Here is a 57671-nt window from a genome sequence, read left to right as displayed (position 1 = left end):
TTTGCTGCGCCTCTTGAGTAATCGTAGTCGCTAATAAGCTTGTTGTTCCTTCTTGTGGGAGGACATTTACCATTGTTTCAAGAGCTGTTGTAGTTGCATCCATCGTATCAGCTCCCCCGGCTCCATGGATATGAATGTCGATGAATCCCGGGACAATAACAGCATTTTTCGGTAAATCAATTTGTTCAACATCTTTTAAGGGAGTGAACTGATCCATATCTCCAACACTAGTAATCTTAAAATCTGAGATTAAAACGTATCCATTGTTGATCATTCGTTCCCCAGTGCATAGTTTAACATCTTTTAATAACTTTTTCGTCATCAATTATTCCCCTGCATTTCGTCATCGTTTTCAATGTTTAAAAATAAAAAAGAATACGTTTCAATATTATTTTACATTGGGATTATCTGCTTGTCTATACCATGGGGGGACAGTCAAAAAAGCAGAAAAAAAAATACTTGTTCATTCACATGTAGTAAAGTTTTTTACATTTAAAAAGTTACTTCAATTTTGCTTTACGTTAAAAAATGCTAAAATAAAAAATATGTTGTGAAAAAAATAAACGGCTTCATCATTTAAAGGAGGAAATCCTTTTGCCAAAAGTTGTAACAAAAGATCTCATTGAAAAATTTACACTAGAATTGATTAGTGGAGAAGAAGGCGTGAATCGTCCGATAACTACAAGTGATATCTCAAGACCTGCACTTGAGATTGCTGGTTATTTTGATTATTATCCAGCAGAAAGATTACAGTTATTAGGTAAAACAGAACTGTCTTTTTTCGAAAAATTAAATAAAGATGATCGAAAAATTCGTATGGAAAGATTATGTACTGATATTACGCCAGGAATCATTGTTACGCGGGAGATGGATGTACCAGTTGAACTAATTGAAGCAGCAGAGCAAGAATCCGTCCCAGTTATGAAATCTAATATGAAAACAACTCGTCTTTCTAGTAGAATTACTAATTTTCTTGAAAGTAAGTTGGCGCCAACTACAGCTGTTCATGGCGTCCTTGTAGATATTTATGGTGTTGGAGTCTTAATTACAGGAAAAAGCGGAGTAGGAAAAAGTGAGACAGCACTTGAGCTAGTAAAACGAGGGCATCGTCTCGTTGCTGATGATTGTGTTGAGATTCGTCAAGAAGACCATGATACGTTAGTGGGAAATCCGCCAGAATTGATTGAACATTTGCTTGAAATTCGCGGTTTAGGAATTATTAACGTGATGACACTGGTTGGGGCTGGTGCTGTCCGTAATTATAAAAGAATTTCTCTCGTTATTCATCTTGAATTATGGGATCAGTATAAACAGTATGATCGTCTTGGGTTAGATGAAGAAAAAATGAAAATAATTGACACAGAACTTACAAAATTAACAATTCCAGTACGTCCAGGGCGAAATTTAGCCGTTATTATTGAAGTTGCTGCAATGAATTTTCGTCTAAAAAGAATGGGGATGAATGCAGCACAGCAGTTTACCGAAAAATTATCAGATGTCATTGAATATGGTGAACATGAAGAAATGTAGTTTATATATTTTTTATAATATGAAAAATATGAAAAGGGAGCTGTGTTTATGGAGGATACTATTATGCCATTGAACCCGATAGCGTTTACGCTCGGACCGCTACAAGTTCATTGGTATGGAATTATTATTGGATTAGGGATCGCAATTGGATTCTTTTTAGTCATTCGTGAAAGTGAGCGGCGAGGAATTGCAAAAGACACATTCGCAGATTTATTGTTATGGGCGGTTCCAATCGCCATTATTTGTGCACGTCTTTATTATGTTATTTTTCAATGGGATTATTATGGGCAAAATCCCGGGGAAATCATTAAAATATGGAATGGCGGTCTTGCAATACATGGAGCGTTAATTGGAGCCGTTTTGACAACGTATATTTTTTTAAAGGTGAAAAAGCTGTCTTTTTGGAAGCTTGCCGATATTGCTGCGCCTAGTATTATAATAGGGCAAGCAATTGGCAGATGGGGAAATTTTATGAATCAAGAAGCTTATGGAGGAGAAGTGAGCCGCCAGTTTCTTGAAAGCCTATATTTACCAGAGTTTATAATTAATCAAATGTACATTAATGGAGCATATCATCACCCAACCTTTTTATATGAATCTATTTGGAGCACGCTAGGGTTTATCATCTTAATCTTACTGAGAAGAGCTAACTTACGCAGAGGGGAATTATTTTTAACGTATGTCATTTGGTATTCAGCAGGTCGTTACTTCATTGAAGGGATGCGAACAGACAGCTTAATGATTTCAGATCAACTTAGAGCAGCTCAAACAATTTCAATTGCGCTTATTGCTCTTGCTTTAATTATTTTAATTATTAGACGAGTAAGCGGATATGCAAATTCCCGTTATTTAGAAAAATAATAACATGCTAGTGTCGCAATACTTCTTTACTTTTTGAACATAGATGAAGGAGAAACATGCTTATGTTGTTTGGATCGGTAAAAAGGGGTTTACTTAATGGGTTAAAAACAACTTGGATTCTTGGGAAGATTATTTTTCCAGTTACATTAATTGTTAGTATACTTCAGTATACACCTCTATTATCTTGGTTGATCGAACTAATTACCCCGATAATGAAGATATTTGGCTTATCAGGTGATGCAGCCATTCCGCTTGTATTAGGTAATGTACTTAATCTTTACGCAGGAATTGGGGCAATATTAACGCTAGATTTTACAGTAAAGGAAGTATTTTTTATTGCAGTGATGCTTTCTTTTTCTCATAACTTAATTGTTGAATCAAGCGTTGCTCATCGAGTAGGGGTAAAGCTTTCTGTTATGCTAGCTGTTAGAATCGGACTTTCCGTCGTTTCTGCGCTGATGATCAATTTTATTTGGAAAGGCGGTTCAGAAGCAGCAAAATACGGGTTTATCTCGACAAATAATGAGGAAGTCAGTGGACTCGTAAATATTTTGCTTGTTGGACTAGAGAAGGCAAGTCTTGGTATTCTTCAGCTTGTTATCATCGTGATGCCGATGATGGTTGTTATTCAAATTTTAAAAGATTTTAAATGGCTTGCTGTTTTTTCTAAATGGGTGTCACCTTTTACTAGAGCACTTGGAATGAAAGAAAATACATCAACAACGATGGCAGCAGGGTTGTTGTTCGGGTTAGCATACGGTGCTGGGGTGATGATTCAGGCGGTAAAAGAAGATGGTGTTGAGAAAAAAGATTTAACTTTAGCGTTTATTTTTCTTGTAGCATGTCATGCTGTAGTAGAAGATACTTTAATTTTTGTTCCGCTCGGAATTCCTGTTATACCCCTTTTACTGATTCGAGTAATTACAGCCATTTTACTTACACTGGTCGTCGCTTTAATTTGGAAACGTACTGACTTGGTAAAAAGAGAGGAAGCAACCTATGAGCAATAGACTGACAACGATTTTATTTGATTTAGATGGGACATTAATTGATACAAATGAATTAATCATCTCTTCATTTCTTCATACGCTTGAATATTATTATCCAAAAAAAAATAAACGTAAAGATGTATTACCGTTTATGGGGCCGCCGCTTTGGGATACTTTTCATTCATTAAATCCTCATGCGACAGAAGAGATGATTAAAAAATACCGCGAATATAATTTAGCAAATCATGATCGACTCGTGAAAGAATTTAATGGGGTTTATGAAACGGTAGAAACGTTAGCTCACGAAAACTTTAAGCTTGGAATCGTGACAACAAAAGTGCGTGATACTGTGTTAAAGGGATTGAAACTTACAAAGCTGGAGCGATTTTTTGATGTGATCGTTACACTTGATGAGGTTGAAAATGCAAAGCCTCATCCCGAGCCGATTTTTAAAGCGCTCGATTTATTAAAAGCCCGACCAGAGGAAGCTTTAATGGTAGGGGATAATCATCATGATATTTTAGCAGGAAAAAATGCTGGCACGAAAACAGCTGGTGTTGCATGGTCGATGAAAGGAAGAGATCACCTACAGTATTATGAACCGGATTATATATTCGATCATATGGCAGATTTGTTGTCAATCGTTGGAGTGGAAAAAAGATGAGAAAGACGACACGCTTTCAAGTAGAAGGAGCAAATTCTTTATGGCACGTATATAAAACTGTCCCCTTTATAAAGGTCGTCAAAAATTTTATTATTATTCAAATTGCTCGATATACGCCTTTTCTTGGGGTGAAAAACTGGCTGTATCGCAAGTTTTTACGAATGAAGGTCGGTGAAAAAACATCATTTGCCTTAATGGTCATGTTAGATGTCATGTTTCCCGAAAAAATTAGTGTTGGAAATAATACAGTCATTGGCTACAATACGACGATTTTAGCCCATGAGTATTTAATAAAGGAATATCGGCTTGGTGAAGTTCAGATTGGCAATGAAGTGATGATAGGAGCGAATACAACTATTTTACCCGGTATTTCGATTGGTGACAGGGCAATTGTTTCTGCTGGTACACTTGTTCATAAAGATGTTCCTGCTGGCGCATTTGTAGGAGGCAACCCGATGCGAATCATTTATACAAAAGAAGAACTTGAAAAAAGGTGGGAGAATGATCCGATTTACGGGAATCCGCGAAGCTAAATATATGTAATCAAACGATCTAAAATAATTCAGTGCCTAGGATGAGTGAAGCGAATAGACAATCATCCATAAGCTTAGTGCAAGCAACGACGAATGCGGACATTTGTCAACAGTCTAAAACCTTAGTCTACATTTTTGAAAATAAGAGTAAGGTTTTTTTCCGCTCGGTGAAAGAAATGATGCTTCCCGCCAATTGAAAATTTACTTTATAATTAGGAGAAAGAAAAGAACGATCTTTAAAAATTTTATCAGGAGGAATTGAGATAATGAGAAAGCGCCTTGGCATATCTATTTATCCAAACCAATCAACTGTAGAAGAGGATATAGAATATATAAAGCTGGCTAATAAGAACGGATTTGAACGTGTATTTACCTGTCTTCTTTCTGTGGAAGGGGACAAGGAAATAGTTATTGCAAATTATAAAAAAACAATCACTTATGCTAGAGAACTTGGAATGGACGTGATCGCAGATATTAGTCCGTGCGTCTTTACACAGTTAAAGATTGCAGCTGACGATCTTTCATTTTTTAGAGATATAGGAGCAACAGGAATTCGTCTTGACATTGGCTTTACTGGCCAAGAGGAAGCAATGATGACATATAATCCATACGGATTAAAAATCGAACTAAACATGAGTACTGCCACAAAGTATATTGATCATCTTCTCACTTTTCAACCAAACCGAAAGAACTTACTTGGTTGCCATAATTTTTATCCTCATAAATATTCAGGACTTTCATACCCATTTTTCATTGAATGTAGTAAAAAATTTAGCGACCTTGGGATTCGAACAGCTGCATTCGTTTCATCTCCCGAAGCCACTTTTGGACCATGGCCAATTGTCGAGGGACTGCCGACGTTAGAAATGCATCGTGACTTGGCAATAGATGTACAAGCGAAGCATTTATTTGCAACACAAGTTATTGATGATGTGATTATTGGAAATGCGTACGCTTCTGAACATGAGTTAAAGATGCTTGGCAAAATGGATAAGGACTTGATCATTTTTTCGGTGAAGCTGTATGACGGGATATCTAACCTTGAGAGAACAATTGTTTTAGATCGTTTTCATTTTTATCGCGGAGATGTTTCAGATTACATGATACGTTCTACAGGGGGTCGCATAAGTAATCGCACTGGAGAGATTAAACCATTCAATACAAGAAATATGAAAAGGGGAGATGTGTTAATTGATAACGACCTTTATGGACAATATGCGGGCGAGCTGCAAATTGCTTTAAATGATATGGAAAACTCAGGAAAAACAAATGTGGTTGGACGAATTCGTGAAGAGGAAATTTTTTTGTTGGATTACTTACAGCCCTGGGGGAAATTTACGTTTCATAAAATATAATCATCTAAATTGTTAAAAATAACATAACAAAACCTCAAAATGATGGAGTTATTTATGAAGACCTTAATTGACTCATTTTTTTTTCAGTTAAGAACAAAAACTATAAATGATGTTAAAGACTCGTCACAAGGTGGACGAGGTTTTCCAAAAAGAGCAAATGCATTAAAAATTAGAATATTGATATATCAGCATTCTTGAACATAAAAAGGGGCACCTTATAGTCGAAAATCGACTTTTGGACGTTCCCTTACTAAATTCGTTGGATTGAGCCGCCGTTTCCGCGTTTATGCGGATAGAACATATAGTTCATCAGCTTACAACGAAGAACGCGAGTGTTTTCCAATAGTCTAAACTAATATCTATTTTGAGTAAAAATAAATAGTTGACGAAATACGATTTAAGCGATAAACTAACATAAAACTTTATCTTATTAGCGAACTAAAGTAAAATATTTTCTTGATATAAAAGGGTGAATAGAATGGCAAAATTATTTATGTTTGAAAAGCCGCTTGGAATGAGGGATATGTTGCCTCATTTGTATGAACGAAAAAACACAGTCCGTTTATTGATGGAGGAAGAAATAAAAAAATGGGGTTACCAGTTTATCCAAACTCCTATGCTTGAGTATTATGAAACAGTTGGTTCCGCATCGGCTATTCTTGATCAACAACTGTTTAAATTGTTGGATCAGCAAGGACATACCCTCGTTTTGCGTCCAGATATGACAGCACCGATTGCGAGGGTAGCTGCTTCAAGACTGCTGCATAAAGGGCTGCCGCAGCGACTTGCATACTCAGGCAGTGTATTTCGTGCACAGCAGCGAGAAGGGGGACGGCCAGCAGAGTTTGAACAAATTGGGGTTGAATGTATTGGAGATGAAACAATCAGTGCAGATGGCGAAATGATAGCACTAATGATATCAACACTCCAAACAGCTGGCTTAAGCAATTTCCGAATTTCGATCGGTCATATCGGTTTTGTCAATGAACTATTTACCCAAATTCTAGGGACGGAAGAAAGAGCCGAAACACTGAGACGTTTTTTATATGAAAAAAATTATGTAGGCTATCGTGAGCATGTAAAATCTTTATTGCTATCTTCAATCGATAAACAGCGTCTTCTTCGTTTATTAGACTTACAGGGCGGACAGGAAACGATTATTGAAGCTTATAACATTATCGAAAATGAACGAGGCAAAGAATCATTAGAGCAGTTAACCGAGCTTTGGAATGTGATGAAAGATTACGACATGACGGAAAATATCCATTTTGATTTATCCCCTATTTAGTCATATGAACTATTACACTAGCGTCTTATTTGAAGTATATGCAGGAAATGTTGGCTTTCCGATCGGAAACGGCGGACGTTACGATTGTCTTTTGAAAAAGTTCGGTAAAGAAACGGTGGCAACCGGATTTGCCCTTAGGATTGACCGCATATTAGAAGCACTTGGTGAATGGAGAAAGGATAGCCCAGTCCCAGTCCATTGTATTTTATTTAGTGACGAAAGGCGAAAAGAAGCGTTTAATAAGGCTGCAAAAGAACGAGAGAATGGAAAACGAATTGTACTGCAAAATATTAATGGAGTTAAAAACATAGATGATTGTACGAATGAATTTTCAGATGTCAGCTTTTTAATTGGAAAAGGAGAGAAGGAGCAAAGATGAGTGAAATAATAACAATTGCAATGCCGAAAGGGCGAATATTTAATGAAGCCGTTGAATTGCTCCGAAAAGCGGATTACCGTCTTCCTCCAGAGTTTGATGACTCAAGGAAACTGATTATAGACGTGGAAGAAGAAGCACTGCGGTTTATTTTGGCAAAGCCAATGGATGTTCCCACTTATGTAGAACATGGAGTAGCGGATATCGGTATTGCTGGAAAAGACGTGATGCTTGAAGAAGAGCGTGATGTGTATGAACTGTTAGATTTAAAAATTAGTCATTGTTATTTAGCTGTTGCTGGCTTGCCAAATTCTAAAATGAGTGATATTGCTCCCAAAGTAGCTACAAAATATCCAAATGTGGCATCATCGTATTTTCGAGAAAAGGGAGAACAAGTCGAAATTATAAAATTAAACGGTTCTATTGAATTAGCTCCGCTAATCGGACTAGCTGATCGAATCGTCGACATTGTGTCTACCGGTAGAACGCTAAAGGAAAATGGCTTAGTGGAATATGAACAGATTATTAATATTTCTTCAAGATTAATAGCTAATCCAGTTAGTTATCGGATGAATGATTCCCGTATTAACGAACTCGTCAAACGACTTAGCAACGTCGTTGACCTCGTTGATGTGAAAGGATGAGGATCAATGGAAATTTTACAAGTGACAAATAATTTATCAATTAAGCGCTCGATTGATACAGGAACTGACGAACAGCGAGATGTTGTCAAAGAAATTATTAAAGATGTCCGGCAAAAAGGGGACGAAGCTGTACGGTTTTATACGAAAAAATTTGATCAATCGAGTCTGTTGACTTTTTTAATAAAAGAAGAAGAAATTGCTGAAGCATATGAATCGTTAGATGATTCTTCTATCGCCATTATAAAAGAAGCGGCTGAAAATATTCGATCATTTCATCAGAAGCAGCTCCGCTCATCCTGGATTACAACAGAAGAAAACGGAACGATTCTCGGGCAAAAAATAACACCCATTGATTCAGTTGGCGTGTACGTTCCAGGAGGAACAGCTGCTTATCCTTCATCTGTTCTGATGAATGTAATCCCTGCAAAAGTAGCAGGAGTAAAACGAATTGTCATGGTTTCACCGCCGAACAAATTAGGAAAGCTTCCAGCGGCAGTTTTAGTCGCTGCACACGAAGCAGGAGTGGAAGAAATTTATAAGATCGGCGGAGCACAAGCAATTGGTGCCCTTGCTTATGGGACGGAAACAATTCAACGTGTCGATAAAATTGTCGGACCTGGGAATATTTATGTTGCTTTAGCGAAACGTGAAGTGTTTGGCGATGTAGATATTGACATGATTGCAGGACCAAGTGAAATTGTCGTCTTGGCTGATGAGACAGCGTATCCACATGAGGTAGCCGCAGATCTCTTATCCCAAGCAGAACATGATCCGCGAGCTTGTAGTATTCTTGTTACCCCGTCTAATACACTTGCTCAAGCAGTCGCAAAGGAAGTTTCAGAACAGCTTGCTAAGCTTCCACGCAAGAGTATTGCGGCTGAGTCGATTCATAATTATGGAGTTATTTACGTGGCAAATGGGATTGATGAGGCAATTGATGTTGTAAATGAGTTAGCACCAGAGCATTTAGAAGTGATGCTGGAAAATGGAATGGAAATGATCGGAAAAATCCGTCATGCGGGAGCTATATTTATCGGAAGATGGAGTTCAGAACCTGTCGGTGATTATTTCGCTGGACCTAATCATGTGTTACCTACTAATGGAACAGCGCGGTTCTCAAGCCCATTAAACGTAGATGATTTTCAAAAAAAGTCAAGTATCATTTCATATAGTGAAAAAGCATTGCGTCATAACGGACACAAAATTGCACAATTTGCACGATTAGAAGGTTTAGAAGCACATGCTCGTGCGGTTGAAGCAAGGTTTAAAAAAACGAATATTTAATCTTTCGATTGAGCTTGTAGACAAAGTCATTATGATTTGAAGCACATGCTCGAAAGACTGATTGAACACGCTTGTCTTGTCAGTTGAAGTGCACAGTACGAGGCGAAAACGAATAGAACTCGCAGTTCATGAGCTTACAACGAAGAATGCGTTTGTCAACCATCGGAAACGAATATGTAATATTGCGATGAAAAAATCGTTATTCATTAATTTACATATAGCGATTAAAATAGAATGCTTGTTTTAAATTGGAGGGTTGCTAAATGGTTAGAAGCGCTGAAATTAAGCGTAAAACTAGTGAAACAGACATTAAATTAAAACTAGAAATAGATGGGGACGGAAAAAGTGAACTGGCAACACCCGTTCCTTTTCTAACGCATATGCTTGATGCGTTTGCAAGACATGGACAGTTTAATCTATTTGTTAATGCGAATGGAGATGTTGACATTGATGGTCATCATACGACAGAGGATATAGGGATTTGTCTAGGTCAAGCATTTGTCAATGCACTTGGAGATAAAAGAGGCATTAAGCGGTATGGAAATTCTTTTGTGCCAATGGATGAGGCATTAGCACAAGTAGTTGTCGATTTAAGTAACCGCCCACACTTAGAAATAAGGGCAAATTTCCCGTCACAAAAGGTTGGGACATTTGATACAGAGCTCGTCCATGAATTTTTATGGAAGTTTGCACTGGAAGCAAGAATGAACTTACATGTCATTGTTCATTACGGTCAAAATACGCATCATATAATTGAAGCTATCTTTAAGGCACTTGGCCGGGCTTTAGACGAAGCGACAACAATCGATCCGCGCATTAAAGGAATTCCCTCTACAAAAGGAATGCTGTAAAGGTGAAATATGATATGGCTTCAAAATGAAAGAAGCAAAACATTTTGGAAAGTAGGTCATAAGCATGAGTTTTACGATCTATCCCGCAATTGATATGAGAGGGGGACGCTGTGTCCGTCTTTTGCAAGGTGATTATGAAAAGGAAACAGTATACGGTGACTCACCTTTTATAATGGCACAACGGTTTGAAGAAGAAGGCGCTAAATGGGTTCATATGGTAGATTTGGATGGTGCAAAGGATGGGAAACGTGTAAATGATCAATTTGTAATTGAAACGGCGCAAAAATTGAACTGTCATATACAAATTGGTGGGGGCATTCGGACTGAAAGAGATATTGTTCATTATTTAGAAAACGGTGTCAGCCGAGTAATTATTGGCAGTGCCGCTGTTGCTAATCCTGAATTTGCTGTTGAAATGCTGAGGAAATATGGGAGCAGGCTTGCAATTGGAATAGATGCAAAAAACGGGTTTGTTGCAACTAATGGCTGGCTTAATACTTCCTCAGTAAAAGCAGTTGATTTAGGAAAGCGATTTGTCGATGCAGGAGCAGAAACTTTTATTTTTACTGATATTGCTACTGATGGCACGCTTCAAGGACCGAATATAAAAGCGATAGAAGAAATGGCAATTGCAACAGGGAAACGCGTAATTGCTTCAGGAGGAGTAAGCAGCCTATCTGATTTAATATCTTTAAAAAAGCTCGCTCATCTGGGAGTCAGCGGAGTCATTGTTGGCAAAGCAATTTACGAAAATCGCTTTACTGTTTCAGAAGCAATAAGGGCAGTGCAATAATAAATTTAGTTTCCTAGAAAGATTGCACAATATAAAAAGAGGTGAGCATAAGTGGAAACGAAACGAATCATACCTTGTCTTGATGTAAAGGATGGGAGAGTTGTAAAGGGAATTAAGTTTGTTCAACTGCGAGATGCAGGTGATCCGGTTGAATTTGCTAATTTTTATGATAAGGAAGGTGCCGATGAACTTGTTTTTCTTGATATTTCTGCTTCAAGCGAAGGAAGAAAAACGATGACGGAAATTGTTCAAGCGGTTGCCGATCAAATATCGATTCCACTTACTGTTGGCGGGGGAATTAATACGCTTGAAGATATAAAGCGGATTTTGCACGCTGGTGCAAATAAAGTGTCGATAAATACGGCGGCTGTTAAGAATCCCGAATTAATCAAAGAGGGTGCGGATTGTTTCGGTTCAAAAAGTATTGTTATAGCGATTGATGCAAAATATGATAAAGACCTAGGCTCTTGGCGTGTTTACACGCATGGCGGTACAAAACAGACTAAATGGGAAGTTGTTGAATGGGCTAAGGAAGCCGTTAACTATGGAGCTGGAGAGATTTTGTTAACTAGTATAGATTGTGACGGTGAAAAAAATGGCTTTGATATTGAGTTAACTAGGTTAGTGAGTGAATCTGTACATGTACCAGTCGTTGCTTCAGGTGGAGCTGGCGAGAGGGAGCATTTTATTAAAGTATTAACAGAAGGAAAAGCAAATGCAGCATTAGCAGCCTCAATTTTTCATTATAAAGAAACGTCAGTGAAGGAAATTAAGTCGTTCCTAAAAGAAAGAGGAGTGAATGTAAGTGAACGTTGATGAAATTCAATTTGATGTTAATGGTTTAGTGCCAGCAATAGTCCAAGACTGGAAGACAAAAGAAGTATTGACTCTTGCCTATATGAATAAGGAATCTATCCAAAAATCAATTGAATCGGGAGAAACATGGTTTTATAGCCGTTCTCGGCAAAAGTTATGGCATAAAGGAGAAACGAGCGGTCATATTCAAAAAATAATTGATATGCAGCTTGACTGTGATCAGGATGCCATCCTTCTCTTTGTTGCACCACAGGGGCCTGCATGTCATACTGGAACAACAAGTTGTTTTGCTGAAAGTGATAAAATCAAGCAAATGTCAATTGACAGTATACAAACATATGAAATTTTAAATACGTTAGAGAAAGTAATTGAAGAGCGAGACGAACAACGTCCAGAAGGTGCTTATACAACTTACTTATTCGAAAAAGGGATAGATAAAATATTAAAAAAAGTAGGTGAAGAAGCAGCTGAGGTTATTATTGCGGCAAAAAATAGAAGTGAAGAAGAACTAAAATGGGAAGCGGCTGATTTAATTTATCATTTATTTGTATTGTTAAGAGAACAGCGGCTCTCATTTTCAAAAGTATTAAACGTATTAGAAAAGCGTCACCAAGAATAACAATGATCATTTAAGGCAATCGATCAGGCGAAATAACTTTTGGCTACAACCTAAAGCGCTATTAAGCGCTTTTTTATATTCTTTTGTAGCCTGATGAACTGTTGGAAAATTTTGAGCAAGTCAGGTAAGAATCCTTCTCGTTTTGTTTAAACATATGGTATACTACTTTAATGAATATTTTAATTTGGAGGACTTCATGGGTAAAAACTCTCAAGCAAGACAGCAAATGGGGAAGATACTTTCCTTTATCCCTACAGGAGAATATTATTTTACGAAGGGTGTAAAAGCATACCACCGTCGTGATTTTCATAAAGCGATTAAATATTTATTACGTGCTACACAGCTTGAACCGGGAGAACCAATGATATTATGTCAACTTGCGCTTGTTTATACAGAAACGGCACAATACCGTGAATCAAACGAACTTTTACATGAAATTGTTGAAGAATTAGATGAAGAAATGGTTGAATGTCATTATTTTTTGGCAAATAATTATGCTCACCTTGGTCTATTTAGGGAGGCAGCTAACCATGCAAATCTTTATTTGAAGTACGATGAAGATGGAGAGTTTGTAGAAGATGCGGAAGATTTGCTTGAACTTTTATCTTTAGAAGCGGATGAAGATTATTTTGTAGAAGATGATTTAATTATTCAACAAGAAGAAGCGAAGCAGCTGCTTGAATCTGGGAAGTTTGCCGAAGTTGTTACATTATTAAAAAAAATGATTAATGAATACCCTGAGTTCTGGCCGGCGTATAATAATTTAGCACTTGCTTACTTTTACTTAGGTGAAATTGAAAAGTCAGCAATGATATTACAGGAAGTATTGGAACGAAATGAAGGTAATTTGCACGCTCTTTGTAACAGTTTAGTTTTTTTACATTATCAGAATCGGTATGATGAAGTGAATAAATTGGCTGATATGCTTGAGAAGGTAAAACCTTTACTACAGGAGCATCAATTCAAACTTGGAGCTACTTTTGCATTAATAGGCCGGTATAAAATTGCCTATCTTTGGCTGCGCAGATTGCAAAAGTACGGTTTTGATGGAAACGAGGCTTTTTATTATTGGCTTTCCTATTCAGCCTACCATATAGGAAAAGAAGAAAGAGCCAGAGAAGCTTGGGAAAAAACGATAAAGTTGAATCCAGAAAAAATCGGATTGGAACCATGGAATCAGTTGCATATCCAAGCCGAGCATTTGGAGGAAAATTTTACATATATATCGACGCATCTTAACAGTCAATATATAGAAGAAAGGTTATTTGCACTTTTTTTAATTGCAATTTCAACTAATAAGGATCAAATGTTACAAATAGTAACATTTGAAAATGAGACAGCTTCATCTTTTGAAAGAGAATATATGACATTTATCAAAACAGGAGCGTCATTTTCATCAATAAAGGATGCTCATGAAACCGCAAAAAACCTTTATAAGCACTATCACCCAGTTAATGTTCTTGAATCCGGCTTATATTTAATGTGGTTTTCGATATTTGTAGAAGCATTGCAAAAAGGAATGAACCTAAAAAATCCGAAAGCTTGGGCAGCAGCAGTTGAATACGTATGGTCTAAACTTCGTGACGAAAAGATTCCCCAAAGTAAAATAGCTGAAAAGTATAATGTTTCCTCTTCAACTGTTCAAAAATATGTCAAAATGGTTAATTTTTGTTTACAGTAAGCAATATTTTGGACTTAACATCTCATATTTTATAGGATATTAGTAGTGAGGTAATACTATGAGTGGGATGTTCTTAATAAGGAGTGAAACAACATGTCAGCAGAAGTGAAGATTTACGATGTGATTATTGCTGGAGCAGGCCCAGCTGGAATGACAGCAGCTGTATACACTTCACGAGCAAATCTCTCAACATTAATGATTGAGCGTGGAGTTCCAGGTGGTCAAATGGCCAATACTGAAGAAGTGGAAAACTATCCTGGATATGATCATATTTTAGGACCTGAGCTTTCAACAAAAATGTTTGATCATGCAAAAAAATTTGGTGCAGAATATGCATATGGCGATATTAAAGAAATTATCAACGGTGAAGAATACAAAACAGTTGTTGCAGGGTCGAAAGAATATAAAGCGCGCGCCGTTATTATTTCCACTGGTGCTGAGTATAAACACCTTGGAATACCTGGCGAAAAAGAACTCACAGGACGCGGAGTTTCCTACTGCGCTGTGTGCGATGGTGCCTTCTTTAAAAATAAAGAACTTGTCGTTGTTGGAGGAGGCGATTCCGCTGTAGAAGAAGGGGTTTATTTAACCCGCTTTGCTTCTAAAGTAACGATTGTCCATCGCCGTAACGAACTACGGGCACAAAAAATTCTTCAAAAACGGGCATTTGAAAATAATAAAATCGATTTTATTTGGAGCCATACTGTAAAACAAGTAAATGAACATGATGGTAAGGTTGGCAGCTTAACACTCGTTTCTACAGAAACAGGTGAAGAGCGAGAGTTTAAAACAGACGGTGTATTTATTTATATTGGAATGGTTCCGTTAACTGAACCGTTTAAAAATTTGGGTATTACAAACGAAAGCGGTTATATCGAAACAAACGATCAAATGGAAACAAAAGTTAAAGGTATTTTCGCAGCAGGAGACGTACGTGAAAAAACATTACGTCAAATAGTAACTGCAACTGGTGACGGCAGTATAGCTGCTCAAAGTGCTCAGCACTATATAGAAGAATTAATGGAAAAACTTAAAACGAAAGCTTAAAAGCATAGCTCGTGAAGCCTATATATCTTCACGAGCTTTAATATTTATTTATCGTGATTCAGCCCTTTTGGGTGATATTTTTCCCCTCTTTTGCAATAAAATACAAATAAATAGATATAACATATGAATTTTTCATTTACAAAAAAGTCACTTTGTTTTAACTCTTCTGTAACAGGTGTGAAATAAAATTCCGTTATGATAAAAATAGAAATTGACCCCCTTTTAAAATATATTCCTTTAGTCGACACGGGTAAAACTGTGTCTTTTTTTATTGTCGAAAAAAGAAATAAATTGGTAAAGGAATTGTCATTTGTTTACTTTCATATTCGTTGTGACTACATAGGAAAGGTAGTATAATATAAAGGAGTATGAATGCTTTTAAAATCCTTTAAAGCTGAATCCCAAAAAGGTTGGTTTATCTGAGGTGATAAAAGTGCAACGGGTCACAAACTGTGTGCTGCAGAAAGATGATAAAATATTGATGTTGCAAAAACCCCGTCGTGGTTGGTGGGTTGCTCCTGGTGGAAAAATGGAATCAGGAGAGTCCATAAAGGATTCCTGTGTTCGAGAATACCGCGAAGAAACAGGGATTTACTTACGGAATCCCGTAATCAAAGGAATTTTTACATTCATTATGAAAGACGGTGATCGTGTGATTTCAGAATGGATGATGTTTACATTTTTTGCTACAGAGGCAGATGGCATTCATATGAATGAATCACAAGAAGGTAAGTTAGCTTGGCAGCCTGTCGATCATATCAAAAATCTACCCATGGCTGCAGGAGATTATCATATACTTGACTACATGATTCATGGACAAGGTATCATATATGGAACATTTACCTATACACCAGAATTTGAACTGCTAAGCTATCGGCTTGATCCAAATTGAGGAGGAAATCGGATGAGTACCGGGGCGATGAGCGATATTGAAATGGTAATTATTACAGGAATGTCTGGGGCAGGAAAAACTGTTGCAATTAGAAGCTTTGAAGATTTAGGTTATTTTTGTGTTGATAATTTGCCGCCAACATTATTACCAAAATTTCTTGAACTGATGAAAGAGTCAGGGAATAAGATGAATAAAGTAGCACTCGTGATGGATTTACGCGGACGGGAGTTTTTTGACCATTTATTTATAGCTCTTGACGATTTATCGGAGACATCATGGGTGACGCCACAAATTCTTTTTTTAGACGCTGATGACGAAACGCTTGTTCGGCGTTATAAAGAATCGAGACGCTCCCACCCGTTATCTCCTTCCGGTCTTCTTCTTGAAGGGATAAAGCATGAGAGGCGACTTCTCGAGGAATTAAAAGGGAGAGCTCAGCTTATTTATAATACTTCCCAACTAAAACCGCGGGAATTGCGCGAAAAGATCTTAAAAGAATTTTCAGCAAACAAGCAAGCAACATTTATTGTTAATTTGATGTCATTTGGATTTAAATATGGCTTGCCAATTGACGCCGATCTAGTTTTTGATGTGCGTTTTTTGCCAAATCCTCATTATGTTGATCATATGAGACCAAAAACTGGTTTAGATGATGAAGTATCTAACTATGTTTTAAAATGGAATGAAACTCAGAAATTTCTTGAAAAATTAACTGATTTATTAAATTTTATGCTCCCACATTACAAACGAGAAGGAAAAGCTCAGCTCGTTATTGCGATTGGATGTACGGGGGGGCAGCATCGGTCTGTTGCGTTGGCGGAGTATATAAGTCATTACTATCAAGATGAATACCATACGCGCATTACTCACCGTGATATTGAGAGGAGAAAGGAATTAACAACATGATCGGAAATAGAGAGCCAAGAATTGTCATCATCGGAGGTGGAACAGGATTGCCAGTATTGCTGCGGGGCTTAAAGCAGTATCCAGTTGATATTACGGCAATTGTTACTGTCGCTGATGATGGAGGCAGTTCAGGACGACTGAGAGAGGGTATGGATATTCCTCCTCCAGGTGATATCCGTAATGTATTGGCAGCGCTTTCTGATGTAGAGCCGTTAATTGAAGAGATATTTCAGCATCGTTTTACTACTTCCAATGAGCTTTCAGGACATTCTCTTGGGAATCTCATCTTAGCAGCGATGACCTCGATAACAGGGGATTTTGTTCACGCTATTAAAGTGATGAGTAAAGTACTAAATGTTAGGGGAAAAGTACTTCCTGCGGCTAATCAAATTGCTGATCTTCATGCAGAAATGACTGACGGAACTATCGTATCTGGAGAATCTAGAATCCCTGTAGCGGGAAAACGAATAAAAAAAGTCTTTTTAACACCAAAGGAAATTAGTCCGCTTCCTGAGACAGTTCATGCCATTAGACAGGCAGATTTAATTATTATCGGTCCAGGGAGCTTATACACTAGTATTTTGCCAAATCTCCTTGTACCTAAGCTAGGAAACGAAGTATGCAGATCAAAAGCCAAAAAAGTTTATATTTGTAATCTCATGACACAAGCAGGCGAAACACATCAGTATACAGCGAGTGAGCATGTGAAGGCAATTTATGATCATATGAAGTGTACATTTATTGATACGATCCTTGTGAACAGCAAGCAAATACCAAGAGAGATTCTTAAACCCTATCATGAAGAATTTGCCAATCAAGTTTTCTGTGATCATAACAAATTATATGAACTTGGTATAGAAGTTGTCGGCGGGGATCTTGTAACATTTGAAGACGGTGTTATTCGACATGACACAAAATTAGTTGCGAGTATTTTATATTCTATGCTTATTCATGAAACTAAAAAAAACTTTAATGCTTAGAAAAAAATATAGCTTCATTATTCGGTTTTTCTCTTAAATGGTGATACGAGAAAAGGAGTTTTTCTATCATCAAAGAGGATAATAATTAAAGAAAAAAGGGTTTTGTTAATAGGGGGTGAAGGGATGTCTTTCGCTTCGGAAACAAAAAAAGAATTGACAAACTTAGAAATTAAGGACTGCTGTGGAAAAGCTGAATTATCGGCTTTAATTCGAATGAACGGTTCACTCTCTTTTTCTAATCAGAAGCTTGTCGTCGACATCCAAACGGAAAATGCGGCGATTGCAAGAAGAATATACACATTGTTAAAAAAATTCTATCCTATTCAAGTTAAACTCCTCGTTCGAAAGAAAATGCGTCTAAAAAAGAACAATGTCTATATCGTTCGATTAACTGAACAGGCAAAGACAGTTTTAACAGATTTAAAAAAAAATTAAGGAAGATTTTATATTTATACAAGGAATCTCCAATGAGCTTATCAAAAAGAAATGTTGTATGCGCTCGTATTTAAGAGGAGCTTTTTTAGCGGGTGGCTCGGTTAATAACCCAGAAACCTCTTCTTATCATTTAGAAATCTTTTTAATGTATAAAGAGCATAATGAATCATTGAGTAATTTGATGAATAAGTTCAACTTAAATAGTAAAACGCTAGAACGGAAAAAAGGGTTTATCACATATTTAAAAGAAGCAGAAAAAATTTCTGAATTTCTAAATATTATTGGCGCTCACAATGCTTTACTACATTTTGAGGATGTCCGAATTGTCAGAGACATGAGAAACTCGGTAAATCGATTAGTTAATTGTGAAACAGCGAACTTAAATAAAACAATAAGTGCTGCGTTAAGGCAAGTTGAAAATATTAAATATATAGAACAAACGGTAGGGCTCCACGTTTTACCTGAAAAATTAAGAGAAATAGCTGAACTGCGAGTTGCTTACCAAGATGTCACGTTAAATGAACTAGGGGAAATGGTTAGTGGTGGTAAAATAAGTAAATCGGGAATTAATCACCGCTTACGTAAGATTGACGAAATAGCTGACAAGCTTCGGGCTGGAGAATCAATTTCAATTAAATAGATAATGGAATTTGGAGGAATTATCATGGTGGAAAAAGAAGTGGAAATACGATTGAAAACTGGGCTGCAAGCGCGTCCTGCAGCGTTGTTTGTTCAGGAAGCGAATCGATTTTCTTCAGAAATATTTCTAGAAAAGGATGGTAAGAAGGTAAATGCGAAGAGCATTATGGGTTTAATGAGTTTAGCCATCGGTTCTGGCTCTTTAGTAAAAATAAGTGCAACTGGTCACGATGAATTAGAGGCATTAGAAGTACTTACAAAATTTACCCAAAAAGAGGGATAAGCTAGAAAACGACAAGACTCGCTTCAATTTAGAAGCGAGTCTCAGATTGTTGACAAACGGCTCGCATTCTTCGTTACTTGCACTTCATTATAAGCTTATGAACGACCGTTCTATTCCTTCTCCCTCAACTGACAAACGCTTTTAATTCAGTCTTTCGAGAATTTACTTCAAATATTACTTTTCTACAAGCTGAGACCCGCTGCTGTGGTTTTTAACTCTATGTCATAGGGCATGCCAATACATGTGACCTTGGATTTAAAGCATTCAACACCTGAACTATGCGGAGCCAGAGATGAACACAGTATGTCACGAGTAGGAAGATGTCTGGAGAATACTTAAATATGAGAAATCCTATTTGAATAAATCCGAAACATTTGAAGGGCTTTGTGAAGCAATAGAAGAATATATTTGAAAGATATTAAAAATAATAAAACGGCTTTAGCCCTATAAAATATAGATTTAAAGCCGCTTAACTCATTTTTTATTTCCCCTGTCAAATTGACAGGGGGAGTTCATTATTTTTTATCTAATGAATTTCGGGAAATAATATGGTCGATTAAACCGTATTCAAGCGCTTTTTCAGCTGTCATAAAGTTGTCTCGATCTGTATCTCGTTGAATGACTTCAAGCGGTTGTCCTGTACGCTCTGCAAGAATATGGTTAAGTTTGTCTCGTAAAAACAGAATTCGCTTTGCGGCAATTTCAATTTCAGTTGCTTGCCCTTGCGCTCCGCCAAGCGGTTGATGAATCATCACTTCACTGTTAGGTAAACAATAACGTTTGCCTTTTGTTCCTGCTGCTAATAAGAATGCTCCCATTGAAGCAGCTATTCCAATACAAATTGTTTGAATGTTTGGTTTAATAAATTGCATTGTATCAAAAATAGCCATCCCAGCAGTAATACTTCCTCCTGGGCTATTAATGTAAATAGATATGTCTTTTTCAGGGTTTTCTGCTTCTAAAAATAATAATTGAGCGACAATTGAATTTGCAACCTGATCGTCTATTGCACTGCCTAGCATAATAATCCGGTCTTTTAACAGACGAGAATAAATATCGTATGCACGTTCTCCTCGATTTGTTTGTTCAATAACAGTAGGGATTAAATTCATATTTCCTTTCCTCCTTAAAATAGAGTTTAATTTCGCTAGGAAAGTTATTCCAACGAAAGAAGATAATTGTACTTATTATTAATATTACACTGATGGTCAATTAAGGTCAAAAAAAAAGCACTATAAATTTGAAGAAAAATAATATCTGTTTCCCATCTTATCCTTTAGGCAAAATTTTAAACAATATCTCCAACTTTTTAAGTAAAAATGAGATATTAATTTAGTATATGTTTTACTTTTAGACGTAATGTTACAATTCATTTAAAATTAAAATCCAAGCCTCATCATTAAGCGGCTTGCTAATGATTTTTATGGAAGGAAATAAGACTTGCATATTGTTTGAATATAACATATAATATTTAGCGTACGTTAACAGCCATTTTGCCCTCGTGGTGCAACGGATAGCACGTGAGATTCCGGTTCTCAAAATGTGGGTTCGATTCCTGCCGAGGGCGCTTTAAGGTAAATATGTAAAAAATTTGGTTCATCATAAAACACTCGAAAATGTTGTGATATCATATCAATGTTTCGTGTGTTTTTTATATTTTGTACAATCCGGTTTAAAAACTTTTTACACAAACTCATATACTCTTTGTATCTTCTTCTTGCAATTCTTTTTTGACAGTGTACATAATCCTCATAATAGGATCAATGATCGAATGTCCTAATCGTTTCGAAATTGGGAACACTATTCGATTACTGCGCCCTTCGTTTAATCATGTTTTATGCTTTTCTCGGTTATACAAGACGATTAATGACTTTTGCAAATTTAGGGCTTGTTGATGAATAGAGGTTACTTATTCACCCAGTTGTATTGGAAGAAGGAAAACCATTGTTTATTGATATAAAACGGAGGATGAATGTAAAAATGGTTAATACTAGAACATTCTTTTCTGGTGTTGTGCAAATAATCTATCAATTTAAACGGTAATTAATAAAATCGCTCACTCCAAAAATAATGGTTCTCAACCAGATTGTTGGCGCTATAGGATGCCGGCAAGTAAGCAGGTGCTACCCGTTATCGTTAAAAAACATATATACTATTGATAAGAGTTTTCCAAAAAAACTTTCTAATACCATATAAGCAGATCAAAAGAATCTTATTCTGCATCTATTGTTTGCATTCCCATAGCTTGAGCATATTCATTAATCTCTTTGATTAAATTAGGTCTATAGATCGATATTGCTCCATGTATTTGTCTTTCATTATTAGGATATATATATTCTGGGAATATAAAAAATTTATTTGGTCCATCTTTTTTATTATATATTCATTTCCTTCAAACTCTCCACATCTGATATGATACGACGTTATAAAGGAGATTATCTCTTCATATAGCTCCTGTGTGTTAATTTCTGACTGTAAAAAACTTTCTAAAATATTCATTAATAATCTTACCTTCTATTGTAGTTGTTCTTTTATCTTTTTCTTTCTTTAATATTTTAATTTCTCCCAGAATCATAGTCTAAAAAATTTAATAAATAGTTTAAAAATACGCTTTTTCCAGCACCGTTGTTTCCTAAAATTGCTGTTACACAACATTCATTAATATGTAAATTTAAATGATTTAAAACCTTTTTGATTCCAAAACGTTTATTTAATTGATTGACCTCGATTCATTGTGTGACCACATCCTATGATTTTAGCTCTATTATTTCATAATATTGTGGATAAATTAAGTTTTATTGGATAACTGGCCTCTTCCTCGTAGCACGCCCCTTCCCTATAAGTCTTTGAAGTCTTGTAGTTCCCTTCAAAAACAGCAACAGCTCCAATATGTCTGGAATTAACACAAACACGGAGCATGTAGGATTCAGCAACTGGAAGTCCGTCTTCTAATGAAAGCCATGAATATAGCAACAACTACTTTCCCTAACGACCCGATTGTGTGAGTAACCTAAACAGCTAATTACACGACAAAAATATTTAAAGGTGTAAGACTTCGCAACTTTATTCCAGAGCAAAAGTTTTTCATATATTTTCGTTCACTAGCATTGCGTAAAATTAGTTAGAACTTTCTGTTAATATATTTCTTCGTTTTTGAACTAAAAAGACAAGACCTAAATAAAGGTGGTACTGTCCATTTGGTAACAATATACAGTTATCCCAGAGTTACAACAACAAGATTCTTTTACGGACTAGAGCGTTCATCAAACTTTCGTGTCCAAATATAAGAAGGTTTCCAAATTGCTCTCTTTAACCAGCGAGTGATTCGAAGTAAAGATTTACTACTTTTCATCTCTAATTGAATGAGAACATTTAGGCAATAGGTGATAAGGGCTAAGAAAATTTGGTTTTGAATCGCGGTCTCACTCATACGATAAAAATGCTTAATTTCTACGTGCTGCTTCAGCCATTTGAAAAATAGTTCAATGGCCCAACGAGAACGATAAATGTCACTGATTTCTTCAGCACTTAAATCAAAGCGATTCGTGATTAAACGAAGGAAGTTTCCTTTTGTATCCTTGACTTCAAGAAGACGAAAGACATTTTCTGTTCGATTTTGTATGCTACCGATGTAAACATTTTGTCGGATTGTACAGGGCAATCATCCGAAATTGAAAAAGAATGAACTTCACGAATGACTGCATTTTTCTTCAGTCGTGATACGAAAAAATAACCTTCATCGGTCATCCGATCAAATCGTTCATAATCCACATAGCCACGATCAAACACATACATAGCTTCTTTATCATCTACCAGAACTTCAAGCTGATTTCGGTCATGTTCTTTTGCCGTTGTAATGACAGCTTTTTCTGGATAAACAGCATTTTTATCCATGAATACAAGTCGTAAATGTAGTTTTACACCTGCTTTTGTTTGACGAAACTTCGCCCATTGATAGTTAGTTAAGTTGAGTGGTAGAGTACTTGAATCAATGATTTTTAGTGGCATTCTCTTTTCACTTTTCATGTGATAATGTTGAATTTTCCACACTAAATTCAAGAACATATGAGAAAGAATGAGCGGATTGATATTATTGTTCTTTCGTGATAACTGAGATGTACTAATTGATTCAAATCCGAGTATTTTCTGAAGATCTTCGTCTAAAAGGGCATCACTGATTTCTTCTAAGCTCTCATATTCATGAAGCTGGGCAAAAAGCAAAAACTTAATATAAGACTCCGTTGTAAACTTCTTTGTATAGTAGTCCTGTTTTTGTTCTTTAACAAGTTCAGAAAGCTTTTGAATATTTATTGGTGAAACCCATTTACCAAATGACATAATTAGTGTATTCTTGTCCATGATGTATTCCTTTACATTTGGATTTGGACAGGAACCACCTGTACTTCCATTGTAAAGGATTTTTTTTTTTACAATCACATTATTTTTAAAAATTCCTAGTATTTAAAATCATCTGAATATGTTAATGCAATGCTAGTGATTTTCGTTGTAATGAAAAGCCTTGATTAAGTCTTTTGCGAATGTTATTCCTCTAACCCAAAAGCAATTAGTAAAATAACGAGAACATGATGAGATATGCGTAACACTCTACTTGGAGAATTTTTTATTTAATTTATTTCTCTTTTAACTATGCGCTTATTTATTGAATGTTGTTTTCTTCTCAAAGGACATCTTTTCCTTTACAAAGCTCTTTTATCTAAATTATTTACATTTTAGCAAGACTGAGAACGACAAACTCAGTTATGATTGTATTAGAACGTTTATTACATAAAAATAGCTGATAAAAAGGTTAAAAATACATTTTTAGCGAAATGATGAGTTATGAAGGAGGATGAAGATGAATTTTGAAGCAAAGCATTTAATTAGATGGGGAATTCCAGGATGGGTTTATATATCTTTTGTTTTTTTGTTTTTTCTAATCAATGATCAAGAAAGGTTATTTCAATACTTAGCTGCTTTTGATGTTTCAATAGTTGGATTAACCGCAGTATTAACTGGATTAGGTATTATAGTCGGTCATATAATCCATCAAATGAGTATGTTATTCGGTTTCATCATTTGGACAAATTGGCGGGTGTATTTTAAAAAAGAATATAATCTAGACAAGATTATTATGAATCATAAAGTTGGCAAAGATATCCGTAGAATATATAGTTACCGCTTAGGACAAGTTCATGCACTTAGAGCTTTATCTACTAGTGGAGTTTTATCGAGTTTCACACTTCTATTACTTATGAATTTTTATTCATTTTCACTGAAGGGACTCATGTTATTAGCTGTCAGTTTACTAGTTACCGTTGTAACACTTATAAACCATTATTACTTTAAAAGGAATTTTGATTTTTTTATTAAACAAATTAGAAGAGACTATAGAGAACATTAATTACATGAACGATATTAACGATTATTTTGCTCATTTGTTTAAGATTTCATTGTTAGAAGGGAAATAAGTTCATAAATCAACAGAGTTATATACCATCTCCTTTTTACTTCGTTCTTTCTAAATTTCGACAACTTACCATTCAACATTTCAGACGCTTGTTGTAAAATGAGGTTAGGGGGGGAAGAACGAATGAATTTAAAAGTTGGTTTATGGCAACAACAAACATTAAAGCTAGCAATGACACAAGAACTTACACAAGCGATCGCCCTTTTACAGTATTCGTCTCAAGAGCTGACGGCTTTTTTGGAAAATAAAGCACTCGAAAATCCCCTTATTGAACTTAATGCTAGTAATGTTAAAACAATGGACCCTCGTTATGATATTGTTCGCAAGAAAAATAAAAAGGCAAGAAAAGACGAAACGAATTGGATTGAACAAATTGCTGGGGAGAAGTCTGTAACACTTAGTGAACATTTACTATCCCAGTTACATTTAACCTCTATCGATCTTTATCATAGAAAAATAATGATCCAGTTAATTCAGAACTTAGATGAAAACGGTTACTTGCGGGCAACCGAAGGTGAAATATCGAATAGAGCTTCTGTTCCGATTGAAATGGTTGAAGATACTATCAAACTGCTGCAGCAGCTAGAGCCGGCTGGAATAGGAGCGCGAAGTTTGCAAGAGTGTTTACTGTTACAAATAAAAAGATCTAAAGAGGCAAATAAATTAGCTGAACAAATTATTTCTGACTATTTTATTCCATTTGCTGAAAAAAGGTGGAAAGTGCTTGCGAAAGAGCTTCAAGTAAGTTTAATCGACATCCAAAATGTGTTTGACTTTGTGCAAACATTAAATCCTAAGCCGGGAGCGATTTTTCATCATGAAAAAGCGGCATATATTATTCCTGAAGTGATTATTGATTGGGATGGCGCTGATTTTCTAGTAAAAGTATTTGATGAAGCTATCCCTAAAATTTCCTTTAATCATGATTATTATCAACAATTCTCAGCTAGACAGGATCATCAAGTAAACCGCTTTCTTCAAGAAAAGTCGCAAGATTATCAATGGATTTTAAAAAGTATCCAACAGCGAAATGAAACATTAATAAAAGTAGTAATGAAAATTGTTGAAAAACAGTCTGAATTTTTTCAGAATGGTCAAGGAAAGTTAAAACCGATGACGATGAAAGAAATATCTGAGGAGCTTGATATTCATGAATCAACTGTCAGTCGTGCGGTAAGGGAGAAATATGCTCAAACACCGTTCGGCACATTTGAGCTTAAATCGTTTTTTACAAGTACGATTAAAACAACTTTAAATGAAAATACGTCCTCAGCCGAAGTGAAAAATAAAATTTCCTTCATCATCGAACAAGAAGATAAACGAAAACCGTTATCTGATCAGCGGATTGCTGACATTTTAAAGGAACAGGAAAGAATGGTTGTTTCAAGACGAACAATCGCAAAATACCGTGAACAACTTGGAATTCCTTCATCCTCAAAACGGAAAAGATATGAATAACGTTATTTTTAAAGCAAAAGGGGAATGAACATGACTGCTACTATCACATTTTATACGCGGGTTCAATGTCCGTTATGTGTTGAGGCGAAAACGGTACTTACCGAGCTGCAAAAGGAAACTTCATTTACAATAGAAGAAATAAATATTGCGGACAGTGATCATTTAACAGAAAAATATGGTCTAAAGATTCCAGTCATTGAAATAAACGGACGGGAAGTTCAGTACGGTAAAATTGATCAGTTTACAATTTTAAACTATTTAAATCAACATAACCAATAAGGGTGAATTAGAAAATGATTCCTGTTAAAATAATAATAAGAACAGGGGTCATTTTTTTTTCCACATATGGGACTTATTTTGTCTATGGGGGACAAAAAATGACCCGTAGAGGAGAGGTCTTAATGGAATCCCTAATCAACATTCAAAAAAGATTATTGCCTGACCTCTTAATAGTTATGCGAAAAAGGTATCATATCCTTCAATATTTGAGCTTGATGGAACCAGTTGGACGAAGAAGTTTAGCGGCAAGTCTTGGATTAACCGAACGTATTCTTCGAAGCGAGGTAGAGTTTCTAAAAGAACAAAATCTTTTGTCTGTATCACCTGTTGGGATGAGCTTAACAAATGAAGGAAAAGAAATATTACAAAAATTAGCAAGCATAATGAGAGAAGTAACAGGTATTGATGTGATGGAAGCAAAGTTAAAAAAACAAATGAATGTTAAAGAAGTGATCGTTGTTTCGGGAAATAGCGATGAGTCCCCATGGGTTAAAAGTGAACTGGGTCGTACATGTGCAAACATTATCCGGGAACGTCTTTGTCATAATGACATTATTGCTGTTACAGGCGGTTCAACAATGGCAGCAGTTGCAGAAAAGTTAACACGTGATTTTTATGAAAAAAATGTTCTTTTTGTACCTGCCCGTGGTGGAATTGGAGAAGATGTCAAAAATCAAGCAAATACAATTTGTGCAAAAATGGCAGAGGTAACTGGAGCAAGACATCGTGTTTTATACGTACCAGACCAAGTGAGTAAGGAAATGTATCAATCAATTATGAAAGAACCGCAAATTCATGATGTACTTACTTTGATCAAATCGGCGGGCATGGTTTTACATGGGATCGGGGACGCTATGGTGATGGCAAAAAGACGAAATACTGTTGAAGAAGATATGAAAACAATCATTGCAGGAAAAGCGGCTGGAGAAGCTTTTGGCTATTATTTTGATAAAGACGGGAAAATCGTCCATAAAGTACAAACAATTGGACTTCAACTTGATGATTTAAAAAATGTTAGAAATATCATTGCTGTTGCCGGTGGAGCAACGAAAGGAAATGCAATTCGAGCTTATATGAACCAAGCGCCTCCTTCAACGATTCTAATTACAGACGAAGGAGCTGCAAATGCATTAATAGAGGGAGAATCCCCTTAAAAAATATAAGAACTATTCGAAGGAGGAAATAATCATGACAATTAAAGTTGGGATTAATGGATTTGGCAGAATTGGACGGATTGTTTTTCGAGCAGCACTTCAAAATGAAAATATTGAAATTGTTGCAGTGAATGACTTAACAGATGCTAAAATGCTTGCTCATCTGTTAAAATATGATTCTGTTCATGGGACGTTACAAGAACAGATTGCTGTTGATGGCGAGTATTTAGTAGTCGGTAAACAAAGGGTAAAAGTAATAGCAGAGCGTGAACCAGCAAATCTCCCTTGGGATAAGCTAGGTGTAGATATTGTTGTTGAATCAACAGGACGTTTTACAAAAAGAGCAGATGCAGCAAAGCATTTGGAGGCAGGAGCAAAAAAAATCATTATTTCAGCACCAGGTAAAGAAGAAGATATTACGATTGTTATGGGTGTGAATGAGGATCAGTACAATCCAGATGAACACGATGTCATTTCTAACGCTTCATGTACAACAAATTGTCTAGCACCGTTTGCCAAAGTATTGCATGAGAAATTTGGGATTAAACGCGGCATGATGACAACTGTTCATGCTTATACGAATGATCAACAAATATTAGATTTACCACATAAAGATTATCGTCGTGCCCGAGCTGCTGCAGAATCTATTATTCCAACAACGACAGGTGCAGCAAAAGCTGTTGCACTCGTTTTACCGGAATTAAAAGGTAAGTTAAATGGAATGGCGATGCGTGTTCCGACTCCAAATGTATCGGTCGTTGATCTTGTAGTAGAGTTAGAAAAAAATGTTACGGTTGAAGAAGTAAATCAACAATTTAAAGCCGCTTCTGAAGGTGAGTTAAAAGGAATTCTCGCATATAGTGAAGAACCGCTTGTTTCTCGGGACTATAACGGATGTACCGCTTCTTCAACAATTGATGGTCTGTCAACAATGCTCATTGAAAATAATATGGTAAAAGTCATTTCTTGGTATGATAATGAGACGGGCTATTCATATCGCGTTGTTGATTTAATCGAATATATTGCCAAAAAAGGGTTATGATGAAATGATTTTAACAAAATGAAAAATTTTTATGAGAATTAATTGGTTTTAAAATGATGAACGTCTATAATGAAAAGGGATAAAGATTAATGGCAATCTTATCGCCCGTAAAACGGGAGAAAAGGGGAGCGGGGTAGAAAATGTCCCTCTCTCCTTTCTTTTTGTTAAAATCAAAATGATTGAACGTATTAAGGGGGTCCTTTATCGATGAACAAAAAAAAGTTAACAGATGTTGATGTAAAAGGTAAACGTGTTTTTTGTCGTGTTGACTTTAACGTACCTATGCAAGAGGGGCGGGTTGCTGACGATACACGAATTAGGGCAGCGCTTCCAACGATTCAATATTTAATAAAAGAAGGAGCGAAAGTGCTGCTTGCAAGTCATTTAGGGCGTCCTAAAGGAAAAGTAGTCGAGGAGATGCGCTTAACTCCTGTAGCAGCTCGGTTATCAGAGCTTCTTGGAAAAGAAGTAAAAAAGGTCGACGAAGCGTATGGAAGCACAGTAAAAGAACACATTGACAATATGGATAACGGTGAAGTTCTTCTATTAGAAAATGTTCGTTTTTATGCTGGTGAAGAGAAAAACGATCCTGAACTAGCACGTGCATTTGCTGAATTAGCAGATCTTTATATTAACGATGCATTTGGAACTGCTCATCGTGCTCATGCATCTACAGAAGGAATTGCTCACTATTTACCTAGCGTTGCAGGCTTTTTAATGAAGAAAGAAATCGATGTATTAGGAAAAGCACTTTCCAATCCAGAACGTCCATTCACAGCAATTATCGGTGGAGCTAAGGTGAAAGATAAGATTGGCGTTATCGACAATTTACTTGAAAAAGTTGATCATTTAATTATTGGCGGCGGTTTAGCCTATACGTTTGTGAAAGCGAATGGTCACGAAATAGGCAAATCGTTATTGGAAGCGGATAAACTCGATTTAGCTAAGTCTTTTATCAAAAAGGCAAAGGAAAAAGGAGTTCAATTACATATGCCAATTGATGCGATCGTCGCAGATTCGTTTTCTCCTGATGCTAATGCTAAAGAAGTTTCTATTGAGGAAATTCCAGCTGATTGGCAAGCGCTTGATATCGGTTCAAAAACAAGTGAGTTATATAAAGATATTATCGGAAAATCAAAGCTAGTTATTTGGAATGGTCCAATGGGTGTATTTGAATATGAAAAATTTTCCGGTGGAACAAAGGCTGTTGCAGAAGCATTAGCTTTTTCTGATGGTGTATACTCCATTATAGGTGGCGGTGACTCAGCAGCTGCGGTCGAAAAGTTTGAATTAGCAAATAAAATGAGTCATATATCAACTGGCGGCGGGGCTTCGCTTGAATTTATGGAAGGAAAGCCATTACCAGGTATTGTCGCATTAGATGATCACTAAAAAGCATGAAAGGATGTTAACATGCGTAAACCAATTATTGCAGCAAATTGGAAAATGAATAAAACATTATTAGAAGCTACAAGTTTTATTGAACAAGTAAAGGGAGAAGTTCTTCCTAAAAGTAAAGTAGATTCAGTCGTCTGTCCCCCTGCATTATTTTTGGCACAGCTTGTAGAGCTTGTGAAAAATTCTGATCTTGAAATAAGTGCGCAAAATATGCATTTTGAGGAAAGTGGCGCTTTTACGGGAGAAATTAGTCCAAAAGCACTTGAAGATATAGGTGTCAAGTATGTCATTATTGGACATTCAGAACGACGAGAAATGTTTAACGAAACGGATGAAACAGTAAATAAAAAAGTGTTAGCAGCATTTAACTATCACCTAACACCGATCGTATGTGTTGGGGAAAATCTTCAACAATATGAAAAAGGGGAAACAAAGCGGATTGTTGGTTCCCAAGTGAAAATGGCATTTGCCGGACTGACGGAGCAACAAGTAAAACAAGCAATCATTGCGTATGAACCGATTTGGGCAATTGGAACGGGCAAATCTTCAACTGCAAAAGCTGCAAACGAAGTATGTGGCTATATTCGCCGAGTTGTAGCAGAACAGTTTTCAAAAGAAGCAGCCGAGTCAATTCGCATTCAATATGGCGGAAGTGTAAAACCAGAAAATATTAAAGAGTTTATGTCAGAGCCGAATATTGATGGAGCCCTTGTTGGTGGAGCTAGCTTAGAAGCACAATCTTTTTTGCAATTATTGGAGGCAGGATGTAATGGGTAAAGCACCAGTTGCATTAATCATCTTAGATGGATTTGGGTTAAGAGATGAGCGCAAAGGAAACGCTGTTGCACAGGCAAGCAAACCGAATTTTGAACGTTTCTGGGATCGTTTTCCTCATACAACATTAACGGCATGTGGTGAGGCTGTCGGTCTTCCTGAAGGACAGATGGGAAATTCAGAAGTCGGTCATTTAAATATTGGTGCCGGCAGAATTGTTTATCAAAGCTTAACTCGTGTAAACCTATCAATACGCGAAGGGGAATTCGACAAAAATGAAACGTTTCTCCATGCGATGAATCATGTCAAAAAACATGGAACAAATCTTCATCTTTTTGGGCTGTTATCTGATGGTGGCGTACATAGTCACATCGACCATTTATATGCACTTCTACGATTAGCTGCTAAAGAAGGTGTGCAAAATGTTTATGTACATGGTTTTCTAGATGGGCGGGATGTTGGTCCGCAAACGGCAAAGCAATATATTTCGGAAACTTTAGCTAAAATGAAAGAGTACGGAGTAGGTGAATTTGCAACCATTTCTGGCCGTTATTATTCGATGGACAGGGACAAACGCTGGGAACGAGTTGAAAAATCATACCGGGCGATGATTTATGGGGAAGGCCCACGTTATTCAAATGCTCTAGATTGTGTTGATGATTCGTATAAAAATGGGATTTACGATGAGTTTGTCATTCCTTCAGTCATCATGGATAATCACGGAGATCCTGTTGCAACAATTAAAGACGATGATGCGGTTATTTTTTATAATTTCCGTCCTGATCGTGCAATTCAAATATCAAATACATTTACGAACGAAGATTTTCGCTCTTTTGACAGAGGTGAAAGGCATCCAAAAAATTTATTTTTTGTCTGTTTAACCCATTTTAGTGAAACCGTGAAAGGATATGTTGCGTTTAAGCCGACGAATTTAGATAATACTTTAGGTGAAGTGTTATCACAAAATAATTTAAAGCAGCTTAGAATTGCAGAGACAGAAAAATATCCTCACGTTACCTTTTTTATGAGCGGCGGACGTGAAGAAAAGTTTCCGGGTGAGGAACGCATTTTGATTAATTCACCAAAAGTTGCAACTTACGATTTAAAACCTGAAATGAGTGCATACGAGGTAACAGAAGCACTTATTAATGAGATCGAATCTGATCAATTTGATGCAATCGTTTTGAATTATGCAAACCCTGATATGGTCGGTCATTCTGGTATGCTTGAACCGACGATCAGAGCGGTTGAAACAGTTGATAGTTGTTTAGGAAAAGTTGTTGATCTTATTTTAGCAAAAGGCGGAACGGCAATTATAACTGCTGACCATGGAAATGCGGATGAGGTCGTTACAATTGAAGGAAAGCCGATGACAGCCCATACAACAAATCCTGTTCCTGTTATTGTAACAAAAAAAGGGATAACGCTACGCGAAGACGGAATTTTAGGAGATTTAGCACCAACGATGCTTGATCTGCTGGAACTAGAAAAGCCAAAAGAAATGACTGGAACAACTTTAATAAATAAATAATGATAGGAGAGATTTTTATGCCATTTATTATAGACGTTTATGCACGTGAAGTTCTTGATTCCCGAGGAAATCCAACTGTTGAAGTAGAAGTATTTACAGAATCAGGTGCGTTTGGAAGAGCTTTAGTTCCGAGCGGTGCTTCTACAGGCGAATATGAAGCAGTCGAGCTTCGTGATGGAGATAAAGACCGCTACCTTGGAAAAGGAGTTTTACAAGCAGTTGAAAATGTAAATGAAATGATTGCACCTGAGCTGATTAATGGGGAGTATAGTGTACTTGACCAAGTCTCAATTGATCAAGCGTTAATTGAACTTGACGGAACACATAATAAAGGAAAATTAGGAGCAAATGCAATATTAGGTGTATCAATGGCGGTTGCACGTGCAGCTGCAGATTATTTAGATATTCCACTTTATCAATATCTTGGCGGGTTTAATGCAAAGCAGCTTCCAGTGCCGATGATGAATATTTTAAATGGCGGAGCTCATGCTGATAATAATGTTGACATTCAAGAATTTATGATTATGCCTGTAGGAGCGAAAAGCTTTAAAGAAGCGCTTCGTATGGGAACAGAAATTTTTCATAGCTTAAAGGCTGTACTTAAAGAAAAAGGCTACAATACTGCTGTTGGTGATGAAGGGGGCTTTGCTCCAAACTTAAAATCAAATGAAGAGGCACTGCAAACGATTATTGAGGCAATTGAGAAAGCGGGCTATAAGCCTCGTGAAGAAGTCATGCTGGCAATGGATGTTGCCTCTTCTGAGTTGTACAACAAAGAGGACAAAAAGTACCACCTTGATGGTGAAGGCGTTGTGAAAACGTCTGCAGAAATGGTTGACTGGTACGAAGAGCTCGTTTCTAAATATCCAATCATTTCAATTGAAGACGGCCTTGATGAAAATGACTGGGACGGCCATAAGCTTTTAACAGAACGAATTGGCAGCAAAGTCCAACTTGTTGGCGATGACTTATTTGTAACGAATACAGAAAAGCTTGCTCAAGGAATTGAGCAAAATATCGGCAACTCGATCTTAATAAAAGTGAACCAAATCGGAACATTAACAGAAACATTTGATGCAATTGAAATGGCTAAACGTGCTGGTTACACTGCTGTAATTTCCCATCGTTCAGGTGAAACAGAAGACAGTACAATTGCTGACATCGCTGTTGCAACAAACGCTGGACAAATTAAAACAGGTGCTCCATCACGGACAGATCGTGTTGCAAAATACAACCAACTGCTTCGGATTGAAGATCAGTTGAATGAATCAAGTCAATACTTAGGTTTAGAAGCATTTTATAATATTAAAAAGTAATCTAAAAAATGCGCATCGGCTTAAAATCCGGTGCGTTTTATTTCACTTTATGCTCCACTTTAAAACGGCTCGGCTTATTCATATTAAAAAAAGAAACTATTGTTTAATGGAAAAAAATATGCTAGAGTAAAAATATTGTGATATGCTCGTTTTTTTAGGAGGTGGGCTTTTTGTACACATTTTTAGTCGTCTTATTAGTTATTGTAAGTATTAGTCTTATTATTGTCGTACTTCTTCAATCAGGAAAAAATGCTGGCCTTTCAGGTGCAATTTCTGGAGGAGCAGAACAACTATTCGGAAAACAAAAAGCGCGTGGTTTAGACTTAGTGCTCCATCGTATTACAATTGTTTTATCGGTATTATTTTTCATATTAACGATTGCAGTTACTTATTTCAAAAATCTTCTAACTTAAATTAAGATCAGTTTAAACTGGAAACAAAGTCAATATTTGAAGCAAATGCCCGAAAAACTACTAAAACGCTTGTCAAGTAAAGGTATATTATAAGCGGAAGTGAATAGAATAGTTGTTCACGAGCTTACAACGTAGTGCAAGCAACGATGAATTTGAGCGTTTGTCAACAGTCTGTCCTGACCTAAATCAAGGTCAGGTTTTTTCATTTTACAGCGGTTAACGTAATAATTAAATAATTTATCATTCATTTTTCTGGAATGTGCTTCTTTAGTTTGTTAAAACTAATAGAGGATATACTTTAACTATTGCTTTTTTAAAAAAAAGGAGTTTTTATTCATGAGATTAGTGCCCCCTAAGCCATTTACCTTTAAAAGTGGAACGAGAGCGGTGCTCCTTTTGCATGGATTTACAGGTAATACTGCTGATATTCGCATGCTGGCTCGTTATTTAGAGAAAAAAGGATACACATGCCATGCTCCTCTTTATAAAGGGCATGGTGTACCACCTGAAGAGCTTGTACATACAGAACCTAAAGATTGGTGGAATGATGTTTTAAACGGATATGAATTTTTAAAAAATAATGGATATGATGAAATTGCAGTTGTCGGTTTATCTTTAGGCGGCGTATTTTCTTTGAAGTTAGGTTACACTGTTCCAGTAAAGGGTATTATTCCAATGTGTGCCCCAATGTATATAAAAAGCGAACAAACGATGTATGAAGGGATTCTTTACTATGCAAGGAAATACAAACAAAGTGAGGGAAAAAGCGCGGAACAAATTGAACGAGAAATGCTAGAGTTTCAAAAAAGACCAATGACAACATTAAAAGCCTTGCAGGAGTTAATATCAGATGTTAGAAATCATGTTGAGTTAGTTTATGCGCCTACTTTTGTTGTCCAAGCTCGCCATGATCATATAATTAATCCTAATAGTGCCAATATTATTTATCATGAGGTACAATCAGATGTCAAAGAAATTAAATGGTATGAAGAATCAGGTCATGTGATTACACTAGATAAAGAACGGGATCAATTACATAAAGATGTGTTTCGCTTTTTAGAAAAATTAAATTGGAAAGAATAAAAGATGAATCAAAAAGGAGGGATTCATGTGAACGACAATATCGAAAAGCATATTGAACGGCTTTTACAATATATGAAAGATGAAGCGTATAAACCGCTAACTGTTCAAGAACTAGAAGAAGCATTAATGATTGAAGACTCTGCGGAGTTTAAAGATTTCGTTAAAGCGTTAGTCAAAATGGAAGAGGATGGATTTGTTGTCCGCACACGAAGTAATCGGTACGGCTTACCCGAAAAAATGAATCTAGTTCGTGGTAAGTTAACTGGGCATCCTAAAGGCTTTGCCTTTGTTATTCCTGATGAAGCAAGAATGGATGATATTTTTATTCCGCCAGGTGAAATGAATAATGCGATGCACGGTGATACAGTCCTTGTACGAGTAGCGACAACAAGCTCAGGTCAGCGAAGAGAAGGAACGGTTATCCGAATTATCGAACGAGGTGTCCAAGAAATTGTTGGAACGTATGTTGAAAGTACACATTTTGGCTTTGTTATTCCCGACGACAAAAAGCTTGTCAACGATATTTTTATTCCAAAATCAGCATCTAAAGGAGCCGTTGAAGGACATAAAGTTGTTGTTAAATTAACTACTTATCCAGATAGCAGAAAGAGTGCTGAAGGAGAAGTTATTCATATATTAGGTCATAAAAATGATCCGGGTGTTGATATTTTATCAATTATATATAAGCACGGTCTTCCGCTAGAGTTTCCAGATGAAGTATTAGCACAAGCAATGGAGACACCAGACGAAATTACTGACAATGATTTAACTAATCGCCGTGATCTTCGCAATGAGGTAATCGTAACAATTGATGGTGCGGATGCAAAAGACTTAGACGATGCAGTAACGGTAACTAAGCTCGATAACGGTCATTTTAAGCTCGGTGTCCATATTGCTGACGTCAGTTATTATGTAACGGAAGGTTCTCCAATTGATAAAGAGGCTTTTGAAAGAGGGACAAGCGTTTATTTAGTCGATAGAGTGATTCCAATGATACCGCATCGATTATCAAATGGAATATGTTCGTTAAATCCTAAAGCTGATCGTTTAACGTTATCGTGTGTGATGGAGATTGATGGAAAAGGTGAAGTCGTACAGCATGAAATTTTTCAAAGTGTAATTAAAACGACAGAAAGAATGACTTATTCCGATGTAAATAAAATATTAGTCGATCGCGACGAAAGTGTTCGCACTCGTTACGAATCATTAGTTCCAATGTTTGAATTAATGGATGAGCTTGCCAAAATATTACGGAAGAAACGAATGAAACGCGGAGCAATTGATTTTGATTTTAAAGAGGCACAAGTCCTCGTAGATGATGAAGGTAAGCCGACCGATGTCATCATCAGAGAGAGGTCTGTTGCAGAACATCTGATTGAAGAGTTTATGCTTGCCGCCAATGAAACGGTTGCCCAGCATTTCCATTGGCTAGATGTTCCATTTATTTACCGAATTCATGAAGATCCAAAGGAAGAAAAGCTCAGCCGATTTTTTGAGTTTATTACGAACTTCGGATATATCGTAAGAGGAACGGCTAATTCTGTTCATCCGAGAGCGCTGCAAGAAATCATTGAAGCAGTTCGTGGTAAATCTGAAGAGATGGTTGTTTCAACTGTTTTACTCCGCTCAATGCAGCAGGCGAAGTATGATCCCGAAAGCTTAGGTCATTTCGGTCTATCGACGAAATTTTACACTCATTTTACATCGCCAATTCGTCGCTATCCTGATTTAATTGTTCACCGTCTGATTCGTACTTATTTAATTGAAGGAAGGCTTGACGAAGCAATGCGCGCAAGATGGGAAGCTGATTTACCTGAAATTGCTGAACATTCTTCAAAGATGGAGCGTCGTGCAGTTGATGGTGAGCGTGAAACCGATGAGATGAAAAAAGCTGAATTTATGGCGGATAAAATTGGCGAAGAATATGATGGGATTATTAGTTCTGTTACAAACTTCGGAATGTTTGTAGAACTTCCAAATACAATTGAAGGTCTCGTTCATGTCAGCTATATGACAGATGATTACTATCATTACGATGAACGACATTATGCAATGATTGGTGAACGGACAGGAAATGTATTTAGAATTGGTGACGAAATTACTGTACGTGTGATCGATGTCAATTTAGACGAATACTCGATTGATTTTGAAATCGTCGGCATGAAAGGGAAACGAAGTAAAGAAACAAATGAGAAACCGCTTATTATTAAAACGAGAGAAAGCCGCAAACAACCAAGTAATCAAGGGCCAAAGAAGAAAAGAAAGAAGAAATTGCATTACGAAAATGCACCAAAAGTAAAACGTGATAAAAAGAAAAAACGGCGTTAATGATCGCTCATTTTGGCTGACTAAATGTGAATAGTCAGCCAAAATGCTTTTAGATGAAGTTGATCTTACGAAGAATGGGAGTAACATAGGAGACAATGCTGTTTATTTTTTCAATAACGTTGAGACAGTATATAAATTTTGTTAAAATAGGATGTACAAAGAAGGGGGAAGCTATATGCCAAAGGGCGTTGGAAAAGTGGTCGCACAAAACAGAAAAGCGCATCACGACTTTTTTATCGAAGAAACATATGAAGCAGGAATTGTCCTGCAAGGAACAGAGATTAAGTCGATACGTGCGGGGCGTGTCAATATAAAAGATTCGTTTGCTAAAATTCAAAATGGGGAAATATTTTTATATAACATGCACATAAGTCCGTACGAGCAAGGAAACCGCTATAACCATGATCCATTAAGAACAAGGAAATTACTGTTAAATAAAAAAGAGATACACAAACTAATGGGGGAAACGAAAGAGCAAGGCTATTCGCTTATTCCATTAAAAATCTATTTAAAAAATGGTTTTGCAAAAGTGTTAATCGGCTTAGCAAAAGGTAAAAAGAAATATGATAAGCGAGAAGATTTAAAGAAAAAAGAAGCGAAGCGGGATATTGAACGTGCATTTCGCGAAAGACAAAAGATGTAAATCGTATTTGAAAAAATATAAAATTATGTTATAATAGATATTGTCTCGATAGTAAGCTTGAACTTTCCGACGTCGTCACCTTCGATATTTTTTATTACGGGGACGTTACGGATTCGACAGGGATAGATCGAGCTTAAGTGGCGAGTCGAGGGGGTCGGCCTCGTAAAAACGCCAAAGCCAATAACTGGCAAAGAAAACAACAATTTCGCTTTAGCTGCCTAAGTCAGCTAGCGGTTCCTCCCTCCATCGCCCATGTGGTAGGGTAAGGGACTCAACGATAGTGGGCTACGCTGGATTCCGCCGTCTGAGGATGAAAGAAGAGAACAATCAGACTAGCTGCTCGGCCGCCTGTCGGCAGGCAAAAGAGTTAGTGAAAGCGTAATATGTCGACTATACTCGTAGAAGCTTAAGTGGCGATATTTCTGGACGTGGGTTCAACTCCCACCGTCTCCATACATGGTTTTCAGATGATTTCAATGAGTGGCAAAACCTCGGTATTCAAGGGTTTTTTAATTTTCATTGTTTCAGTGGACTTCATCTAAACGTAGTCAAATTGTAATCTTTCAATTTATAAATTTAGATAACTTGAAAATTTGAATCGCTTCTTCTTGCGCTTTTTAAGTGACGTGGGTATAGATGTTCATCGTCGTTTGTCACTATGCCGAAGCCGATCTCATTTGAACCACTAAAAAGCCGTCCTCCATTTTGAGTACGGCTTTTTTTCTGTTAAGGGGTATAGAAGGCTATGTTTGCTATTTTGCTGGGCACTAATTGTAATCTTTTTATTGATTAAATATGATGAAGTAAGGATATTAAGTAATACACTTCCATCTTTATTTATGGTCTTTTTAGCACTATTAGCACCCTCATCAGCCCATTCACACTCACCGACCCACCACGACTATCTCCAAACGCTTCCTTACTCGCCTGATGGATTCGATTGTACAAGTCATCAATTACATTGTATGGAATCGTATTAACTTTACCTGTAGCAAAAGCGAGAGTTAATCCTTTATTAATCGGTATCGGTGGCGGGATCTTATTGGCAACATTTCCGACCTTTCCAACATTACCGAGTTTTGCCACATTTCCAAGCTGATCTGCTCGACTTAATCCTTTATCTCCGATTACGCCAATCCCGATTGTTGTTAAACCATAGGAGAAGAATTCAGCGCGGCTGTGGGCATCTCCGTTGATGACATCTCGATTCCAGGCGCTTTTAATCCCTTCCCACATATATTTTGGGAAATTGATTGCTTTATCCTTCATTTCCCTAGCTTTTTCTTTGGGTCATCGATAAATTGGTTAATATTATATTTCATTCTATCAGGTTGTAAATTTTCATTGGCAAATTTGTATAGAGAAACGAGAACGTCTATCGTGTCACCAAGCGCTTTTCCCGTTCCATCGATGACACCTTCAAATGCACGATCAACGGGTGAAATAATGGCACCATCCCTTATTTCTTCGGGGATTGCTGGAACAACTATTTTGATACGCTGTTATGAGAAATTGGTAATTGACCGCTTTGAGTCATCGCTTCTATTTATGATGAAAAGCGAGGCTTATCGCAAACTTTTTGGTAGCTTAGTGCAAAAGGTCGGACTTGAGCCAATCAATACAGTCAAAAGAGATGCATATGGAAACGACAACAGTATCAAATATCATGTATATGCAGACGGCTTGATTGTAATGGAAGCCGATAGATCTGGTAAAGTTCATTATGCTGGCCATCATTAGTAAGTCATCTAAAATCCGGTCAAGTAAACGAGTTGCTTGCTCATCAAAGGAATGAAGGTTTTCGATCGTCAGTTGATTATGTTGTCGTGCTTGATTGATATGGGAGATTGTTTCATCAGCTTGGATAGGTAGCAAGCTGACGATATCTTGTACACTATGTATTGCATTGTTGATTTCACTCGTTATTGATGTAACTCGTCTCTCAAGACGATCTAATCCATTTGCGACATCATTTTCTAAAAAACTTTCGTGAATAAAGCCCTCTTCTGCCGGCTCAAACGATTGGAGCAAATATTTAATTTCTGCTAAAATTTTATCATAATCAGTAATGAATGCTTGATGAAATAAGATAAATGGCTTATGTACGTTTTGAAAAAAAGCACGAATCGCTTCGCCGCCTTTTCCTTTAAGTGAATCTTCCAGTTGAATAATTCCTTCAACAGCACGTTCAATTTCACTCACTTGTTCATAGGTGGTTTTCAATGTTTGTTGAATGACTTCAATGCCGGTATAAATCTCCCAGGCATGTAAGATTCTCATATTTATAACCACTCCTTTCCCTTCCACAAGACACGAAACACTATGAAATATAGTTGTGCTGAGCAAATTTTTTATTATTCTAGAATGATAAGGATATTCGGTAAACTACAAAACACGTAGAGGTGAGTGAGCTATTCCATTAGCTAAATAACCACCACATTTTTTTATGTGTAGATTGTCTTTTTAAGCACAAATAAGTGTGTCTTTGAACACGCAGATTTATCTGCATCCTAAAATCAGAAACCGCTTTTTACGCCTCAAAAAGCGACGCGATCACAAACGTGCAATTATCGCCATTGCACGTTTGTTGTTAACTGTAATTTATCATATTTTTTAGAAGGGAATAACCTTATAACTACCAATTATACAAAACATAGGATTTTATTCCATTTTATCAAGAAATTACAGTTTAACAAGCATTCTTGTTAGTCAAATTCCAAGTCTTCAAAATTGTGATACTTGAAGTACAAATAACACATCTATCAACATGAAATGCATAGAAATTTGCCATGCCCTTTTAATCCAATTAGTTTAGGTAATTATTTATTTGAGACTTATCACTCCTTTTTAATTCCAATAAAAAATTAACATTACCAATAATGGAAACAAGGGGGGAAGAAGTGTATTATATATTATTAAAATAAATCATTCAGTTTTTAAACACGAGCTAAGTCACATTCGTGATATTTAAACAAACGTTTGTTTCTCAATTGTTTAAATACTTACAATGCTCTCATATTAAGCTAGTACATCTATTAGTAAAATGTTAAAAATATACCTTTTAAGCTCTCACTATTTCTAGCAAATAATATTTGCATCTTTCAATTAGTAGCAGCGTTTTGATAACAGATCTGTTACCAAAACGTTTTTTTATTTTTTACTTTGTATACTTTATACATTTGAATTTACGACGAAAGAACTAGTAGTTTTTTTTGATAACATCTTCTTTCGTATTTTGTTTAAAAGCAGTCTGTTTATTTGTAAAATAAACACCAGAACAAATAACGATTAGTCCTATAAGTAAATTGTTAGTGATTTTCTCGTTTAATAAAACATATCCCCAAATCATTGCAGTTACAGGAATCAAATAAGTAACAGTCGTTGCGAATTCTGGGCTTGCTTCTTTCATTAAATAATAGTAGAGAAGATGTGCTAATCCCGAGCCGAAACAACCAAGACCAATGATTGATATAATAACTAAAGGATTCACATTTATATCAAACAAATTTTCTCCTGATACAAAGCTTCCAAATAGTCCAATGCCGGCTCCTACGATTAAAGAGCATGTTGTGATAAGTAAAACACCTGTTTCTTTTAAATATCGTTTCATATATTGTGAAGCAAATCCGTAAAAAAGTGTTGCGACTATCATCGTTCCGATTCCGATAAAGCTTTGTCCAAATAGTGAATCAATGTTAAAATCCAACAAGATGAAGATCCCGATAAATCCAATCAAAATTCCAATCCATTGCTGTTTAGACAACGATTTCGAAAAAATAATAAACCCAATGATACCTGAAAATATTGGAGTAAGCGCATTAATCACCGACGCTGTATTACTATTAATATAAGTTTCACTTAAGGAAATGAATCCCCAAGGCAATCCGGCATTAAATATACCTATCACAATTAAATGTTTCCACGGTATTGGTTTAGCGATTTGTTTTCGTTTTACCAGTAAAAAGGGGAGAAGGATCATCGTTCCGGCAATGCATCTGTAAAAGACGGTTCCCCACACACCTGCAAATTCAGTCAACCATTTAATAAATACAAAGGATAATCCCCAAATGAAACTTAAACTGATTAAAGCGCTGTATAATCGCATTTTTCGCATTCCACCTAACTATATTTTTACTAGCATTATCTAAAATAAAAAGAAAAAAAACTTTTATATTTTTGTCGTGTAATTTTTAAAAGTAAAAAACAACCCTTAGAAAGGGTTGACAATATTGCGGTAAGGACAAATGGTTCAACGATAAGAAACTTTGCTTTTTGTTAATCACCTTGTAAGGCGCTGCGAAATGCAGTTGGAGAAACGCCGACGATTTTTCGGAAGACTGATGAAAAATGTGCTGAATTTTTAAAGCCGACTTCTAAAGCAATCTCGGTCATACTAAGGCGACTGTTGATCATAAGTTCTTTTGCACTTTCTATTCTTTTTATTTTTAAATATTGGGCTGGAGATATTCCAAGCTTATTTTTAAATATTTTTTGTAAATAAAAAGGACTTACATACAACTCTCTAGCTAACTCGGAGAGGTTAATTTCTTTTGAATACGTATGGGACATCACTTTGATTGCTTTTTCTATTAGTTGTTCTTTTGTTGTTAAATAATTTTGTAAGTCAGGCCGGCATCTTTTACATGGACGAAATCCTTCCGTTAATGGCTGCAGTTGATTAAAGAAAATTTTCACATTATGTTTTTTCGGAGTTTTTGAACAACAAGATGGTTTACAAAAGATACGTGTTGTTACGACGGCGTAGAAGAAAACGCCATCATAGCGATGATCACATGTAACAATTGCATTTCAAAATTCTTTTTTCATAAAGAATACATCTCCTTTCATCTAAAATTTTACAATAAAAATTGGGCTAACATGACATTTATTTTTATTTTTTATCAATTTCGACTGAAACCTATTCGGCTTTAAAGCGTAAATATATATAGAGGGTTTAATTGAATATTCAAATTTTACTAAAGAGATACTTGATAGTTCGTTACATACGCATCTTTTTACCTATAATTCAACAGCATGATCTTCTCAATAATGAATAATATACAATGGGGAATTGATTATATTATGTACGAATAAACGTATATGGGTATAACAATGACATCATTTATAAAAATAATGAAAATGACGAAAAATAAACTTAAGTCCTAATATCAAAAAAACAATAAAAAAGACTAAAAGTAACTCATTAATACACAAAATGTAAATATACATGACTTTAAAACTATTTCTTTTTTTTCATTATAAAATATTAATCTGTTTGTTGTTGTAAAACTATGTCGATTTATGGTATTTATGGAATAGGGAAATTTGCTGCTCTGGAAAGGGGTTTGCATTTTGAAAAAATTCGTATACTTTGGACTAATACTTATGATGCTTGTTATAGGAGGCTGTGGGATGAAGGAAAAAGATAATAAGCAAGACCAACAAGCTTCGGTTAGTGAAACATCTGAAACATCTGAAACATCAAAAACAGTTGCATCAACAGATGAATTTACACAAAAGTACATTGATTCTTCTAAAGAAGTAAAAGACGGCTATTATTTATTTAAATCAAAAACGAACGGATATACGATGTTATTCCCTATTAATGGAAAAATATCAAATACGAGCGTAGATCAACGAGGTGACCATTATGAAGGCTTCACTTTTGGTGCCAAAGCGTTGGAACGGAATTTATCTTATTATTTTATGATTACTTATGAAGATAGTGCAGCAACTAGCCTTGTTGATGGAAATTTGAAATTATTGTCTGCCGCAGCGAATTATGAAGGTGATTATGAAAAATTTACACATAATAGTAAAACTTATTACTATGCTAAAAGTACTTTTATGACCGATGAAATAAAACATTATCAATATTTTAGTTTTATAAAATCCGATAAAAATGAAAAAGGATTAAGATACTACTTAGATGTTTCATGTATAGATGAAAATAAAGAGTGTCTTGCTGGTTCAGAAGAACTTGAGGAAGAATTTTTATCGCTAATCAAATCGGTAGACTTTTTAGAATAGATCGAAATATAGGTGATTGAAGATGAGTAATGGAGAAATTTTGAATAGTGATATATTACGGGCAAGAATTGCTGAACTCGAATATGGAAAAAATGGAGCAATTACTGCCGAAACAGTCAGAAGGATTTATATAGAAGAAACGGGAAAAGAGCCTCCAGGTGAAATTACAATTTATCGCTCCGATGATTTGGAAGCAATAAAAAAGATAAAAAAAGACGGAAAGGATTCTGGATTTGATGGTTCAATCATTCACTTCTACAATCCTGAAAAAGGAATCAACCAGTCATACACGATTACCCGGGGAACTGAAGGATCTGAAGATAATGGCAGCGGGGATGCACTTGATCCAATGTATGACTTATTAGGAATATACAACGGAAAAATTAGAGATCAATATGACCACGCTGTTCTTTTTGATCAAGAAGTGACTAAACAAATTAACGAAAAAGTAGCGAAGGATATTGAGAAAAGAATTAAAAGCGGTGAAAACATTCAAAAAGTTGATCTTGAAAAGTCTGGGATCGGTCACTCGCTTGGGGGCAATCTTATTCAAATGCTTCAAATAATGACCCAATCGTATCGAAATGTATATGCAATTAATGATGCACCGCCAAGTGTTTACCAGCTTGCATTAATCGATCCAGTCTTTGCAGCGAAGATTGGCCATAAGTTTAAAATCGATCCTGCTGACCATCGACAACTATACGAACTTAACGCTAGAGATTTACAAGCCTTTGGTGAACAATATTATAAAGAGCGCGGGCAAAACATTCAGCATCTTACGGCAGAGGAAGACTTAATGTATGCTGCGACAGTTGTTAGAGGCTTTTTACATCTAGGTGCTGATCGGACAGCAAATATGATTGATACCTATCCAGAAACTAAAGGAGTCCGAGAAATTCTTAAGAACCTTTCAGATGATGACTTACGTTCATTGCAACTTTTTATTGCAGACTATGCCCCAGCTTATGTCGAAGGCGGGGTTGATGGATTTATTGGTGAATTAACAGGGTACGATCAAAATTTTAAAAATTCAATTGATGGTGTTAAAAAAGAATGGGATAAATTTTTGAGCAAAGGTCCGGAATGGACGTCATTTAATATGAAGATGCCTGTAGGCGCACCAAGGATGGCTTTTGTAAATGTACCTATACCAGTACCGAAATTACCAGATGGTCTCGTTAATTCATTGAAAGATTTAGCTACGGGTGTTGAAAATATTAAAAATAAATTAACAACTTTACTAACACAGCTTCCAGCTCTTATAGGTCTTGCTGAAAAAGTAACAGCAGGACTTCGAAAGGATATAGTTGCAAGTCTAAAAGAAGTTCAAAGTCATGCAAAAAGTATTTTAGTGGATATTGGGGATAGCGGGTTAGTAGTGCTTAAAAATCTTTTTACTGTCAAAGCAATTAATGCATCAGATATCCAGCGTCTCATTACTAATGCTATTAAAGTTAAAAATGAAATGAATGCAATTTTCGACAAATTAAAAGGGATTTTTGATTCAATTGTTAACTTTATAAAAGATTTCGATAAAGCAGTAGAAGCACACGGTGTACTTCACGTTGCCAGTTCGTTAGCTGCTGAAAACGGAAGAAGATACGAAGGAAATGATATGATCCTTTTCAAAGGAGAAGGAGCTGAAAGAATTGAAATTAATCTTTCCTCGGCAGTAAGGGTCTATCAAACTGGGTTAGATAAGTATCAAGAAAAATCAGAAATATTAAATCAATTGAGGGTGATGTATCAGCAAGAATACCTCGATGATTTTGAAAATCGTAAACGTCGGCTAATGGGTTCAATTCATGAAATGGAGAGCAATCCTCGCTCATATAGCTATTTGTTGCCGGGAAAAGATCGGGAAGTAACAAGTATTAATGTTCACGAAGATATTCGACCTCTGAGTCCAATCATCGCTAATACTTTTGAAGAAAAATGTTTCATCATTTCCAACAAGAGCATAAAAAAGGAATCGAATTGATTGGAAAAATTAAAACATCTATCGAGAACTTATTTAGTGAGGAAAAGGCGATATCCGCCATTTTTGATTTACGATAATATAAGGAGGATTAAATGGGCCAATATAGTTTAGAACATCGATTTGAACATCATGAAGATGTAACTGGCAAATCAGCTGTTTTTAGTAATCAACTTAATAGAATGGGTGCTTTAAGTGTTCATTTAGCAAATTTTATTAATAATGAATTTCAAAACAGCAATGGAGAAGTCATTAAAGAAAGTAAAAAAGCAATTCAACTACAGTTAGAAGAATATAAGACTGCTATAAATGAATATATATCTAAAATGAAAACATTAGCTATTCAATATAACAGTCAAGTGAACGAGATGAAAAAGCAGAGGATGACGATTTATTATGAAGAGAAAGAGGAAAAAAACACAGGTACTGCCTAACAAATGATCAGGCTGTCAAGATGATTATTTTAAGGAGGTGATTTATTTTTTAAAGACGAGAGTATGTTTTTAAGCTAGATAGGTCTTTTTCACTATTTTACTAGAATATATAGTAGTAGTGATTGACTTTTATGAGTATTTTTATTACAATTGAGTTAAATTGAGGTAAAAGGAGAGATCATTTATATGTCAGGAATTATTCGCGTTACACCAGCAGAATTAGTAAGTATGTCAACTCGTTACAGCACTGAAAGCAGTCAAGTAGGTGACCAAATTAGTCGCCTAGATAATATGATTAAAGAACTAGAAGGTATGTGGGAAGGGGAAGCAAGCAGAGCATTTGCTGATCAATATACATCATTAAGACCTTCATTCCTTCAAATGCAAGAATTACTTCAAGACATTTCAACTCAGCTTAACAGCACAGCTAAAGCTCTTGAAGATGCTGACCAACAAATTGCAAGCCAAATTCGCGGTTAACTTCATCGGAATTGAATTAAGTGAAGAAGGAGCGCCATTCTCACAAGATGAAGGTGCTCCTTCGTTTTTGAGGTGAAAAGGCATGTATATCGAAGTCACAGTCGACTTAAAACATTACAAAAATGAAACATTTGACCTTCGGCTATCTAATTATCACTCTGTAAAAAAAGTGATTGATATTGTCTGGCAGGCCAAAACCATTTCTGAACCACCTCGCGAAGGGTATTGGGTACGTATCCCTAACAAGCAGATTGTCCTATCCGGAAACGATAAACTAGTGGATTACGGAATTACTACAGGAGACCGTATTGAAATTTTATGAAGGAGTCTATCGGAATGTCAGAAAAAAAACAAACGTATCTGGAGCAGCAGCTTGAAGCCGTTATTAAGAAAGAAAATAATAAATACACGTTTACCTTTCAAAGAGGGAAAATCAAACTAGATGATGCAATTGAAATGGATATGCTGAAGGAAATTGACCCTTCCATCCAAAAGGAAATTATTTTGACGGATGATGAACTAAACCTCATTATTCAACTACCTTCAAACTACTTAAACTTTTTCAATTTAAAAAATAAAGATGAAAAAAGCAAATGGATTTTCGCGCATCAGCTTGTAAAAAAGGTTCAAAATCATTCACTTTCTAGGCTGCATTTAGTTGTTTGTCCAGAAAATATTGTCCTTGATCAAAGTTTAACACCTTATTTTCTTCATTATGGAGTGAAAGAAAGTCTGCCTCCTTATGAAAGAGATTCTGATAAGCTTTGGCATGAAGTAAAAGCAACAGTAGCAGCTGCTGTCGATGGAAAATATACTTTTAATGAATATTTTAATTTTTATAAAACGATAGAACTTTCACCATTGGCAACTAAATTGATGACAGCTAAAGATGAAGAAGAGCTTTTACAATTAATATTCGAAAATATGAAACAGCTCGAGAAAAAAGAAAAGACACTTGTTCATATTACGAAGAAGAAATGGAATATTACACGCTATATAGCCCTAGGGCTGTTTATTTGTTTATTGCCAGCTATCATATATACATTATATTCTCTAATTTTTTTACAGCCTAAACAGACAGCATTTGTAAAAAGCCAAGAATATTTCTTAAAGGATAAATATAGTGAAGTTGTCAGTACGTTAGCTGATTATAAAGTAGATGATATGCCTAATGTTGTTTTATATGAATTAGCTTTATCGTACGTTATTAATGAATCCTTAACAGAAGAACAAAGAGAATATGTCCAAACAACCATTACACTGCAATCTGATCCTCAATACTTAAAGTACTGGATCCATATAGGAAGAGGAAGTGCGAAGAAAGCGTTAGAGATAGCTCGTACATTAGAGGATAGAGATTTAATTGTATTTGCGCTTATAAAATACCGGGAAGCAGTTAAGGCAGACGATAAATTAAAGAGTGAAGAAAAACAAGAAGAAATTAAGAAAATAGAAGCCGAAATAGAGGAATATAAGAAACAAAAAGAAGCTGAAGAGGAAGAAGTAAAGCGGAAACAAGAAGAAGAGCAAAAAGCTGAACAGGAAAATGCTGGCCAAGCAACAACAGAACAGCCAGCAGAAGAACAACCAGCAGAAGAACAGCCAGCTGAGCAAACTGATGCTCCTGAGCAGCAAGAATCAGAAGAAGCTTCTACAGAATCTAATTAAAGTTGCTTTACAGGGGGTGATTGAATGAATAATCTCTGGGTATTTCATGATCGAAATTATCAGAAATTGCCTATTAGTGAGGCACCATTTCGTCCTTTAACGATAGGTCCTAACATCGAGGAGAAAATCACAGTCAGAAAATTTCCTTTTACGAACGGGCCATTAACAATTGATAAAGACGGTCATGAGTTCATCGTTATACAAAATGAGAAACAAATCGGAAAAGTAACGACGGAGACGCCATTTGAACTAAATGACAATGAGAAAACGTTAGTAATCTATCTAACTTCAGCTAGTGAAGACATTAAAACTTATTATTTAGGGTATGATCAAGAGATTACATTTTCTGATGATGACAAAGACGCGATGTTTTATAAAGGTCACAAATCTTTCCTCCAAAATGGAGAAAGTTCCTTTACTCTCACAAATACAAATGGATGTTGGACAGCTTCACTCGGAAAAGGTGTTCTTTATCTAAACGGTCAGAGGATTTCTAGCAGTGTGAAATTGGAGGTTGGCGATCTTCTATTTTGGCCTTTTATGACGATTCGTCTTCTAGAGGATGATCTTATTCAAATAACAAGTTTAGAAGATTACAATACAACTCTTCCTTTAACAGAACAGCCTAAATCCGAAATGAGTAAAAAATATCCGATTTATCGCCGTACTCCAAGAATGGTCTATGACCTTCCTGATGAAAAAGTTTCTTTGAGCTTTCCATCACAGGAAGCGGAAGATCCCAATCGGGGATTATGGCTCATTATTTTACCGCCCCTTATGATGTTAATTGTGATGGGAATCGTAGCTCTAGTTCATCCAAGGGGAATTTTTATTATCATTTCCATTGTAATGTTTATTACAACGTTATTCACCTCTACGGTACAGTTTTTTAAAGACAAAGCAAACCAAAAGCGGAGACAAGAAAAACGTCGTAGAGTTTATACGATTTATCTTGAAAATAAACGACGTGAATTACAGGAGTTAGCTGAAAAGCAACGACACGTGCTTTATTTCCATTTTCCTTCATTTGAACGGATGAAATATTTAACTGAACAAATCTCTGATCGGCTTTGGGAACGGACTCTTGACAGTTCAGATTTTCTTCAGTTCCGTCTTGGTACAGGAACCGTTCCATCTAGCTATCAAATTTCTCTTAATTCCGGTGATATGGCGAATCGGGAAATTGATGATTTGTTAGAGCAATCTCAGTTAATGGAGAGGGTTTACCGACAAATTGATGATGTTCCGATTATTGCCAATTTATCACAAGGCCCAATGGGTTTAATCGGAAAAGAATCGATTGTAAAAAAGGAAATTCATCAAATTATTGGTCAATTAGCATTTTTCCATAGCTATCATGATTTAAGATTTGTGTTTATTTTAAATGAAGAGGACTATGAACAATGGGAGTGGGTTAAGTGGCTTCCGCATTTTCAACTGCCTCATGCTTACGCAAAAGGTTTAATTTACAATGAGCAATCACGTGATCAATTGCTTTCATCTATTTATGAAATTTTGCGTGAACGTGATTTAGATGAGAATAAGGGGAAAATTCGCTATACACCTCATATTGTTTTTATTGTGACTAATCATGAACTCATTTCTGATCATGTCATTTTAGAGTATTTAGAAGGTGAGCATGCGGCTCTTGGAATATCAGTTATTTTCGCAGCAGACGCAAAGGAAAGTTTGACAGAAAATATTTATACACTTGTTCGTTATATCAATGACGAAGAAGGAGATATTCTGATACAAGAAAAAAAGGCAGTTCAAATTCCGTTTAAGCTTGATCAGCACCAACACAAAGGAAATGAGCAGTTTGCTCGGATGCTTAGAACGCTTGACCATCAAATTGGAATGACAAACTCCATTCCAAAGAGTGTTAGCTTTTTAGAAATGTTTAGTGCAAAAGAAGTAGATGAACTTCCGATAAAAGAAAACTGGTTAACACAAGAGTCTTCAAAGTCGTTAGCTGTGCCAGTCGGTTTAAAGGGGAAAGAAGATGTTGTTGAATTAAACCTTCATGAAAAGGCTCATGGTCCGCATGGACTGCTTGCAGGTACAACCGGATCGGGAAAAAGTGAATTTTTACAAACGTATATATTATCACTTGCTGTTCACTTTCATCCGCATGAAGTTGCATTTTTACTTATTGACTATAAGGGAGGCGGCATGGCGCAGCCTTTTAAAAATATGCCCCATCTTCTCGGTACAATTACGAACATTGAAGGAAGCAAGAACTTTAGTATGCGGGCGCTTGCCTCTATAAAAAGTGAATTGAAACGGCGTCAGCGCTTATTTGATCAATATCAAGTTAACCATATTAATGATTATACTGACCTTTACAAGCGTAATAAGGCAGATAAACCGCTTCCTCATTTGTTTTTAATTTCAGATGAGTTTGCTGAATTAAAGAGTGAGGAGCCTGAATTTATTCGGGAGCTAGTTAGTGCGGCTCGAATTGGGCGCAGCTTAGGTGTTCATTTAATTTTAGCTACACAAAAACCAGGAGGAATCATTGACGAGCAAATTTGGAGTAACGCTCGTTTTAGAGTTGCATTAAAAGTACAAGATGCAAACGATAGTAAAGAGATTTTGAAAAATGCTGATGCCGCATCAATTACGGTGATTGGACTAGGATACCTTCAAGTAGGGAATAATGAAGTATACGAGTTGTTTCAATCGGCTTGGAGTGGTGCACCATATTTGGAAGAAACATCTGAAGCTGAGGATGAAGTAGCATTAGTTACCGATCTTGGTCTCATTCCATTATCGGCTGTTTCGTCACATAAGCAGAGTAAGAAAAAAGATGTAGAAACTGAAATAGAAGTTGTTGTAAATAAAATCGAAGCCTTGCAAAAGGAAATGGGTATCGAAAAGCTTAATAGCCCATGGTTACCTCCTTTAGCAAGCCAATTATCACGGAAAAATTATTCTTCTCCGAACGATGACGAAATTTATTTTGCTATGATCGATGAACCGGAGAAACAAAGTCAGTCGCCATTTGGATATACCGTAATAGAAGATGGAAATATTGGTATTTTTGGTTCCTCTGGTTACGGTAAATCACAATCGGTTATCACACTTCTTCTAGGTATTGCTTCAAGATTAAGTCCGGAAGAAGCCCATTATTATTTATTTGATTTTGGTAACGGAACCTTATTGCCGTTAAGACAACTTCCGCATACCGCTGACTACTTTATGGTAGATCAAGTACGGAAGATAGAGAAATTTATGCGAATTTTACGTGATGAAATTGCAAAAAGAAAGCAGCAGTTTCAACAGTTGGAAGTAAGCAGTATTAAAATGTTCAATGCCCTTAGTGAAGAAAAGCTACCTCTTCTTTTTATTACAATTGACAATTTTGATATTGTCAAAGAGGAGATGCAAGATCTTGAAACGCAGATTAACCAGTTTGCCCGAGATGGTCAATCACTTGGGATTTATATGATTTTTACAGCTACACGAGTAAACTCGATTCGTCAATCATTAATGAATAACTTAAGAACAAAAGTAGTTCATTATTTGATGGATAGTACTGAGGCGTTTTCTGTTATCGGGAGAGTTCCGTTTGCACATGAACCGATTCCTGGTCGAGCAATTATTAAAAAGGATGAAGCTTATTTTTTACAAGTGTTTTTACCTGCTGATGGTAAAGATGATTATGAACTAATGGATAATATTAAACAGGAAATCCAACTGCTAAAAGAAAAATATAAAGGATTAAAAACACCAGTACCTGTTCCAATGCTTCCATCAGAATTGACAATGAAAAACTTTGCACAGTATGTAGAAGAAGTTGAAAAGCCGGGTCATATTCCAATTGGATTAGATGAAGAATTTGTCATGCCAGTTTATATCAACTTTGTTAAAAAAAATCATTGTCTAGTAGTTGGCCAAGCACAAAAAGGAAAAACGAATGTTATCAAAGTGATCTTAAATAAGGCAATCCAGCAAGGGACTGAAACGATCGGACTTTTTGATTCTTTTGATCGCGGCTTGTCCAGCTATGTTGGAGAAAAAAATGTTTCGTATATAGAAACAAAAGAGCAAATTACCGAGTGGCTCGACAATGTAGAAAAGCTGCTTTTACAAAGAGAAGAGAAATATTTACAAGGAATTCAGCAAGGAAATGTATCGGCAAGCTTTGACCCAGTTTATCTTGTTATCGATGGCTACTCTCGATTTGCGCAAACACTTGATAACTTATTGCAAGAACGAATGGCAAAATTAATAAAGAACTATAGTCATTTAGGCTTTAATGTGATTGTATCTGGAAATAATAATGAACTTTCAAAAGGATTCGACTCCTTTACAACTGAAATTAAACAAATCCGCCAAGCTCTTGTATTAATGAAAAAATCAGAACAAACATTATTCACACTTTCTTACAACCGTAAGGAAGAAGAAATTCATCCAGGCTTTGGATATTACGTGATCAACGGAAAGGAAATAAAGATTCAAATTCCTTTATGTGTCACTGAAAGGAAGATCTACACATGACGGATAAAACAAAATATATAATCAAAATGATTTTAGTCGTGTTCCTTATTATAGCCACACCTGTTTTGTTTTTTAGTTCGATTGGCGGTAATCCGATGCAGCAAGCTAAAGACCATACATCTAGAACAAACGCAGTTGTAAACGAAGATATGGGAGTAAGTAAAGAAGAAGAAGCATTACAATTAGGAAATGATGTCGCCGCTATTCTAGCGGACGATTCAGATTTTGAATGGACGGTGCTGAGCAGAAGTGCTGCCGAAAATGGGCTGCAATCGTTAAAATATGATGCTGTTGTTTATATCCCGTCTGATTTTTCAACAAGCATTATGACATACGATGAAGAGCAACCAGCTAAGGCTAAATTCAAATATAAAGTACAAGCTCAACTAAATGCATTAAATCGGGAAAAAGTTCTTAGGGAAATAGGACATGCAACAAACCGTGTGAATCATAAAATGTCATCTCTTTATTGGAATTATATCTCTCAAGATATGGATAATATTCGAAAAGAATTTGATAAAGTTCTTAAAAAAGAGATAGATTTTCCAAAAACAATGGCTGCTTTCTATAAACCTAGTTCAAAAAATCTTGCTGAAGAAATAGATCAACAAAGGAAAATGTTAGAGCAACTTCGATCTACAATGAAGCAGAATGAAGAAAGCTCTCCAAACAGACAAAGTAACGTACAACAATTCGAAGAAAGTTTGACAGCCTTTGTTACATATGTTGACGAGTACAAAACGTATCAAGATCATCAGCAACAGTTGTTAGCGAAATTACAAGAAGAAAATATTATCATGATTCAACAGACAAATCAAAATCCAACGTATGTAGATTCAAAGGGAATGTTTGATCAAAATAGTACGAAGTTTTCTTCAGAGATGAAAAATATTGAAGGACAGCTTAAAGAAAAAAATAAAACTCTAAATAGCCTTTCTACTATTAGACAGGAACAAGTTGAACGACAAACAAATGAATTAGTTGGGTATATTGTTGGAAAAGATCATGTGAATCTGGATAAACTTCAAAAGAATATGCTTCCTTTAAGAGATCAATTATTGAAACAGCCAGAACAACCTGGAGAACCACAGCCTGGAGAACCACAGCCAGGGGAACCGCAACCTGGGGATGGGGATCAAAACAATCAAGAAATTAATTTAGAGGAAGAAAGAAAAAAGTTACTAGATATTATTAAGCAAATTGATACAATAAGCAAATCGCTTACTCCGATTGATGGGACAGAGCAGGCTCGAGAAGATTTAGGTGAAGTGAATAATCAAATTTCTGGGGTTGAAGAACAGCTAGGTGTTAAAAGTGATGCTTATAAACAGTTGATAGATCAGCTTAAAGCGGATTATGAAAAAGCACTTGAAGAAAATAATAAATTAAACGAGAAAATTCAATCATTTTCTCATAATGTACAAGAAGTAGTTAATAAAATTAAAGAGAAAGAACAAAGGATTTTAGCCTCCAAAGTTTTATCTAAAGAAAGAAAAGAAATTTTAGAGCCTTATTTTGCACAAGAAATTAATAGTACAAATTTAGTCGATATTACAAATTACTATTCATATATTTCTATATATGACTTCGTTCTCAATGGTGTAGGTCAAGAAGGTGGAACAGAAGATCTAAAAGCAACTGTAAACAAAATTGTTTCCGTAAAAGAAAATGAACAAAATGTGTGGGATGAACTTGAAGAAGGTCTTCCGTCAGCTGAAAGCGGAATGAGTGCATTACAAGAACAATTTACTGGATTTGCATCAGAGTATAGTAAAAAGTTAGAAGAACAACAGTCAGGAATTACACAAGATTTAACATCAATCCAAGAAAGTGCTCACTCTGTGTTGAGTAAAATTCATGAATCTAACTTACCTACTGATGGTCATGGAAGCGGTACTTCGGTATTGTCGGGTCAGAAGGGTATCGGTCACGAGTTATTGATGATGAACGAATGGGTAAATTCTCTTGGACAGAGACAAGATGATATCGTTTCTTACACAGGTGATTTGCAAAGTAAAGTACAAAATGTCCAAAAAGATGCTGATACCCTTAATACGAAGTGGGGTAAAAATGTCGAAACGACTAAAATGGTAAGAGACGATATATTTAACGTTTTAGGAAATGCATTTGTTGACGGGCAAAACAACGGTTATGTGTATGATTATTTAGCGAATCCACTCAAGATAGATGGTGAAGCACCGATTAAAAAGGAAGAGAAAAAAGTTCCACCTGTTGTCATCTTAGTGATCGTTCTTATTAGCAGCTTGCTGATTGGATTTTTTACTCACTATTTTAAAGGTGCATCCTTCCTTGTACAAGGATCATTATTTACTCTGTTAAGTTTAATCGTTGGACTGATCATCAGCTTGTTTGGATTAAATATTTATTCACTAGGTGAAGAACGTGCAATCGAGTGGTCAATATTTACGATTCTACTCGTTACAGCGAGTGCAGCGCTCATTCGTGCTGCATTTACAATCGGCCAATTTATCGGCTGGATTGCAAGCATGGCGCTTATATTGTTCTTCGTTAGCCCGTTACTCGATCTAACAGTACCAAACTTTCACTATAAAGATCCGATGTCGGAAGTTTACATGTCTATTCAATATGGGACGGAAACTCTTTTCTGGCAAGGAGTTACAGTATTAGGGATTGTGATTATTAGTTTGTTGCTTGCCTCGATTGCAATGAGACTATTAAGAAATGCACGCATTGATAGGGAAGAGGAACATACGAATGAAATGTAATGGGTTTAGTAAAAAATTTGTTATTCTGTTCGTGATGATTTTTATTTTGTCTACCGGAAAAGCAGGCATGGCAGAAACAAATATTGATGAAATAAAACCCAAAACCCAATGTATATGAAAAAAAAAAGAGTTCAAAAAAAAACACAGAACTTCTGCATGAAAAATCACTTTCTGAGAGAAAGTATGCTATTCCAGAGGAACAAAAGGAGCTTACTTTTAAAAGACAAGAGATAAAACCGATAGAAGAAGTTAAAAATCAGTTATTCATCGGCAGTGAGAAACAAAATAATTCGATCATCGCTCAAACTGAAAAGCTGCAGTTATTTTCAGAAAAAGAAAGCGACTTCTTAATTGAAGAGGAAGAGGAAATAAAAAAAAAGGGTCCACTTCTAAGTTAACCTTTTTATATATCTTCTTGCTCGTTATCGGATTAATTGTCATATTCGCACTGCTAATTCCAAAAATGGCACATGGAAGTGTTGTTCAAGAAGGTAAAAATCCTTCTAAATTAACATCCCCTAAAAGTAGGTAACTACTTTTAGGGATGTTTTTGTTTAACAGGACAAAATGCTATTATTGTACCTCTTTCATATCTTTTAACTGTAGGTTCGTGTCTTTGTTAAAGGATAAAGCATACTTTACATAGCCAAGCTCATCTTTCATTCCTATATCGTTTTCAATCATATTTCCATTAATATTGACTGAGTTGTAATGATAGTTAGCTGAATTTAATGCTTTTTGAATCGCTTGCGATGCATTGAATATCTCCTCTTTACTTGCATGAGTTGCATCAAGGACGATATGAATATCAAAAGGTTTTTCTAACTTCAATTTTTTGTCCCATACTGTATTTTTATCATACTTTCCTGTTAAAATTTCTAAATAAACTTCAACATGTTTAATTGTACTTATATTTTCTTTTAATAATGTAGTAATTTCTGCAGCGGCCTCGCGACTTAGCTTTTCCATTAGTTTTGTGTCTAAATTTTCATAGTAGATCCCATCATAGCTTACTTTTGGTTTTAAAAATCCTCGCAGACGAAATTCATATTGATCTGGCTCATTTTCTGTTTTCATCTCTGCTCCAATTTGGACAACATTAAACACATACTCACTAAACTTAAAATCATAAAAGCCCTCTCGGATATTGAATTCTTTATCTGGATATTGCTCTAGTAAATAATTTTTTAACACTTGTTGAGACATATATTTACTAAGCGGATTGCCATTAAATGATTGATAAACAAAAAACACAAATCCGATAAGGATAAATAGCACGACGATATAAATCATTTTCTTTTTCTTCACATCCATCAACCTCTTTCCTTTAACTTTAAAATCAATAGACCAATTAGACTTCCGATAAAAAAGCAAATAAAAGATGGGAAAACCCAAGTAAAATTGCTCCCTGGAATGAAAAAAATATTTCCTTTATTCCGAGATTTCCTTCAGTCGCTCCTGTTGAAAATTCAAAAA

Annotated in this window: 49 protein-coding genes, 1 tRNA gene, 1 other RNA gene and 4 pseudogenes (2 of these 55 running past the window's edge); 45 read left to right on the top strand and 10 right to left on the bottom strand. The window is 35.9% G+C overall.

What is annotated here, in order from left to right; genetic code table 11:
• Nucleotides 1–322 carry the 5' end (the start) of an N-acetylglucosamine-6-phosphate deacetylase gene (nagA, locus tag K6959_RS14615; protein ID WP_163242206.1) on the bottom strand. Its footprint begins 857 nt before the window's first position, so the window shows 322 of its 1179 coding nt (coding positions 1–322); the start codon lies at nt 320–322; its stop codon lies off the left edge, out of view.
• A 272-nt stretch (nt 323–594) separates the two neighbouring features.
• On the opposite strand from nagA, the gene hprK reads away from it, so the two are divergent.
• The 20 genes and pseudogenes from hprK (at nt 595) to K6959_RS14515 (ending at nt 19466) form a co-directional block, all read left to right on the top strand.
• Nucleotides 595–1530 carry an HPr(Ser) kinase/phosphatase gene (gene hprK, locus K6959_RS14610; protein WP_223086851.1) on the top strand — a complete coding sequence of 312 codons (936 nt, stop codon included), beginning with the start codon at nt 595–597 and terminating at the stop codon, nt 1528–1530.
• 48 nt (nt 1531–1578) lie between these two features.
• Entirely contained in the window at nt 1579–2391 is an 813-nt protein-coding gene (gene lgt, locus K6959_RS14605) for a prolipoprotein diacylglyceryl transferase (protein ID WP_223086849.1), read from the top strand.
• 62 nt (nt 2392–2453) lie between these two features.
• Complete coding sequence (locus K6959_RS14600; protein ID WP_223086848.1) at nt 2454–3401, top strand: nucleoside recognition domain-containing protein; 948 nt, start codon at nt 2454–2456, stop codon at nt 3399–3401.
• Nucleotides 3391–4044, top strand: a complete 654-nt coding sequence (gene ppaX / locus K6959_RS14595) for a pyrophosphatase PpaX (RefSeq protein WP_223086846.1) — start codon at nt 3391–3393, stop codon at nt 4042–4044. The genes K6959_RS14600 and ppaX overlap by 11 nt, the downstream gene beginning before the upstream one ends.
• Nucleotides 4041–4577, top strand: coding sequence for an acyltransferase (locus tag K6959_RS14590; RefSeq protein ID WP_163242211.1), 537 nt, complete (start codon nt 4041–4043; stop codon nt 4575–4577). The genes ppaX and K6959_RS14590 overlap by 4 nt, the downstream gene beginning before the upstream one ends.
• A gap of 266 nt (nt 4578–4843) precedes the next feature.
• Nucleotides 4844–5932 (top strand): DUF871 domain-containing protein, encoded by a 1089-nt coding sequence (locus K6959_RS14585; protein ID WP_223086845.1) that lies wholly within the window; start codon nt 4844–4846, stop codon nt 5930–5932.
• Nucleotides 5933–6410: 478 nt separating this feature from the next.
• A pseudogene (locus K6959_RS14580) lies at nt 6411–7599 on the top strand (ATP phosphoribosyltransferase regulatory subunit).
• On the top strand, nt 7596–8240 hold the full coding sequence (hisG, locus tag K6959_RS14575) for an ATP phosphoribosyltransferase (RefSeq protein WP_163242214.1): 645 nt from the start codon (nt 7596–7598) through the stop codon (nt 8238–8240). Before K6959_RS14580 ends, hisG begins: the two are co-directional and overlap by 4 nt.
• 6 nt (nt 8241–8246) lie before the next feature.
• Nucleotides 8247–9524: a histidinol dehydrogenase gene (hisD, locus tag K6959_RS14570; RefSeq protein WP_163242215.1), complete on the top strand. Its 1278-nt coding sequence runs from the start codon at nt 8247–8249 to the stop codon at nt 9522–9524.
• Nucleotides 9525–9787: 263 nt separating this feature from the next.
• Nucleotides 9788–10375 (top strand): imidazoleglycerol-phosphate dehydratase HisB, encoded by a 588-nt coding sequence (gene hisB, locus K6959_RS14565; RefSeq protein ID WP_163242216.1) that lies wholly within the window; start codon nt 9788–9790, stop codon nt 10373–10375.
• 64 nt (nt 10376–10439) lie between these two features.
• Entirely contained in the window at nt 10440–11168 is a 729-nt protein-coding gene (gene hisA / locus K6959_RS14560; RefSeq protein WP_163242217.1) for a 1-(5-phosphoribosyl)-5-[(5-phosphoribosylamino)methylideneamino]imidazole-4-carboxamide isomerase, read from the top strand.
• Between the two features lie 51 nt (nt 11169–11219).
• Nucleotides 11220–11984 (top strand): imidazole glycerol phosphate synthase subunit HisF, encoded by a 765-nt coding sequence (hisF, locus tag K6959_RS14555; RefSeq protein ID WP_163242218.1) that lies wholly within the window; start codon nt 11220–11222, stop codon nt 11982–11984.
• The gene (hisIE, locus tag K6959_RS14550) at nt 11974–12603 is read left to right on the top strand and encodes a bifunctional phosphoribosyl-AMP cyclohydrolase/phosphoribosyl-ATP diphosphatase HisIE (RefSeq protein WP_163242219.1); all 630 of its coding nucleotides are present in this window, start codon (nt 11974–11976) and stop codon (nt 12601–12603) included. Before hisF ends, hisIE begins: the two co-directional genes overlap by 11 nt.
• A gap of 196 nt (nt 12604–12799) precedes the next feature.
• Nucleotides 12800–14284, top strand: coding sequence for a tetratricopeptide repeat protein (locus K6959_RS14545; RefSeq protein WP_163242220.1), 1485 nt, complete (start codon nt 12800–12802; stop codon nt 14282–14284).
• A gap of 93 nt (nt 14285–14377) precedes the next feature.
• Nucleotides 14378–15331: a thioredoxin-disulfide reductase gene (gene trxB, locus K6959_RS14540; RefSeq protein WP_163242221.1), complete on the top strand. Its 954-nt coding sequence runs from the start codon at nt 14378–14380 to the stop codon at nt 15329–15331.
• Nucleotides 15332–15764: 433 nt separating this feature from the next.
• Nucleotides 15765–16223, top strand: coding sequence for an 8-oxo-dGTP diphosphatase (locus K6959_RS14535; protein ID WP_163242222.1), 459 nt, complete (start codon nt 15765–15767; stop codon nt 16221–16223).
• A gap of 12 nt (nt 16224–16235) precedes the next feature.
• The gene (gene rapZ / locus K6959_RS14530) at nt 16236–17129 is read left to right on the top strand and encodes an RNase adapter RapZ (protein WP_163242223.1); all 894 of its coding nucleotides are present in this window, start codon (nt 16236–16238) and stop codon (nt 17127–17129) included.
• On the top strand, nt 17126–18109 hold the full coding sequence (locus tag K6959_RS14525) for a gluconeogenesis factor YvcK family protein (RefSeq protein WP_223086843.1): 984 nt from the start codon (nt 17126–17128) through the stop codon (nt 18107–18109). Before rapZ ends, K6959_RS14525 begins: the two co-directional genes overlap by 4 nt.
• A gap of 123 nt (nt 18110–18232) precedes the next feature.
• Nucleotides 18233–19184 (top strand): annotated as a pseudogene (gene whiA, locus K6959_RS14520) (DNA-binding protein WhiA).
• A gap of 24 nt (nt 19185–19208) precedes the next feature.
• Nucleotides 19209–19466 carry an HPr family phosphocarrier protein gene (locus K6959_RS14515; protein ID WP_163242226.1) on the top strand — a complete coding sequence of 86 codons (258 nt, stop codon included), beginning with the start codon at nt 19209–19211 and terminating at the stop codon, nt 19464–19466.
• Nucleotides 19467–19981: 515 nt separating this feature from the next.
• Here the strand turns inward: K6959_RS14515 and clpP are convergent.
• Nucleotides 19982–20578 carry an ATP-dependent Clp endopeptidase proteolytic subunit ClpP gene (gene clpP / locus K6959_RS14510; RefSeq protein ID WP_163242227.1) on the bottom strand — a complete coding sequence of 199 codons (597 nt, stop codon included), beginning with the start codon at nt 20576–20578 and terminating at the stop codon, nt 19982–19984.
• Between the two features lie 383 nt (nt 20579–20961).
• Here clpP and K6959_RS14505 point away from each other — a divergent pair.
• Both K6959_RS14505 and K6959_RS14500 read left to right on the top strand, forming a co-directional pair.
• Nucleotides 20962–21033, top strand: a tRNA-Arg gene (locus K6959_RS14505).
• A gap of 296 nt (nt 21034–21329) precedes the next feature.
• A pseudogene (locus K6959_RS14500) lies at nt 21330–21509 on the top strand (dihydrofolate reductase family protein); the annotation flags it as partial.
• 512 nt (nt 21510–22021) lie between these two features.
• On the opposite strand, the gene K6959_RS19915 reads toward K6959_RS14500, so the two are convergent.
• Nucleotides 22022–22105 (bottom strand): hypothetical protein, encoded by an 84-nt coding sequence (locus K6959_RS19915; protein WP_394373042.1) that lies wholly within the window; start codon nt 22103–22105, stop codon nt 22022–22024.
• Nucleotides 22106–22710: 605 nt separating this feature from the next.
• Nucleotides 22711–23825 (bottom strand): annotated as a pseudogene (locus K6959_RS14490) (IS4 family transposase).
• Nucleotides 23826–24321: 496 nt separating this feature from the next.
• Between K6959_RS14490 and K6959_RS14485 the strand changes: the two are divergent.
• The 14 genes from K6959_RS14485 (at nt 24322) to ssrA (ending at nt 38808) form a co-directional block, all read left to right on the top strand.
• Entirely contained in the window at nt 24322–24867 is a 546-nt protein-coding gene (locus K6959_RS14485; RefSeq protein ID WP_223086841.1) for a BA5345 family protein, read from the top strand.
• A gap of 189 nt (nt 24868–25056) precedes the next feature.
• Entirely contained in the window at nt 25057–26391 is a 1335-nt protein-coding gene (gene rpoN / locus K6959_RS14480) for an RNA polymerase factor sigma-54 (RefSeq protein ID WP_163241728.1), read from the top strand.
• A 30-nt stretch (nt 26392–26421) separates the two neighbouring features.
• Nucleotides 26422–26670, top strand: a complete 249-nt coding sequence (locus K6959_RS14475; RefSeq protein WP_163241730.1) for a glutaredoxin family protein — start codon at nt 26422–26424, stop codon at nt 26668–26670.
• 122 nt (nt 26671–26792) lie between these two features.
• Nucleotides 26793–27824: a sugar-binding transcriptional regulator gene (locus tag K6959_RS14470; protein ID WP_223088401.1), complete on the top strand. Its 1032-nt coding sequence runs from the start codon at nt 26793–26795 to the stop codon at nt 27822–27824.
• Nucleotides 27825–27858: 34 nt separating this feature from the next.
• Nucleotides 27859–28866 (top strand): type I glyceraldehyde-3-phosphate dehydrogenase, encoded by a 1008-nt coding sequence (gene gap / locus K6959_RS14465; RefSeq protein ID WP_223086840.1) that lies wholly within the window; start codon nt 27859–27861, stop codon nt 28864–28866.
• Nucleotides 28867–29073: 207 nt separating this feature from the next.
• Nucleotides 29074–30258 carry a phosphoglycerate kinase gene (locus K6959_RS14460; protein ID WP_223086838.1) on the top strand — a complete coding sequence of 395 codons (1185 nt, stop codon included), beginning with the start codon at nt 29074–29076 and terminating at the stop codon, nt 30256–30258.
• Between the two features lie 21 nt (nt 30259–30279).
• The gene (gene tpiA / locus K6959_RS14455; RefSeq protein WP_223086837.1) at nt 30280–31041 is read left to right on the top strand and encodes a triose-phosphate isomerase; all 762 of its coding nucleotides are present in this window, start codon (nt 30280–30282) and stop codon (nt 31039–31041) included.
• Nucleotides 31034–32569, top strand: a complete 1536-nt coding sequence (gpmI, locus tag K6959_RS14450; RefSeq protein WP_163241738.1) for a 2,3-bisphosphoglycerate-independent phosphoglycerate mutase — start codon at nt 31034–31036, stop codon at nt 32567–32569. Before tpiA ends, gpmI begins: the two co-directional genes overlap by 8 nt.
• Before the next feature lie 17 nt (nt 32570–32586).
• Nucleotides 32587–33885 (top strand): phosphopyruvate hydratase, encoded by a 1299-nt coding sequence (gene eno / locus K6959_RS14445; protein ID WP_163241740.1) that lies wholly within the window; start codon nt 32587–32589, stop codon nt 33883–33885.
• 170 nt (nt 33886–34055) lie between these two features.
• Nucleotides 34056–34298, top strand: a complete 243-nt coding sequence (gene secG / locus K6959_RS14440) for a preprotein translocase subunit SecG (RefSeq protein ID WP_223086835.1) — start codon at nt 34056–34058, stop codon at nt 34296–34298.
• Nucleotides 34299–34634: 336 nt separating this feature from the next.
• A complete protein-coding gene (locus tag K6959_RS14435) occupies nt 34635–35381 on the top strand; it encodes an alpha/beta hydrolase (RefSeq protein WP_163241744.1) in 747 nt (248 codons plus the stop codon).
• Between the two features lie 72 nt (nt 35382–35453).
• Nucleotides 35454–37709 carry a ribonuclease R gene (rnr, locus tag K6959_RS14430; RefSeq protein WP_374058353.1) on the top strand — a complete coding sequence of 752 codons (2256 nt, stop codon included), beginning with the start codon at nt 35454–35456 and terminating at the stop codon, nt 37707–37709.
• A 175-nt stretch (nt 37710–37884) separates the two neighbouring features.
• Nucleotides 37885–38352, top strand: coding sequence for an SsrA-binding protein SmpB (gene smpB, locus K6959_RS14425; RefSeq protein WP_163241748.1), 468 nt, complete (start codon nt 37885–37887; stop codon nt 38350–38352).
• A 98-nt stretch (nt 38353–38450) separates the two neighbouring features.
• Nucleotides 38451–38808: a transfer-messenger RNA gene (gene ssrA, locus K6959_RS14420) on the top strand.
• Between the two features lie 381 nt (nt 38809–39189).
• Here ssrA and K6959_RS19705 read toward each other — a convergent pair.
• The 4 genes from K6959_RS19705 to K6959_RS14400 form a co-directional block, all read right to left on the bottom strand.
• Nucleotides 39190–39621, bottom strand: coding sequence for a hypothetical protein (locus K6959_RS19705; RefSeq protein WP_163241750.1), 432 nt, complete (start codon nt 39619–39621; stop codon nt 39190–39192).
• Nucleotides 39622–39939: 318 nt separating this feature from the next.
• Nucleotides 39940–40632 carry an LXG domain-containing protein gene (locus K6959_RS14410; RefSeq protein ID WP_223086834.1) on the bottom strand — a complete coding sequence of 231 codons (693 nt, stop codon included), beginning with the start codon at nt 40630–40632 and terminating at the stop codon, nt 39940–39942.
• Nucleotides 40633–41551: 919 nt separating this feature from the next.
• Nucleotides 41552–42457 carry a DMT family transporter gene (locus K6959_RS14405; RefSeq protein WP_223086833.1) on the bottom strand — a complete coding sequence of 302 codons (906 nt, stop codon included), beginning with the start codon at nt 42455–42457 and terminating at the stop codon, nt 41552–41554.
• A 170-nt stretch (nt 42458–42627) separates the two neighbouring features.
• Nucleotides 42628–43155: a bifunctional transcriptional activator/DNA repair enzyme AdaA gene (locus tag K6959_RS14400; RefSeq protein ID WP_262421996.1), complete on the bottom strand. Its 528-nt coding sequence runs from the start codon at nt 43153–43155 to the stop codon at nt 42628–42630.
• A gap of 609 nt (nt 43156–43764) precedes the next feature.
• Between K6959_RS14400 and K6959_RS14395 the strand changes: the two genes are divergently transcribed.
• From K6959_RS14395 to K6959_RS19910, 9 genes are all read left to right on the top strand, one after another.
• On the top strand, nt 43765–44382 hold the full coding sequence (locus K6959_RS14395) for a hypothetical protein (protein ID WP_223086832.1): 618 nt from the start codon (nt 43765–43767) through the stop codon (nt 44380–44382).
• A gap of 22 nt (nt 44383–44404) precedes the next feature.
• Nucleotides 44405–46366 (top strand): DUF6792 domain-containing protein, encoded by a 1962-nt coding sequence (locus K6959_RS14390; RefSeq protein ID WP_223086831.1) that lies wholly within the window; start codon nt 44405–44407, stop codon nt 46364–46366.
• Nucleotides 46367–46458: 92 nt separating this feature from the next.
• On the top strand, nt 46459–46797 hold the full coding sequence (locus tag K6959_RS14385; protein WP_223086830.1) for a hypothetical protein: 339 nt from the start codon (nt 46459–46461) through the stop codon (nt 46795–46797).
• A gap of 186 nt (nt 46798–46983) precedes the next feature.
• Nucleotides 46984–47277 (top strand): WXG100 family type VII secretion target, encoded by a 294-nt coding sequence (locus K6959_RS14380; protein ID WP_163243074.1) that lies wholly within the window; start codon nt 46984–46986, stop codon nt 47275–47277.
• 82 nt (nt 47278–47359) lie between these two features.
• A complete protein-coding gene (locus K6959_RS14375; protein ID WP_163243073.1) occupies nt 47360–47599 on the top strand; it encodes an ESX secretion system protein YukD in 240 nt (79 codons plus the stop codon).
• Nucleotides 47600–47613: 14 nt separating this feature from the next.
• Nucleotides 47614–48945 (top strand): type VII secretion protein EssB, encoded by a 1332-nt coding sequence (gene essB / locus K6959_RS14370; protein ID WP_163243072.1) that lies wholly within the window; start codon nt 47614–47616, stop codon nt 48943–48945.
• A 24-nt stretch (nt 48946–48969) separates the two neighbouring features.
• Complete coding sequence (essC, locus tag K6959_RS14365) at nt 48970–53448, top strand: type VII secretion protein EssC (protein WP_223086829.1); 4479 nt, start codon at nt 48970–48972, stop codon at nt 53446–53448.
• Nucleotides 53445–56195 (top strand): type VII secretion protein EsaA, encoded by a 2751-nt coding sequence (gene esaA, locus K6959_RS14360; RefSeq protein WP_223086828.1) that lies wholly within the window; start codon nt 53445–53447, stop codon nt 56193–56195. Before essC ends, esaA begins: the two co-directional genes overlap by 4 nt.
• 152 nt (nt 56196–56347) lie before the next feature.
• A complete protein-coding gene (locus tag K6959_RS19910; RefSeq protein ID WP_394373041.1) occupies nt 56348–56593 on the top strand; it encodes a type VII secretion EssA family protein in 246 nt (81 codons plus the stop codon).
• Nucleotides 56594–56768: 175 nt separating this feature from the next.
• On the opposite strand, the gene K6959_RS14345 is transcribed toward K6959_RS19910, so the two are convergent.
• Both K6959_RS14345 and K6959_RS14340 read right to left on the bottom strand, forming a co-directional pair.
• Nucleotides 56769–57503, bottom strand: a complete 735-nt coding sequence (locus K6959_RS14345) for a YfjL-like protein (RefSeq protein WP_163243068.1) — start codon at nt 57501–57503, stop codon at nt 56769–56771.
• A 161-nt stretch (nt 57504–57664) separates the two neighbouring features.
• On the bottom strand, nt 57665–57671 hold the 3' portion of the coding sequence (locus K6959_RS14340; protein WP_262421798.1) for a zf-HC2 domain-containing protein. It continues 407 nt past the right edge of the window; the window shows 7 of its 414 coding nt (coding positions 408–414); its start codon lies beyond the right edge, outside the window; its stop codon occupies nt 57665–57667.

Source organism: Bacillus aquiflavi, from assembly GCF_019915265.1.
In the GTDB taxonomy this organism is placed as follows: Bacteria; Bacillota; Bacilli; order Bacillales; family Cytobacillaceae; genus Bacillus_BT; species Bacillus_BT aquiflavi.
The sequence above is the reverse complement of the archived record's forward strand: the minus strand, read 5'-3'. Positions and strand labels throughout refer to the sequence as shown.

Excerpts from the sequence above, each read along its gene's own strand:
- K6959_RS14380 (WP_163243074.1), top strand. The coding sequence starts at position 46,984 with ATGTCAGGAATTATTCGCGTTACACCAGCAGAATTAGTAAGTATGTCA.
- K6959_RS14395 (WP_223086832.1), top strand. The coding sequence starts at position 43,765 with ATGAAGGAAAAAGATAATAAGCAAGACCAACAAGCTTCGGTTAGTGAA.
- smpB (WP_163241748.1), top strand. The coding sequence starts at position 37,885 with ATGCCAAAGGGCGTTGGAAAAGTGGTCGCACAAAACAGAAAAGCGCAT.
- hisG (WP_163242214.1), top strand. The coding sequence starts at position 7,596 with ATGAGTGAAATAATAACAATTGCAATGCCGAAAGGGCGAATATTTAAT.
- trxB (WP_163242221.1), top strand. The coding sequence starts at position 14,378 with ATGTCAGCAGAAGTGAAGATTTACGATGTGATTATTGCTGGAGCAGGC.
- K6959_RS19705 (WP_163241750.1), bottom strand. The coding sequence starts at position 39,621 with ATGAAGGATAAAGCAATCAATTTCCCAAAATATATGTGGGAAGGGATT.
- hisA (WP_163242217.1), top strand. The coding sequence starts at position 10,440 with ATGAGTTTTACGATCTATCCCGCAATTGATATGAGAGGGGGACGCTGT.
- K6959_RS14475 (WP_163241730.1), top strand. The coding sequence starts at position 26,422 with ATGACTGCTACTATCACATTTTATACGCGGGTTCAATGTCCGTTATGT.
- K6959_RS14375 (WP_163243073.1), top strand. The coding sequence starts at position 47,360 with ATGTATATCGAAGTCACAGTCGACTTAAAACATTACAAAAATGAAACA.
- K6959_RS14405 (WP_223086833.1), bottom strand. The coding sequence starts at position 42,457 with ATGCGATTATACAGCGCTTTAATCAGTTTAAGTTTCATTTGGGGATTA.
- K6959_RS14600 (WP_223086848.1), top strand. The coding sequence starts at position 2,454 with ATGTTGTTTGGATCGGTAAAAAGGGGTTTACTTAATGGGTTAAAAACA.
- rnr (WP_374058353.1), top strand. The coding sequence starts at position 35,454 with ATGAAAGATGAAGCGTATAAACCGCTAACTGTTCAAGAACTAGAAGAA.
- K6959_RS14545 (WP_163242220.1), top strand. The coding sequence starts at position 12,800 with ATGGGTAAAAACTCTCAAGCAAGACAGCAAATGGGGAAGATACTTTCC.
- clpP (WP_163242227.1), bottom strand. The coding sequence starts at position 20,578 with ATGAATTTAATCCCTACTGTTATTGAACAAACAAATCGAGGAGAACGT.
- essB (WP_163243072.1), top strand. The coding sequence starts at position 47,614 with ATGTCAGAAAAAAAACAAACGTATCTGGAGCAGCAGCTTGAAGCCGTT.
- K6959_RS14410 (WP_223086834.1), bottom strand. The coding sequence starts at position 40,632 with ATGAGAATCTTACATGCCTGGGAGATTTATACCGGCATTGAAGTCATT.
- K6959_RS14585 (WP_223086845.1), top strand. The coding sequence starts at position 4,844 with ATGAGAAAGCGCCTTGGCATATCTATTTATCCAAACCAATCAACTGTA.
- essC (WP_223086829.1), top strand. The coding sequence starts at position 48,970 with ATGAATAATCTCTGGGTATTTCATGATCGAAATTATCAGAAATTGCCT.
- gap (WP_223086840.1), top strand. The coding sequence starts at position 27,859 with ATGACAATTAAAGTTGGGATTAATGGATTTGGCAGAATTGGACGGATT.
- gpmI (WP_163241738.1), top strand. The coding sequence starts at position 31,034 with ATGGGTAAAGCACCAGTTGCATTAATCATCTTAGATGGATTTGGGTTA.
- K6959_RS14515 (WP_163242226.1), top strand. The coding sequence starts at position 19,209 with ATGGTGGAAAAAGAAGTGGAAATACGATTGAAAACTGGGCTGCAAGCG.
- K6959_RS14385 (WP_223086830.1), top strand. The coding sequence starts at position 46,459 with ATGGGCCAATATAGTTTAGAACATCGATTTGAACATCATGAAGATGTA.
- tpiA (WP_223086837.1), top strand. The coding sequence starts at position 30,280 with ATGCGTAAACCAATTATTGCAGCAAATTGGAAAATGAATAAAACATTA.
- K6959_RS14470 (WP_223088401.1), top strand. The coding sequence starts at position 26,793 with ATGGAATCCCTAATCAACATTCAAAAAAGATTATTGCCTGACCTCTTA.
- rpoN (WP_163241728.1), top strand. The coding sequence starts at position 25,057 with ATGAATTTAAAAGTTGGTTTATGGCAACAACAAACATTAAAGCTAGCA.
- ppaX (WP_223086846.1), top strand. The coding sequence starts at position 3,391 with ATGAGCAATAGACTGACAACGATTTTATTTGATTTAGATGGGACATTA.
- esaA (WP_223086828.1), top strand. The coding sequence starts at position 53,445 with ATGACGGATAAAACAAAATATATAATCAAAATGATTTTAGTCGTGTTC.
- K6959_RS14390 (WP_223086831.1), top strand. The coding sequence starts at position 44,405 with ATGAGTAATGGAGAAATTTTGAATAGTGATATATTACGGGCAAGAATT.
- lgt (WP_223086849.1), top strand. The coding sequence starts at position 1,579 with ATGGAGGATACTATTATGCCATTGAACCCGATAGCGTTTACGCTCGGA.
- rapZ (WP_163242223.1), top strand. The coding sequence starts at position 16,236 with ATGAGTACCGGGGCGATGAGCGATATTGAAATGGTAATTATTACAGGA.
- K6959_RS14590 (WP_163242211.1), top strand. The coding sequence starts at position 4,041 with ATGAGAAAGACGACACGCTTTCAAGTAGAAGGAGCAAATTCTTTATGG.
- eno (WP_163241740.1), top strand. The coding sequence starts at position 32,587 with ATGCCATTTATTATAGACGTTTATGCACGTGAAGTTCTTGATTCCCGA.
- K6959_RS14460 (WP_223086838.1), top strand. The coding sequence starts at position 29,074 with ATGAACAAAAAAAAGTTAACAGATGTTGATGTAAAAGGTAAACGTGTT.
- hisB (WP_163242216.1), top strand. The coding sequence starts at position 9,788 with ATGGTTAGAAGCGCTGAAATTAAGCGTAAAACTAGTGAAACAGACATT.
- hisD (WP_163242215.1), top strand. The coding sequence starts at position 8,247 with ATGGAAATTTTACAAGTGACAAATAATTTATCAATTAAGCGCTCGATT.
- K6959_RS14435 (WP_163241744.1), top strand. The coding sequence starts at position 34,635 with ATGAGATTAGTGCCCCCTAAGCCATTTACCTTTAAAAGTGGAACGAGA.
- K6959_RS14525 (WP_223086843.1), top strand. The coding sequence starts at position 17,126 with ATGATCGGAAATAGAGAGCCAAGAATTGTCATCATCGGAGGTGGAACA.
- K6959_RS14485 (WP_223086841.1), top strand. The coding sequence starts at position 24,322 with ATGAATTTTGAAGCAAAGCATTTAATTAGATGGGGAATTCCAGGATGG.